Here is a 57472-nt window from a genome sequence, read left to right as displayed (position 1 = left end):
CTGGTTCACCGGGCTGCGGCCCGATGGCGTGTTGTGCAGTGTCTGGTCGTGTCTTGCGCTGCGGCGAGTTCCGGTGTAGACATTCCGGCATCCAGTCTGTGCGGAGACGGTGGCGAAGACAACGAGGGCCACGAAGCCGACGCAGGAAACACCACAAGACAAGGGTGTCTCTGCATGGCCGCTCCAACCAAGATCACTTACGACTATTCCTTTCTTGACCACACGGTGAACGAGCCGGACGTGCCTCAACCGGGCGACCAGCTCGATGAAGCCTTTGCGGAAGTGAAGCGCGCCAGCGACGAGACGATTGACCGCCTCAACCTTATCCAGCGTGATGACGGCGATCTGGCTAATCAGTCAGTAGGTTTCGACCAGCTACGCCCCGAATTGGCGGTTGGTTTTAAGCCGCCGGAACCATGGGAGCCGAACCACGCTTATGTCGTCCGTGACACGGTTTTTGCGAACAACAGCTTTTACACGTGTCTAGTCTCCCACACGTCCGGCGCAGACTTCGACGCTGATCTGGCTTCAGGTAAATGGTCGGTCGTTGCGGATTTCACCGAAGCCACCACAGAAGCGCAGGCTGCGCGGGACAAGGCGAAGCAGTGGGCTGAAAATCCTGTAGACGTTCCGGTAGAGCCTGGACAATTTTCTGCGAAACACCACGCTGCGAAAGCCGCAGCGAGCGCAACTTCTTCCGCAAACAGCGCTACGGCTTCAGCAACCAGCGCTGCGGACGCCTTGGCGGGCGCGAACGCTGCGGCTACTTCTGCGACCAATTCCGCAAATAGTGCAACTGCGAGTGCGAACAGCGCTTCTGATGCTCTTGGGAGCAAAAACAACGCTGCCGCAAGCGCAACCACCGCAGCGAACAGCGCAAACGCGAGCGCTACCAGCGCCGCAGAAAGCCTCGCGAGCAAAAATGCAGCGGCTCTGTCCGCGACGAACGCACTCGCAAGCGAAACTAACGCTGAAACCGCAGCGGATCGCGCGGAAGCTGCTGCTATCTCTGTTGAAAGTCCTGTTTCGTATGAGCCGCAACCACTTACGCCTGCGCAACAAGGCCAAGCCCAGGCTAACATAGGAGCTGCTGTTCTTGCTGGCTGGCGTAATAAACTCATCAACGGCAACTTTGATGTCTGGCAGCGCGGAATTGCGTTTGAAATCCCCGCAGGTGGCGCTGCTTACGTCGCTGATAGGTGGTTGGTGGCGAACGCGACGGATAAGCCTGTCACCGTTGTGCGTACTGCTTTCGGTGTCGGGAACTACAACGGCGTGCCGGGTTCTCCGAAGGCCGCACTTGGTTTGGTTTTTGCTTCCGCGCCGACTACAGGTTCGGTGAATATCATTCAGCGAATTGAGGGTGCAAGAACCTTGGAGGGCAAGCTGTGCACGGCTCGCTCATACGTAACACGTGTCGGCGGCAATACGACAGGGGAGGTGTTAGGGGTTGATCTGACGCAAAGTTTCGGCACCGGCGGCACCCCATCCCCGAATGTCATAACGAACCCGTCAAGTCTCGATATTCCTGTGATTTTTGACGCTGTTACGCGCGAAAGGAATGCTCTTTTCACGCTTCCGTCTATTGCGGGCAAGACAATCGGAACAAGTGAGAACGACAGCCTTCAATTGCGTTGGCTTCTGTATGCGAGACAGGCAGCGACCTACGTATTCGCAAGAGGTTCCCTTGTTGAAGGTGATGCGACAACAGAAGACGACCCGTTTGCTCCCCGCCACATCGGTCAGGAGTTCTCTCTGTGTGAGCGTTACTACAAGGTGCAGAGGGTGAACAATATCGTATTGGCACACACTGCGGGTCAGATTTACTCCGCAAGTGCGGCAATCAATCCGATCATGCGCGCAACCCCAACAGGGACCGTGACCGTTGTTTACTCAGGGAACGCCTACAATGTTGTCGCTCTCCAAACAACGGGAAAATTTATTTCAGTTGCAGCGCAGGCTACCGCTCCGGGGAACTCGGAGTTTCTAGCTGATGTTCGTTTGGACGCGGAGCTTTAAGCTATGATCGAAAGCGCAAGATACTCCGAACAGGGTTCGATCCTTGCCATCATTGACGGCGAGGAAATGACAGTGCCCGACGACATGGCAAATCGTCACCGCGCTATGCTTGCTGAGTGGGAAGCTGAAGGCAATATTATATCCCCTTATGTTGAGCCTGCCCTGACACCGGAAGAAAAACGTGAGCGCATGCCGAACTTGACGGCAAGACAGCTCCGCCTTGGCCTTTTGCATCTGGGCAAACTCGACGGTGTTTCCATTGCAATCAGCGCCTTGCCAGAGCCGGAAAAGTCACAAGCACAGATCGAATGGGATTTTGCGAGCGAATTTCGCCGCCTTCACCCCCTCATCGTCCAGCTTATTCCCATTCTTGGGTTGACCGACGAACAGGTTGACCCGGTTTGGGAGCAATTCGCGCAGGTGTGACATGAAGTCGAATTATTCCGCCTGTCTCGCATTCACGCTCAAGTATGAGGGCGGCTATTCGAGCAATCGCAAAGACCCCGGCAACTGGACCGGGGGCAAGGTCGGCGTTGGTGTCCTGAAAGGCACAAAGTACGGCGTGTCTGCGGCTGCGTATCCCACGCTCGATATTAAAAATCTCACGCTTGATGACGTGAAGCCCATTTACGAGAAAAACTACTGGAAACCCGTGAAAGGCGATGACCTTCCGGCGGGTGTAGATCTGGCTGTCTTCGATGCAGGTGTGATGTCCGGCCCATCGCGTGGTGCGAAGTGGCTTCAGGCCGCGCTTGGTGTGTCTCAGGATGGCATCATTGGACCGAACACACTCGCAAAGCTGCGTGTCTCCGATGGCGTGCAGATCATCAAGAAAGTTTGCGCCAAGCGTCAGGGTTTTGTCCAGGCGCTGAAGACTTTTGTCACTTTCGGCAAGGGCTGGACAACGCGCATCGCTGCAAACGAAGCGGAGTCGGTGCGCATGTATGTGTCGTCTAATGGCAAAAGCACAACAGACGTGAAAGAAACACTCGCGACTGAAGCCAATAGCGCGGCCAAGAAGGCAAGCAAGCAGAATTCAGGTGCTGTTGCTGCCGGTGGCGGCGGTGGCACGACCTTTGCGTTGTCTGACCAGCTCGCACACTGGCTGACGTTCGGGATCATCGTCGCAGCGGTTGCATTCGTTGGTTATCTGCTCTGGCGCGCTCACATCAACAAGAAACGGGCCGAAGCCTACAACGCGGAGGCTGCGGCATGAGCAATCCAGTTCTGGACACCATTCTGTCTTCTGCGGTTCGCACCGGATCGAGCATCGTCAAGGACATCGTGTCTTCGCAGCTTGGCCCAACCATTGGCGGTTTGGCCGGTACTGTCGTGGACACGATTGCCGAGAATCTTGGCGTGAAGCCTGAAGACATTCCAACTCAGAGTCCTGCCAACGTTGACGCTGCGGTGCTTGCTGCTGACGAAAACCCTGAAATTCTGAAGCTCTACGTGGAGCAACAGAAGCTCACGAACGATCTTCTTAAAACGGAAATGGACAAGTCGGAGAGCCTTTGGACGTGGGCGTGGCGTCCGGCCTGGATGTGGTTTCTGATGCTTGTCTGGTTTTACGCGCTTATTGCGGCACCGCTTGCAAGCGGCGTCACCGGCATTTCTCTCGAAATCCCGGATTTGGGCGTTCTTGTCAGCCTGACCATCACTTTTCTTGCCCTCTACATGGGCGGTCACACAGCAAAAGACATTTGGGGGCGGAAGTGAGCGAGGAACGCACTATGCAACTACCGCCAAAAGGTAAAATCGAGTGGAACCTGAACACGCTTTTGCAATTGGCGCAGATCGCGTTCGTTGTGATCGGTGGGGTAACGCTTTGGGTGAACCAGACCCGCGACATCACTGATCTTCAGGCGTGGCGCACCGAAGCCGTCGCAGACATCAAAAACCTGAAGGAAGATGTTCGCAAAGTCGATACCAAAGTTGAAGGGCTTCAGTATCGCACCACGTCCACGGAACAGCAGGTCGCGAATATGAATGCGGCACTGAAGGAAATTCAGGCTGCGGTCAATCAGCAGACCGGCGATGTTCGCTTGGTGCGTGAAATCCTTCAGCGTCTCGAAGCCGGACAGAAGCGGGGAGGCTGATTTTCATGCCCATGCAGACGCGCTTTGAGCGCGATGTCCAGAAAGTCGTAGACGAAAAGATGAACCTCGACCCGGAGGGTATCGCCGCTCGCCTCGACACCATGGAAGGACAGATTGCGGGAAAGGCGAACATCAATCACACCCACAGCATTGCGCAGGTCAACGGGCTTTCTGAAGCCTTGAACGACAAGGCGAATGCTTCCAGCGTGGCCACGCTCACGACACGGGTCAACACAGCCGAAAACGACATTGATGCGTTGTCTTCAGACGTTGGCGATCTCTCGACTGAAGTTGCGGCCTTGTCGGCTAATGTGGACGACAAGGCAAACATTGTCGGCGGCGCTGCCCAGCTCACTGTCTACGCAAGCACGGCTTTGCCGGGCGTGTCTCCGGCGGGCCGTCTCGTTTTTGTCTCGGACCTGAAGGTTCTGGCTGTGTCTGACGGCACGAGTTGGCTCAACACCCAGACGGGAGCGGCAATCTGATGGCGTTCCGTTCTGACGAAGATAAGCTTCTGTCTCTGCTTCTTCGCAAGAAGAAGATCAGTGCTGCGCGTGACGGGCTTATCGAGTTCACGAAATACATGCTGCCGTCGCCGGATCACCCCGACGATGTGACACATTCGCTCTATCAGGATGAGCGTCATCACCATGCAATCGCCCGCGCGCTGGAAGCTGTTGAGGCCGGGCTGATTTCCCGCCTGATAATTTCCGTTCCGCCGCGCCACGGGAAAAGCGAACTCGCATCCCGTAATTTCCCTGCGTGGTATCTGGGTCGCAACCCGGAAAAACACATCATTTTCGGCACATATAACGAAAAGCTGTCTTGGGATTTCGGGCGCAACGTTCGCGATATTCTTCAGAAGCCGCAATATCGTCAGGTTTTCCCCGATGCACAGCTTAAAGCTGGCGCTGCGGCTGTTGATCGTCTTGAGCTGACCGAAGGTGGAGTGATGTTCTTCACGGGTCGCGGCGGTTCCGCGACGGGCCGTGGCGGTCACTTGCTCCTGATCGATGACCCGATCAAGGATCGCAAGGAGGCAGACAGCAAAACGATCCGCGAAAGCCTTTGGTCTTGGTATAACCAGGTCATCAAATCCCGCATGATGACGAAGGCGGGCGCGATCATCATTATTCAGACCCGTTGGCATGAAGATGATCTTATTGGCCGTCTGACCGATCCGGCGAACCCCTGTTTCAGCGCCGCCGAAGCCCGGAAGTGGCATATTATTGACCTTCCTGCCTTGGCTTACGACAACGATATTCTGGGACGCAAGCCCGGCGAGGCTCTTTGGCCGTCGCGGTTTGACGAACAGTATCTGCGCGACTTTCAGCAGTCTGACCCGCGCGGTTTTCAGGCTCTTTATCAGGGTCGGCCAGCGCCAGACGATGGTGTGTTCTTCAAGGCCGAAAACCTCCGCACGTATAGTTCGCAGAAAGAGCTTCCGCCGCGCGACCAGCTTACCTTTTACACGGCTTCTGACCACGCCGTTTCGACAGCACAGGGTAGTGACCTGACCTGTCTCCTGACTGTCGGCGTGGACAGGGAAGACAACATCTGGATTATGCCGGACATCTTCTGGAAGCGCGCGCCCACGGATGAAGTGGTGGAAGGCATGCTTCACATCATGAAGCACTACCGGCCTGTCTTCTGGTGGGCTGAAAAAGGCCATATCTCGAAGTCTATCGGGCCGTTCCTGCGCAAGCGCATGATCGAAACGCGCACTTACAGCTCGCTGATCGAAGTAACCCCTGCCGCAGACAAGCAGGCCCGTGCGCAGGCAATTGCGGCGCGCATGGCAATGGGGAAAGTCTATTTCCCTTCGTTTGCGAAGTGGTGGGGGGATGCTCGCAACGAAATGTTGAAATTCCCGCAAGGGCTTCACGACGACTTCGTGGATGCGCTCGCCTACATCGGCATGGGCCTGACACTTCAGCGCCGCGCGCCCGCACCGAAACCCATCGAAACCAACGACCGCATGACTTTCGGCTGGCTCAAGGAGCAGTCGAACCGCCAACGCGCGCTTGAGAAAGCCCGCGCAGACACAAGGGGCTGGTAATGGAACAAGAAACTGACCTGATGGACATCGACAGCCTCGAACAAGCCGTTTTGCCTGCCGCAGACAGCGCACCGAACGGTATCAAGCGGGAGCCTGACAAGGAAGCAAGCGAAGCACGCAAGCGCCTTGTTACCGAATGGCAGGGAAAGGTTGAGCGGGCGAAGAAGCATTGGGCTTCGGATTTTGCGCGTATGCGCGAAGATCAGAAGTTCGCTTTCGGTTTGCAGTGGGACGGACAGAAGCAGTTGAACGGCTCTGCGGATGGTGACGAAGCATCGGATCGCTATGTTGCGAACATCGTGCATCGTCATATTCAGCAGCGCGTTGCTGCGCTTTATGCGAAGAACCCCCGCGCGGTTGCCCGCCGCCGCGAACAGATTTTGAATACTGTCTGGGATGGCACAAATCAGGGGCTTCAAATCGCGCAAGCCCAAATGCAAGCCATGCAGACGATGATGCCGCAGCTCATGATGAGCGCGCAGAGCGGCGACATGGCCGGAGTCATGAACACCGTCATGGCTGGAATGCAGGCAATGCCGCAGATGATGGAAGCGCAGAGCATTCTTCAGGATGCGGAAAACGTTCGCCAGCAGATGCAGCAACTGGACACCATCGCCAAGACGCTTGAGCTTGTTCAGGAATACACCATTCAGGAACAGGCCCACGACTTTAAGCTTATGATGAAAATGGTTGTGCGTCGTTCGATCACGACCGGCGTTGGCTACGTAAAAGTTGGCTGGCAACGCATCATGGAGCGCGATCCAGACAAGGAAGCGCAGATCAGCGACCTGTCAGAACAATTGTCTGTCATCAAGCGTCGTTCGGCTGACCTGGCTGATGGCAAAATTGACGAAGACAACCCGGACGTTGCTGCACTTGAAAGCCAGATCAAGGCTTTGGAGGGCGATGCTGATGTGTTGGTTCGTGAGGGGGTGGTTTACGATTATCCCGCCAGCACTTCGATTATCCCGGACCCGAAGACAGTTAACCTGCGTGAATTCCTGGGTGCGGACTGGGTTGCGCAAGAATATTGTCTGTCTACAGACGAGATCAAAGAAATCTACGAAGTGGATGTGTCTGCGCATTTCAACTCGCGTGAAGACAGCAACCCATACGCAAACCGCACCGAGTTTGAACAGCTCTTTGGCAAGGATTACAGCGACCGCTATTCGGACGAAGACAAACCTAATTCAGTTCACGTCTGGGAAATTTACTCTCGCAAGGAGGGGCTGGTTTTCCATATTTGCGAGGGATACCCGGATTTTCTGCGGGAGCCATCGAAGCCGGAAGTCTACATCGAACGTTTCTGGCCTTGGTTTGCATACGTTCCGAACGAATGTGACGCGGAAGGTCGGATTTTCCCACCGTCTGACGTTCGTTTGATGCGCGACATGCAGAACGAATTGAACCGTTCTCGCCAGATGCTTCGCGAACATCGTCTTGCAGCGCGCCCCAAGACTGCGGTTGCTTCCGGTGTTCTATCCAAGGACGATAAGCTGAAGCTGCAAAGCCACCCGGCCAACGCAATTCTCGAACTTGAGGGTCTGACTCCCGGCCAGAAGGTCGGTGATTTGCTTCAGCCTTTCACCGGGCCGAACATCGATCCGAACCTGTATGAGACAAACGGCGTCTTTCAGGACAGCTTGCGTGTCACGGGTTCGCAGGAGGCCAACCTTGGGGGTGTTTCCGGCGGAACCGCGACCGAAAGCCAGATTGCTGAAAGCTCGCGTATGACAAGCGTTGGCTCGAACGTTGATGATTTGGACGATCTTCTGACGCAGCTTTTCCGCGCTTCTGGTCAAATCCTCTTGCTCGAAATGAGCGAAGACACCGTGAAGAAGATCGTCGGTCCCGGTGCGATTTGGCCGCAGATGTCGAAGGCTGACGTTGCGCAGGAAATCTTTCTTGAGGTTGAAGCTGGCTCGACAGGTCGCCCCAACAAAGCGCAGGAAATCCAAAACGCGGAACGTCTGATGCCACTTCTGATGCAGGTTCCGGGCGTCAATCCCGAATTCCTCGTCCGCGAGCTTATCAAGCGTCTTGATGATCGTTTGGATGTCACGCAAGCGATGGCGGCGAACATGCCTTCCATCACAGCAATGAACTCCATGCGCGCTCTTACTTCGGGAATGCCCGCCAATCCTGCACAGGCACCGGAGGCACAAGGCCCGCAAGGTGCGCAGAACGGCACGAAACCCCAGACACCGCCCGGTGCGAACGGTCCTGATCTTGTGACTACGCCGCAGACACCCGGACAGGCTCCGCTTGCATAGGTGTCTGCTTATATGTTAGACAAACACAACACCATACAACACCAAGTAGGAGCGCCGAATGCCTGCGGAAGTTGAAACACACGAAGACACGCTTGATCTAACGTCAACAGAAACTGACGTGTCTACGTCTGCGACAACCGAAGCACCTACTTCGGATACGAATTCTACCTCGGTAGAGGGCGACAGTGAACCGACTACGCTAATGGACTTCGTGACCAAAGCGGTGCCGGATTTGGAGCTTTCGGAAGAAGGCGACGACGAACTGCTTCCCGAAACAGGGGCTGAAGAAACCGCGAAAGCGGGAACCGACAAACAGGAAACCGACCAGACGGGAACCGTCTCAAAGGAAGGAAAGCCTGCCGCGTCGGTGGATGGGACGGAAGAAGACACAGACAAGGAAGACGGCACTGACGCCTCGCTGGAAATTACCTCAAAGGAATTCCAGCACATGAACTCCAAGACTCGCCGGAAGGTGCGCGCTCTCCAAGAGCAAGCAGCGATGGCGCAACAGCTTGAAGTTCCTGCACGGGCGGCAGAAAGTCTGAATTCTTATCTGCGTCAGAACAACATCGACAACGAAAGTTTCAACACCCTTCTTAGTGTTGGTGCTGCGTTGCAGCGTGGCGATTTCAAGACGTTCTTGGAGTCTATCACGCCGTTTGTTCAACTCGCACAAGAGCAGTTGGGGATTATCCTCCCCCACGATCTTCAGGCGCAGGTTCTTTCCGGCCAGATCACCGATGAAGGCGCTCGCCAAGTGCAGCGCCAGCGTCTCGAAATGTTGCAGCGCAACGAGGCCCTGTCTCGTCAGGTGCAGCTTGAGACACAGCAGCGGCAGGAAAGTGAACGTTCTTTCCATGAGCAGAACGCGAACACCATCGCGGCCACGGTATCGTCTTGGGAGAACTCCGTTAAGGCTGCGGACCCCGACTACGCACGCAAAGAAGCTGCCATGAAGGACATCACCCGCGCGATCATTGCAGAGCGCGGTGCGCCACGCACACCACAAGAGGCTGTTGCAATGGCGCAGGAGGCTTACGACCGCGTGAATGGGTTTGCGAAGCAATTCGCCCCGCGCCCGAAGCCTACCGCAGTTGTTCCGAGTGGCGTCAGGGCCAATAGCGGACGTGCGCCGGAACCAACCACGCTTGAAGAAGCGATTTTCCAGGGCTTGCGCGCCGCACAATAATGCGGAGCTACTTCCATGGCTTTTACACCAGCCGAACTGAATTCTATCGCCAATTCGGCGCTGGATTTCTACTTCAACAAGGGTGAAGCTTTCAAACTCGCAATCCAGAAAAAGCCCCTGCTTAACTGGCTTGAGAACTCGAAGAAGACTTTTCCCGGTGGCAAGGGCAACATTTCTATTGGTGTCATCGGTACTTATGGTGCTGGCGGCGTCAATGACGGCGTGAAAGGCTACAGCCACAACGATAAGGTTGTCTTCTACACCCCGGCCAACAACCAGCGCCTTAACTACCCTTGGCGCGAACACCACATCGGTATCACTCTCACCCACACCGAGCTGAAGATTGACGGTATTTCCGTCATGTCTACGAACGGAGACAGCCTGCGGCGTCATTCCCGCCGTGAAATGACCGTTCTCATCGGCCTTCTGGACAGCAAGCTGTTCGATATGGGCGAGCGTTACGCCACGACCATGAACAACCTGTTCTGGGGCGATGGTACGGGTGATGCCAAGGCACTTGCCGGTATCCGCTTCCTGATTTCCGACGATCCGTCTGTCGGCGTCGTGGGCGGTCTGGATCGTGCGACCTACGCTTTCATGCGTAACCGTGCGCGCACTGCGGCTTTCGGTGCCAAGGTGGCTGCGGATGACACGTTGGCGGCACACGGTGGCGATGCTGTGACTTCCAACACCGCAGACGGTGGTGCTCTCCTGACCACGCTTGACACGGAATACCGTCAGCTTATCCGCTACGGCGGCAAGCCGACCAAGTTCCTTGCCGGTTCTGATTTCATCGGTGCGATGGAAAAGGAAATGCGTGCGAATGGTCTTTATTCGCAGAACGGTTTTTCGTCCGGCGGTGACGTGTCCATGGGCGCGCTCAACTACAAGGGAACCGTGATCGAATATGATCCGACCCTGGACACGCTCGGCCTGTCTAAGCGTGCATACTGGCTGGATGGACGTGCTATCGCCCTTCAGGCGATGGAAAACGAATGGCGTCGTTCGCATTCGCCGGAACGCGCGCCTGATGAATTCGTCATGTACCGTTCGCTGACCTGCACCGGCCAGCTCACCGGCCAGCAGTTCGACAGCTCGCTTGTGATCGACATCAAGTAATGTCTGCTTATGCAGCCGACAGATTAAAACACTGTCGGCTGCAAACCATCGAAGCAACGCAAAGAGGATACCCCGATGGCTACCATGCACATTCTCACTGCCCAGATCGCGCTTGCCGGAGACATTACGAATGTCGCCCATCGCACCACGTCTGACCCTGTTACCTATCCCGAACTGATGGTTCTTGAAGAAATTCACGGTGAAGGCAGCATTCGCGAATGCGCTGTCATCGGTGAAAAGGAAACCACGGCTGCGGCTGAAAAGTCCCGGCTACTTCAGCGTTATGGCGCAATAGTCGAGCATGTCTATCCGGGCCGTAGTCCTCAGATGGAATTGACCGACCCGACATTTAAGCCCGCGAAAGCCGGGAAGGGAAAAGGCAAGTCTGAAGACAAGACGGACGACAAGTCCGGCGACACTGAAGGCGATGCCGATCCGTTTGCGAACGCCAGCTAAGAGGGCGTTTCGATGGCTCGCGGTGTTCAACTCTCACAGCTTGTTTCCGATGTTCGCGCGGAATGCGGACACTCTTTGAACGCGGCTCAAAGTGTGAGCACTCGCGAGAAAATCCAATATCTGTTGCGGCGCACCCAGACAGAACTTCATGAAGCTCATGAGTGGCCGCAGCTCGAAGTCTATCGTGATGTCCTACTCCATGCCGGAGACAAGACATATGATTTTCCCACAGACATCAGTTTTGAGCATACCGCTCGCCTCCATTATCTGGACGGCTCCGAATGGGTTGCTGTGCCTTACGGTATTGGCGATGCTGAATATTCGCTGCACTCGACAGAATATGCGGACCCGGCTCGCGTCTATCCGGTCGAACGCTGGCGTTTTGATCCCGATACCGCCCAGTTTGAAGTCTGGCCGGTGCCGCCGACAGACGGCAAGGTGCGCATCTGGGGAACAAAAGCCCTCGCGCCGCTCGTCAAGGAAAGCGACCGCTGCACTCTAGACGGCACAATGCTGGTCTTGTTCGTGTCTGCGGAATTGCTGGCACGCTCGAAGTCGGAAGATGCGCAGATCAAGCTTCAGAAAGCCCAAGACCTGCTTCGGCGTCTGAAGACACGTTCCATCACTCAAAAGAGTGACATGATGGTGCTCGGCGGCGACGATCCATATTCGGCCCGCACTCCGCGTCGTCCGTATCTCGATTACATCCCGCGCGGAGGCTGATCCGTGCCATATTTTCTCATTCATGATTTTTCGGCAGGGTTGGACCTTCGCAAGTCGCAGGTGACAGCGCCTGCCGGTACGCTGCGGCGCATCACCAATGCGCATGTGACCCCCGGCGGCGAAATCGAGAAGCGCAAGGCTTTCGTCAAAAAGGCAACTGTCCCGGCTGGTTGTTTCGGTCTGGCAGCTTTGGGTAGTGATCTCTACACCTTCAGCAACGCTGCGGCTGCGGGAACCGCTGAATACAAGGTGATGCAGCTTGCGACAGGTACGGCCTACCAGCTTAACAAGTTGCTCGACTTCGACATATTTGATGGAAAGCTATATGTCGTCGCCCAAGACACAAACGGCAACATCCAACATTTCTACAATGGTGTTCGAGTGCCTGGCGGAAAGGGCCGTAGTATCCGCACATACCGCGAAAAAATTCACGGTGTCTTGGGGCGCGAGCTGTATTTCTCGGCAATTGGAAATCCGGCTGACTGGGCGGGTACTGGATCAGGTTTCATTAACTTGTCCACGCAAGACGCTGAAAGCGAAGAACTCATCGGACTTGAGATTTATTATGACACGCTTGCTGTTATGTCTCGCCGGACAACCCAGATTTGGAACGTTGACCCTGACCCGTTGAAATACCAGCAGATGCAGGTTTTGCGCTCCGCTGGCTCGCGTGCAGCACTGTCTATCAAGCAGTTCGGCAATGGCGATGTGCTCTATCTGGGCGACAGCGGAATTCGTTCACTCAAGGCCCGCGACAGCTCGAACGCTGCCGCTGTCTCGGACATCGGTTCGCCCATTGACGCGCTTTACGACGAGCTACGCCGCACAAAAAGCGAGGATTTTCTTAGCTTTGCTACCGGCGTCACGGAACCTTTGACTGGCCGCTTCTGGATGGTTTTCCCGGACAGGATTTTGGTTCTGTCTCTTTTCCCAAGTCCGCGCGTCACCGCTTGGTCAACTTACGTTCCGGGCTTCACGATTGCGGCGGTGGCCGTTGTGGACAACGACATCGCAATCTTGGACTCGGACGGGAACCTGTATCGGTATGGCCCGGATGTTTACGACGACACCGAAGCGGAAATCCTGACCCCGTATATGAATGCCGACAAGCCCGCTTCCTATAAGAAGTTCACGGCCATTGATGTTGCGTGCGAGGGAACTTGGAAGCTCTATGCGCGGATGAATTTCAAGAACACCAACGCAGAGGATTATCTTGGTGCCGCCATAGGTTCGACTTTCCTTGACGGGAAATTCGAGTTTGAGCATGAAAGCACGCACATTGCTATTCGTGCCACCACAAAGAGCAAGTCTGCCGCTGTTTTGGGACACATCGCAATTCATTATGAGGACGCGGGGAATGATTAAGCTCGCGCCCGTCACCGAAGACAATATTTGGTTTGTGCTTCACAATCTCCGCGAAGAAGACCGCAAGGAATTCCTGGCAATCTTGCCCGTATATAACCTTGCATTTGTAGCCGCCAGCACGCTGCATCACAGTGTCATGTCTTGGGCGGCTGTAGACGCAGAGACAGGCGAACCCGTCGCGATTTTTGGCGCTGCGAACGGCGGGCAGTATCCCGGCGTGTGCACTGTTTTTGCGTTCGGAACCGAACGTTGGGGTGAAGCGCTACACTTGATTACGAAGCACATTTTGGGGTATATGATACCTCATCTGAAAGCCGCAGGCTTTCACAGGGCGGAGTGCATGGCACTCTCGAACCGGACAGACATCCATCGCTGGATGAAGCTGCTCGGAGGCCGTCCAGAAGCGGTGTTGAGCGAACGCTCTACCACCCGCGAAGACATCACTGTCTACGTCTGGAAGGCCAACGAGAATGAAGCGAATTGATCCCAGGCAACTTAAAGAGTCAGACTTCAAGCTTCGCGCTTTGGAGTTGGACGAACTCGACTTCATCTTTCCGGCTGTTGAGACTTTCTTCAAAGAAACCCAAGACTGGACTTATTTGACGTTCGACCGTGAGAAAGCTTCGCGGCGACTGCGCGATACTGTCCAGTTTGGATACGGTAGGGTGTTGGCAGGGCTTGGACCCGGCGGTCTGATCGTCGGCTATGTCATTCTCACCTATGATGACAATTTTACCGTCGAGAAGACGGCTCATGTCTATTCGATTTACGTCTTGCCCGATTTTAGGGGAACGGCGCTCCCGCGAATGCTTATCGACGCTGCGGCCACCGTGGCGAAATTTGACGGCGCGGTAAACCTGCACGCGCAGGCACTCAACCACCTTCCGCGCGGCGGAAAATCCTTTCTAAACTTGCTGTCCAAACGCGGCTTCGAGCCTTATGCGGGCGGCGCTTGCAAGAGGCTGTAGTCATGGGCGGCGGTAGTTCAAACAACGCAGCGATCAAGGAACAGCAAAAAGCGGCTGCGGAAGCACGGTATAAAGACGATCTTCGCGCTTGGCGTATGGAGAAGGGCGTCAACGAGATTAACAACCTGTTCGATGGCACGCCATTGCCGGGTTTGCGCGATATGCCGACCTATCAGCAGGGCAGCACCAGCTATGTGCCGACATCCGGGAATGCTGGCGCATCGTTGAACGATTTCATCAAGGGTGCGAGTTCCAACCCCACGTCCAACGCCATGAATATGTACTTTGGCGGTGGGGGTGGAGGCTCGGATAACAGCGGCGGTTCGCGCCGCTATGGCTTTGGGGATGCCAATTCCGGCAACGGAAGTTGGGTGATGAAACGCGGCCCCGGCGGGGGTGAAATGGTTTGGGTGCCTTCTTCCGGTGCCGGTGGTGGTGGTGGTGGCGGTAGTGGCGGGAGGAACTACGACCTCAACAGGATGTTGCAATCTGGGATCATTTCGCAGGACGAATTCAACAAGCTCAATACAAGCGGCAACGGCCTGCTTGCTGTGGGAAATTCGACCTATGACCAGCTCATCAATGATCGCTTCAACGCCTTTAATCAGAATGCGGGCAAGGGCCAGTACGGGATTTCCGAGAACACCACGCCTTGGGTGGACAACCTCGCAGACACCTATCTGAAGGCTTACAACGACTATTACATGCCGCAGCTCAACCAGCAGTACGCAGATGCGAACAAGAACCTGACCTACGATCTTGCTCGCGCAGGACTGTTGCGTTCCTCCGCTGCCGCAGACACACAATCCGACCTTGCCCGCCAGAACGCTGAAAACACCGCAATGGTGAAATCGCAGGGCGATCAGGGTGTTGCTGCCTTAAAGCAGAAAATCAATTCCGCGAAGCAGGATGCCATCAATCAGCTCTATTCGACTGAAAATCCTGAAGTTGCGGCTAATCAGGCACTGTCTTCAATTCGCACGATCCAGAATGAGCAGCCGAACTATTCGCCTCTTGGCGATATGTTCAAGACAGCAGTCGTTGGTCTTGGTGGCTATCAGTCGGGTGCGTCTGACAGGAATTACTACAACACGATCACGGGCGCGAACCGCAAGGCCGCGTCTACGATCAGTTAAGGGGAGGGATCGCTATGTGTCTTCCCATGGGCGTTCTTGCAGCCGTTGCCGGTATTGCCGGAACCGCTGTTCAAGTCGCCAGCCAAATGAGTGTTGCTCGCAAGAACGAGCAGGCAATGAACGACTGGACGGCATACCAGAGCCGCATGCGCATGGATGAAAGCAGGCGTCAGGAAGACATGCGCGGTCGCGCCGACAAGGCACGTCAGGAAGGTCTTCAGGAGATTGCGCCCGAAGCGATGGTGCAGACGCAGGCTAATGAAGCCGACCGTCTCAATGAGGATTTGGGGCAGGCCGCTGACAAGATCAATGTTTCAGACGCATTGCTGTCTGGTCAGCAAAGCGGTTCGCAGGTCTTTCAGGACACGCTTTCATCCAAGTTGGCGAACGCTGCGACAGAAGCACGCCAGCGCATCAAAGCCCTCGCAAGTCTTCAGGCGTTCGGCGGTTCGTCGGGCGGTCTGGACTACACTACACAAAAATCGCTTCAGGATACCGGCAACCGCATCGATCTCGAAAACAACAAGCGCGGCAGTTCGCTTGGTGCCTACGGTGCGGAAAAGGCGGTCAATCCGAAGCAGTATTTCGGAAATCCGGCGGTCGCGTCTCTCGGCAGCTTGCCGATGAATATGTTCGGCTACGGCATGCAACAAATCGGTCAGGGAACCGCAGGTTCTTCGTTCTGGGGCTAACAGGAGGCACCAATGCCGCAATTTTATATTCAGGACGGCGGTCTGGGGAGCCTCTTTGCAAAGGCTGTCAGCGGTGGCGGCAGTCTTCGCGACAAGGCCGATGCCTATCGTATTCGTCAGGCCATGGACCTTGCGGAAGCCGAAAGCCAGCGTGAGGCTATCAAGAACAAGGCCGAAGTCGCGAAACTTCAGGCAGAAGCGCAGGGTTTGACCAGCAAGAATGCACTGCTGACATCGCAGATGGGTGCGGCTGATACCCTCGGCGGTGCTTATGGCGACTTTTTCAAAGACGCATATGTGAAAAACCATATGACGCCGGGCAATACGACTTACGGCCCGCAACAGCCGGACATGGTGCGCCGCGAGGCGATCCCAGACAGCACGGCTGCGCTTCTTGCTGCGCAGGGGCGCACGGCGGCTCTTGCGATGCCAGGAGCCGACCCGGAAAAGGTCGCGCAGGCGCAGCGGATGATGCTCGGCAACAACGAAATGCTGTTTGGCACCGATCCCGAACGCATTCGTATTGGTGCGTCTGCGGCGCTAGGCACTCTCCCGGACAGCGACACGGTACTGTCTACGTCTGACCGGGATGCTGTCTTGCAGAACAAGATCGCGATTGAGCAGGCGAAAGAGGCTGCGAAAGCTAAGGCTGAAGGTTCTGACGGTGCTGGAAGCCCGTTCGGAGGAAACTCCGAATACGCAACGAGCGCACGCATCATTTCCAATACCCTTGCAAAACATCGCCGTGGCGAGCCGATTACGCCGGACGAAGTTACGAACTACCAGATTGCCTATAACAAGATTTATGGGCCGGAAACTCGCGTTCAAATCGATCCGCAGGATCAGCGGCAGTACATCATCCAGACGACACCGCAGGTTCCGCAGTCCATTCAGGGATTTGATCCGAATGTGGGTATCGCGCCTTCACCTGATGCGCTTCTGTCTCCGCGTCCAGCTCCTGTCACACCGGCTCCTGTCTCCGCTCCCAGTGTGACATCGCCCGTTCCTGCAACTGGCGAAGGTCAGACGACGATGGTTCCCGGCACGAATGCGACAGTGACAAGCATTGGGGGAACTCCAAAACCGCTCACTGAAGCGCAGGGCCGTGATATTTCCTTCGCCTCGACAATGAACATGGCGAACGACCAGATCAACAATCTGATCGATCAGAACGGCGGCTTGCCGCCCCTCAGTCCTATGCAAATGGAGCTGATGCGCGGTTCTATCGGTAGTTCTGAAAATCGCGGGTACTTCGATACGATGCTGCAAACTGCGGCGAACGCAGGTGCGAGCGCTGAAACACAGAAGTATGTCGCGGCGGTTGAGAACTTCATCAATCCGGTTCTGCGCAAAGACTCCGGTGCGGCTGTTCCTGCGTCTGAATATCCGAAATACTTCGCTCGCTTCATTCCTGTCTATGGAGACAGGCCCGAAGTGATTGCGGAAAAGAAGCTCTATCGTGAAGCTTATCTTGGTGCACTCAACCAGAGCATCCAGAACATTATGCAGGCGAAGGGTATCACGAACGCAAATGAGCTGGCAGCGCAGGCAAACACCGATCCTGCGCTGGCTTCACAGTTGCGTGCAGCACAAGAGAATGCTTTTTCTTCGGCGGTTCCGGGTAATGCTGCACCGACTTCGGTTGCTGAACCTTCCGACGAAGAACTGCTTCGCAAGTATGGTGGGTGACACATGGCCGACTATCAGACGATCATGCGGGCGCTGCGCAATGCTGATGCTGCGGGTGACGTGGCTGCGGCTCGTCGTCTTGCGGCGATGGCCCGCGAAGCGCAAAGCCAAACAGCGCCGGTCATCCAGCCCGAAGACGTTCGCGATCCCGTAACCGGAATTCCGGGCGGGGTTTCCGAAGCGCCTGCGCGCGACAAGGCGGCTGAAGTGGAACAATTCGGACAGCCGGGAGTGGCACGCGGCACAAGCGCTTTCCTGTCTGGGGCCAATCGCGGCCTTGCGGGGATTTTGGACAGCCCCGTGCACATCGCGAACAAAGCGGCTTCGGCTTTGGGCGCGGAAGGGAATTTCTTCGGAGAAGGTATCTTCGGGCCAACGCTTGAGGCGGCAGGTTCCATTCGCCAACCGGACCCGGAATATCCGACCATTGAAAAGATCGGCGCTAATACCGGCGCGGGTGTTGGCGCTGTCTCCGGCGCTGGATTGCTGTCTACGCTTCTACGCGGTGGCTCACTGACCAACGTTCTTGGCAGCTCTGCGCCAGTACAAGCGGTTGACAGTGCTCTTGCAACCGCTGGCAACGCTTCTGCGCAAGCACTGTCTCGGCCTGGCGCTCTCATCGCGAGCGAGGCTGCGGCAGGTGCGGGGTCGGTGGCGGGTGAAGCGGCAGGCGGAAGTGTTGGCGAGCGTGTCGGCGGCGAGCGTGGGCGGCAGGTTGGTGAAAGCCTCGGCTCTATCCTTGGCGGCATGGCTCCATCTGCTATCGCTTCCGGTGTCTCGGCAGGAACGCAAAAACTCATGGGCCGTGGGGCTGATGAAGGTGTTTCCAGCTCTGAAGTTTACGATGCGCTGCGCGACAGCGGCATTGATACTTCCGGCGGTCTTGTTGGCAACCGGAACACCGCGCGCATCGAAAACACTATGGCGAACGTGCCAATTGTGGGCGGTTCGGTCGCGAACAAGCAGAGCCGTCAGGTTCGGCAGTTTGGTGATGCGGTCCAGAACGTGACTGGACGTATTCGCGGCTATTCTTCCGACTTGCCCCCAGACAGCCACACTATCGGCACCAAAATCCAAGACAGCGTGAAAGAAGGCACTTCCGAGCTGACCAGCCGGGTCAACGCGCTTGAGGGTAATTTGGGCCAGCGCGCCGCGAAGGCGAAGACAGCGGTTAACGTGCAAAGCGTCAAAGACGAGATTGCACAACTGTCTGCCAAGTCTACGCCAAGCCAAAAGGCAGTGCTTGAAGGTGCTATTCGCGATCTCGACGCAATGCGCGACGTGCCTATTGATGGGAAACTTCATTCGCAGCTCACGCAACAGCAGAAAATCTTGAAGCGCAATCTGTCCTCAGCGCAGAAGGCTGCGACTGCCGACCCGTTGGACAAGGCTGCAAAAGCCAAGGTGTCTACGCTCAAGAAAAATCTGGCTGACGTAGATGCGAAGATCGATGCAAATCTGGGTATCGACTATACCCGCATGCGCGCCTGGCGCACAGAAATCGGCACCAAGACACAGCAGGGTGGCATCCCTGGCGGCGCGATGAAGAAGACATATTCAGCGGCGACCGACGCGGTGCAGGATTTCGCGAGCCGCGCAGGTATGCGCAAGGACTTTGACGATCTCATGGGTGCCGAAGCCGAACTTTATCAGCGCAAGGGCAACATTTCAGAGGGCGGCGACATTCCGTTTGGCAAGAAGATCGCAGACATGCCGACCGGAAGCGATGTCTACAACGCAACGATCCGGGCCGGTGTGCAGGCTCCCGAAAAGCTCGACATCGTTCGGCGCAACATGGCTCCCGAACAATGGAATGAAGTCGCTGCGGACACGCTCGAATATATGGGCCGTGCGAAACCGGGTTCGCAGACAACTGCATCTGAATTTTCGCCGGAAACCTTCCTGACGAACTGGAACAAGCTTTCCACGAAGTCGAAGCAAATCCTTGCCGGTGACGAGTTGGAAGCGCTGGAAAAACTGGCGACCGCTGCAACGGCATTCCGGGGCAGGTCTGCCGCAGGCAATCCTTCCGGCACCGCATATAGCGGCATGGCCGGTGCTATGGGCGTTGGAGCATTGACCGCGCCTTTGGCGACGGCTGGTGCTCTTGGCAGCGGGCTTGCGACTGGCAAGCTTGTTTCCAGCGAGTGGTTCGCACGGCAGCTCGCCGGTACGGCTCCGAAACTGGCAGAACGGTTGATCCCGCGTATTGTCGGCCAGACAGGACGCGAGACGCAGGACGAACGGGGATGAGCCATGGCTTTGAAATTCTACAATAGCGGCCAAGAGGGTATCGCTGACGACATCCGCCGGGCGTTGCTGGCGGCTGGCGAGCAGATGGGAGGGCGTGACTTCGGCATCACGTCCGGCTATCGCTCGCCAGAACATAATAAGCGTGTTGGGGGCGCGAAAAGCTCCTACCACACGCGCGGGGAAGCTGTAGACATCGACATGAAAGGCATGTCTGAAGCGCAGCGCGCGCAGCTCGTTCAGCTTCTCGCCCAACAAGGCGTTGGTGGTTTCATCACCTATTCCAATTCCCCGGACATGCTGCATATCGACATGCGCAAGACAGGAACGGGAAAGCCTCATTTCATGCATGATCGTTCGGCGCAGTTTCTCAACCGCGCGCCGGGATGGTTTCAGCAGCTTGCGACTGGGAAAATCGAGACACCATCGGCAGCGCCTGCCGCTCCAACCTCAACGGGGCTTGGCGAACTGTTGGCCGGTAAAACCCCCGGCGAATATCTGATGGACAAACAAAAGGCGTCGGCGCTTCCGGTGCAGCCTGTGGAAAGTCAGGTTGTCACTCCAACTGCGCGGCCTGCCATGATGAATGCTTCGCCTGTTGCAAAACAGGCATTCGATTTCACGCCGCCGCCCGCCGCTGACAAAATGAGTCCTGCGACTGCCGCAGCCATGTTCGCGGTCGATCCTTCGCCGGGGGCTACGCCGTTCGCTCCTACGGGTGGCGGTGAAAATATGATGCTTGCTGGTTTGCTTTCGGGGCTGACCGATGGCCTGACGCAAAAAATCGAAAACACCACGATGGAAGCGCCGGAACAAAAGCCTGTAGACGTTTCCACAATGATGCCGGAATTTCGTCAGGTCACACCGTCCATCGAAGCACCACAACTTGCTGCACCTGCCGACACTGCGGGTTCACTGGCTGAAGTTTTCCAGAAGCTTCAGAGCCAGCCACGCCCGACTGGAAGCATGTTTCGCCCCTCAAGACTCGCGTAAGCTTGTCGGCCAGCACGCCTAGACAGAATAGAACACAAGCCTAGACACAAGAGGGGCTTGTGCAGGGATTAGTGCAGAGGCTCGGCACTAGGACACCGTGTTGGGTGGTGTCTTCAAAGCGAAATGTGTTGGATTTTCAAGTAGTTAACTGGTGCCGCTTGCGTGACTCGAACACGCGACCCCATCATTACGAATGATGTGCTCTACCAACTGAGCTAAAGCGGCCCGGAACATTGCGTTCCATCTTCCCGGAGGAAGCCAACCGTTTCCGGCTGGACGGTGCGCTGATAACCAAAAGCATGGAGGAAAGCAAGGCCCAAATCAAACAATCTGTATGTTTGTTCAAAAGGTTTTATAATATGCGCGTCATGGGCGCCTGACAGGGCCGCCCGCGCCGGTTTGCACACAGTCGAAGCGATGATGTTCGTTCGAAATGCAAGCGCCGGAACCGCGCCAACTCAATGGCTGGCGCGGAGGAGTAGAGGTCAGAGAATCATGTGCCCGCACAAAGACGCTGGCGCGCTTCTCTATATTCGCGTTCCAGCCGGTCGATCAGTTGCCCGGCGGGTGCTACTTCGTGGATAACGCCGATGCCCTGGCCGCAGCCCCAGATATCCTTCCAGGCTTTTGCGCCTTCCTGCTGGGCTTTCTCGAAATCCATCTTGGAAGGATCGGCTTCCGGAAGATTGTCGGGGTCGAGCCCCGCCTTGGCAATGGACGGCTTCAAATAATTGCCTGCGATGCCCGTGAAGTAATTGGAGTAGACGATGTCTGAGGAGTTCGAGTCCACGATCATCTGCTTATAGGCATCGGTCGCGCGGGCTTCGGTCGTGGCGATGAAGGGCGAGCCGATGTAAGCGAGATCGGCGCCCATGGCCTGCGCCGCGAGGATCGAGCCGCCATTGGCGATAGCGCCGGAAAGGAGCAGCGGCCCGTCGAACCAGGAGCGGATTTCCTGGATGAGCGCGAAGGGCGAAAGTGCGCCGGCATGGCCGCCCGCGCCGGCAGCCACCGCGATAAGACCGTCCGCGCCCTTGCGGATTGCAGAATTGGCGTGGCGATTGTTGATGACGTCATGAAGGACGATGCCGCCATAGGAGTGGATTGCAGCATTCACTTCCGGCACGGCGCCGAGCGAGGAAATGACGATCGGCACCTTATATTTCACGCAAAGTCCAAGATCGTGCTCAAGGCGTTTGTTGGAACGATGGACGATCTGGTTGACCGCAAAGGGTGCGGATGGCCGGTCCGGATTGGCCTTGTCGTAGGCGGAAAGCCCTTCCGTGATCTCCGCAAGCCATTCGTCCAGCTGCGCCTCGGGACGGGCATTGAGTGCCGGAAAGGAACCGACGACGCCTGCCTTGCACTGCGCCATAACCAGGGCCGGGTGCGAAATGATGAACAGTGGGGCACCAACCACCGGGATGCGCAGTCTGCTTTTCAGTATATCCGGCAAGGCCATCTTCAATCGTCCTCCGTGATTGACGTTTCCGTAAACGTAATAGTTCTAGCATCTCCCCGCTTAACGGCAATATCAAAAACGCGCGAGCATATCGGCCATTGCCGGCCTTTCACCTGCTGCTTCCCGACAAAATCCGTCCGCGCTTGCCGGAAACCAGCGGTCTGAACCGCCAGATGCGTGGATGCTGGTGGCCGGAACGCTGTCACCGATGGGAATCGCCGATAGGTTTCCGGTATTTTTTGCAACCGCAAGGGGCAAAATATGGCACTGTAAAACTATACGGATGGGGGAAAACCGTGTTCCAGGTTAATAATTGGTGTCTCCAACAGGCTTAACGGCTAGTCAAAGCGGGTCATGAACAGGTAAATGCCTTGATTCAGACGTTAATTTCGCTGAGGCTTATGAAATCGTCTGTTTCGGAGACCGCCTGCTCCTGTTGAGGGCGTGACAGGGGGCGGGAAGAACGAGCAAGGGAAGAGCAGCCTTTGGAAAGTATTGAGCGCGCGATCAGGAATGCATTTGCCAAGGCGGATGCGCACAATCCGGCGACCCGCCAGAGAATCTATGAATCTGCCTGGGGCGCGCATGAGCGCGCGCTTGCGACGAACACCGCGCTTAGCGATGGGCATAAGGAACAGCGCCGCCAGAAACTGAAGGACGCGATCTCCAGTATCGAGCAGGAATTCAAAAACGGCGGTGGCGCAAACGACCGTCGCGAACCGACGGTTGACGCTCCACACAGGGAGGACCCGCTTCTGGCGGGGAGGGCAGAAGAAGCATCGCCTGCACTCGATGCCGGCGATATCCGGGCGAACGCAAGCCGGAAAAAGCGCAGCAATGCCGATCTCGGCTATGAGGGCGGCGTCTCGCGCAAGGATCGCGGCAAGAAGAAGCGCCATTCGCGGTTCTACAGCTTTGGCATTCCGGCGCTCGTCCTCGTGGTTGCCGGTTTTATCGGCTATTCGCTTTATAACAGCTTCATTGATCTGAGCCGCGGTCCCGCAAACAACCCCTTGTATGGCGATGGCAATGTTGCACCCCTGAAAGAGGGCGAGGAGCCGGGCGGGCTCAAATGGATCACCATCTTCCAGCCCTCGGAGGCGACACGCATGTCCGTCAAGGGGCGCGCAACGGCTGAAATCAGGCAGGAAGGCACGCGCAGTTTTGCCCGCGTCCAGTCTTCGGGTGCTGAAGACACGGTGACATTCGATGTCGGCGAAGGCATTCTGGACCAGCTGGAAGGCAAGAAGGCAACCTTCGACATTGTGGCGCGCGCCGATGATGGGAAAATGACGCAGATGTCGGTCAATTGCGATTTTGGCAGCCTTGGCGATTGCGGCCGCCGGCGCTACGACGTGCGCGATTCCGTCAGCGACTTTCTTTTCGATATGGATATTCCAGCCGGGCAGAAAGCAGGGCGCCCAGGCACGATAACGGTCAACTCGGATCTGAGCGGTTCCGGCAAGCCCGTCAATATTTATCAGATCCGCGTATCGACGGCCGCTGAATAATCAGGTCAACAGCTTTTCCAGTGTTTCAAGCCGGTCCGCTTCGCGGGGCGGCTTGTCCCACCGCAGCCGCGAGAAGCGCGGAAACCGCATGGCAACGCCGGATTTATGGCGTGTGGAGCGGTTGAGACCCTCAAAAGTCACTTCCACCACAAGGCCGTGATCCGGCTCGGCGCGCACGGAACGCACCGGGCCGAAACGCTCGACCGTGTTTTCCCGCACGAATTTGTCCAGCAGTTTCAGTTCTTCATCCGTAAAGCCGAAATAGGCCTTGCCCACGGGGACAAGCATGGGGTCATCCTCAGGTCCCGCCCATACGGCAAAGGTAAAGTCTGAATAATAGCTGGAGCGCTTGCCGTGGCCGCGCTGCGCATAGACGATCACCGCATCGACGGTGAAGGGATCGCGCTTCCATTTGAACCACGGTCCTTTCGGGCGCCCGGGCAGATAGGCGCTGTCGTGGCGCTTCAGCATCACGCCCTCAATGACCGGATGCGGCGGATTGGCGCGAAACCGCGCCAGTTCCGCAAAGTCGGTAAAAGGCAGCACCGGTGAAAGATCGAACCGGCGAGGATCGAGCCTGCTGACAAAATTCTGCAACCGGGCGCGGCGCTCGGAAAAGGGCAGAGCGCGCAGGTCCCGGCCGGTCTGCTGGTCGCCTTCCTGCAACAGATCATAGGCGCGCACGAAAGCGGGATAATCGCGCAATTGTTTTGCGCTCACCGTCTTGCGGTTCAGCCTCTGTTGCAGATCGGAAAAGGTGGCGGTGTCGAGCCCGGTTTCGCCGTGATGGCCGACGAGAAGCTCGCCATCAATGGCGCCTTCATAATCCATGGCTTCCAGAATATCGGGAAAAGCGCCGGAAATATCGTCGCCGGTGCGGGAATAAAGCCGCCGCACGCCGCCTTCGCAAACCGCCTGCACGCGAATGCCGTCCCATTTCCATTCCGCGCTATAGGCTGATGCGTCGAGCGAGGGAATATCGGCCTCATCGAGCGCGGTCGCCAGCATGACAGGGCGAAAGGGAGCGGCGGCGGTGGCGGCAGGCTTGGGGCCATGCCCTTCCAGCCAGGCAAAAAGCGCCTCATATGGTGGGGCCTGTCCGTGCCAGAGTTCTTCTATTTCCACCACATCCATGCCGCCGAAATCCGCAAGCGCCTGTTTGGCAAGCCGGGCGGAAACCCCGACGCGCAAGCCACCGGTGACGAGCTTCAGCAGCGCGTAGCGTTCCGAAATCCCCAGAAGATCGAGCCAGCTTGCCACGAGAAGCGGGCCTTCGCGGCGTGAAGCGTTCTGCAATTCGTGCACCACGATGCCGAGCGGCAGGTTTGCCCCCGCAGAGGTTTCGCTGGGGCCGGGCCAGATCAGCGAAATGGTTTCGGCAAGATCGCCCACATAGTCATAGGAATAGGCAAAGAGCGTGGGGTCGGTGCGCTCCGCTATCAGGGCGCGCAGCATGGCGGGCTTCACGCTTTGCAGTTCGAGATCGCGGGTGATCGCCGCCAGGGCAAGGCCGCGATCCGGGTCGGGCGTGGTGCGGAAATAATCTGTGAGCAGGCGCAGCTTGCCGTTGCGCTGTGGTGTCAGCACCAGCCGGTCGAGAAGTTCGGCAAAAGCACGCATCAATCGCCCTCGTCTTCATAACCGACAAGATGGAGCGGCTTTGCGGCAAGGTTGTGCAATTCGCACCAGCGCACCAGCGCTTCCTCGCGCCCATGCGTCACCCACACTTCCGCAGGGGCGATTTCGGTAATGGTGTCCGTCAGTTCGTCCCAGTCGCAATGGTCGGAAATGATAAGCGGCAGTTCCACGCCCTGTTGTCTGGCGCGCTGGCGAATGCGCATCCAGCCGGAGGCGAATGCCGAAATCGGGTCGGGAAAGCGCCGTGCCCAGCGATCCGAAAAGGCGGTCGGCGGGCCGACAATGATCTTGCCCGCAAAATCCGGCTGTGCATCGTCGCGTTCCGGCGTGGCGGGTTCCAACGGGCCGAGATCGATGCCGCGCGACTGGTAATAGGCGCAGATTTTTTCCAATGCTCCATGAATATAGATCGGGTCGCCATAGCCTGCTTCGCGGATGAGCTTGATGACGCGCTGCGCCTTACCGAGCGAATAGGCCCCCACCATATGCGCGCGCTCCGGAAAAAGCTGGAGCGATTTCAAAAGCGTGGCGATTTCATGCGAAGCCTGCGGATGGCGGAAAACCGGCAGCGCGAAGGTGGCTTCGGTGATGAAGACATCGCAGGCAACCGGCTCGAAGGGCGCGCATGTCGGGTCGGCGGCACGCTTGTAGTCGCCGGAGGCGACAATGCGCGTGCCGTCTTTCTCCACCGCGATCTGTGCGGAACCGAGCACATGGCCCGCGCCGTGGAAACGCACGCGCACGCCATTGATCGTCAGACTGTCGCCGAGTTTTATCGGTTGGGTGGTTCCGGCGAAATTTGCGCCGTAGCGAAGCGCCATGATGTCGAGCGTTTCCGGCGTCGCCAGCACATGGGTGTGGCCGGAGCGCGCATGGTCGGAATGGCCATGGGTGATGAGTGCGCGCTCCACCGGGCGCACCGGGTCGATGTAGAAATCGCCGGGCGGGCAATAAAGGCCTTTGGGAGAGGTGCAGAGAAGCTGGTTGAAGCGCATGGTTCCAAGATAGGTCACGGCGTTTGCGCCGAAAAGGGAGGGAGCCCCTCGCTGCTGACAAAATGAGAACAAAAGTGAACAAACACCTTGGCGGCCCGCTCTGCTGCGATTAGATTGACGTCGTGACCCTGAACCAGAAGCCCGCCGCAGCATCCGCCGCCTTTCCCCTGCCGGACCGTTTCGTCAAATGGTTTGCGGCCAAGGGATGGTCGCCGCGCGCGCACCAGTTGGAGCTTCTGGCGCGCGCCGAACAGGGACAGTCCACGCTTTTGATCGCTCCCACCGGCGCGGGCAAGACGCTGGCCGGGTTTCTGCCCGCGCTGGTCGATCTTGATCGTCAAGGTCGCAAGAAGCCGGGAATGGCAAGACGCGGTGTTCACACGCTTTATATCTCGCCGTTGAAGGCTCTGGCCGTCGATATTCATCGCAATCTCACCGTGCCGGTGGAGGAAATGGGCCTTGATATTTCGATCGAGACCCGCACCGGCGACACGCCCGCCCACAAGCGCCAGCGGCAGAAGCTGGCGCCGCCGGATATTCTGCTGACCACGCCGGAGCAGCTTGCATTGCTGATCGCTTCCAGGGGCGCGGAGCAATTTTTCAAAGGCCTGCGCTACGTGGTGCTGGACGAACTGCACTCGCTGGTGATTTCCAAGCGCGGGCATTTGCTGGCGCTGGGACTGGCGCGGCTGCGCCGCCTGCAACCGCAATTGCAGACCATCGGCCTTTCCGCCACCGTGGCGGAGCCGGATGAACTGCGCCGCTGGCTGGTGGAGCAGGACGGAACCGGGCCGATGGCCGGCCTTGTCACCGTCGATGGCGGGGCGAAGCCGGAAATCACCATTCTCGATTCCGAGGAGCGGGTGCCATGGGCCGGGCACTCCTCGCGCTATGCCGTTCCCGATATTTACGAGGCGATCCGCCGGCACCGCACGACGCTTCTGTTCGTCAATACGCGCAGTCAGGCGGAGATGCTGTTTCAGGAGCTCTGGCGGGTCAATGAGGACACGCTGCCGATTGCGCTGCATCACGGCTCGCTCGATGCCGGCCAGCGCCGCAAGGTCGAGCAGGCCATGGCCGCCAATATGTTGCGGGCGGTGGTCGCGACCTCGACGCTCGATCTCGGCATAGACTGGGGCGATGTCGATCTGGTCATCCATGTCGGCGCGCCGAAGGGCGCAAGCCGCCTTGCGCAGCGCATCGGGCGCGCCAATCACCGCATGGACGAGCCGAGCCGCGCCATTCTGGTGCCCGCCAATCGCTTCGAGGTGATGGAGTGCCGTGCCGCGCTCGACGCCAATTATCTGGGCGCGCAGGATACGCCGCCCCTGATCGACGGGGCGCTGGATGTGCTGGCGCAGCATGTGCTGGGCATGGCCTGCGCCGAGCCGTTCAACGCCGATCGGCTTTATCGTGAGGTGCAAAGTGCGGCCCCTTATGCGAACCTTCCGCGAGACACCTTCGACCGCATTCTCGATTTCGTGGCAACTGGCGGCTATGCGCTCAAGACCTATGAGCGGTTTGCGAAAATCCGCAAGACCGCGGACGGCACGTGGCGGGTGTCCAATCCGCGCATCGCGCAGCAATATCGCCTCAACATCGGCACCATTGTCGAAGCGCCGGAGCTGAATGTGCGGCTCACGCGCGGCGGTAAGGGCGCAAATGCGCGGGGCGGGCGCGTGCTGGGCCGCATCGAGGAATATTTTCTGGAGACGCTGACGGCTGGCGATACGTTCCTCTTTGCCGGAAAGGTGCTGCGGTTCGAGGGCATTCGGGAGAATGAATGCATCGCCTCCAATGCCGCCGGACAGGACGCGAAAATTCCCGTCTATGCGGGCGGAAAATTTCCGCTTTCCACCTATCTCGCCGCGCAGGTGCGCGCCATGCTTGCCGACCGCGCGCGCTGGCAGTTTTTGCCGGAACAGGTGCGGGAATGGCTGGAAGTGCAGCAATGGAAATCCGTGCTGCCCGGCACGGATGAGCTCCTGATCGAAACCTTTCCGCGCGGCAATCGCTTCTACATGGTGGCCTATCCGTTCGAGGGCAGGCTGGCGCACCAGACGCTCGGCATGTTGCTGACGCGCCGTCTGGAGCGCATGGGCGCGCATCCGCTGGGCTTCGTCGCCACCGATTATTCGCTGGGTCTCTGGGGGCTCAAGGACATGGCGTCCATGATCCGCATGGGCAAGCTCGACCTTTCGCGCCTGTTCGATGAAGACATGCTGGGCGACGATCTCGAAGCATGGCTGGATGAAAGCTATCTTCTCAAGCGCACCTTCCGCAATTGCGCCGTGATTTCCGGTCTTATCGAGCGTCGTCATCCGGGGCAGGAAAAGACCGGGCGTCAGGTGACGGTTTCGACAGACCTTATCTACGACGTTCTGCGCAGCCATGAGCCGGATCATATTCTCTTGCAGGCGACGCGCGCGGATGCGGCGACCGGGCTTTTGGACATCAGGCGGCTTGGCGACATGCTGGCACGTGTGAAAGGGCATATACTGCACAAGCCGCTCGACCGGATTTCGCCGCTGGCGCTGCCGGTGATGCTCGAAATCGGGCGCGAGCGCGTGGCGGGCGAGGGCGATGAAATGCTGCTTGAAGAAGCGGCCGACGATCTTATCAGGGACGCAATGCAATGAAGACTGCGCAATGAAGACTGCCGCGTGGGGAAATGGCGAAGCCTATAGTCTGGCACATGCCGAAGTGCGTGGCGTTGCCGCCGTTTGCGATCCGTCCGGCGCGCTGTTTCTGCCTGACCTGCATATGCTGGTCGTCTCCGACCTGCATCTGGAAAAAGGCTCGTCCTTTGCCCGGCGCGGCCAGCTTATCCCGCCTTATGACACGGCAGCGACGCTCGACATGCTGGCGCAGGCAATCGCGCGCTATCAGCCGCGCGCGATCATCAGCCTTGGCGACAGTTTTCACGATGCCAAGGCCAGCGAACGCCTGCCATCGCTCTATGTCATCCGGCTGAAATCCCTGATGGAGCATCGCGACTGGTTCTGGATCACCGGCAATCACGATCCCGAACGCCCGGTCGATCTGCCGGGCGATTGCGTGGAGGAACTGGCGGTGGGGCCGCTCACTTTCCGGCACGAACCGTCGCGCAAGGCCGGACAGGGCGAGATTGCGGGCCATCTGCACCCGGCGGCGCGCATCGTGCGGCGCGGGCGCTCGGTGCGCCGCCCCTGTTTTGTGAGCGACGGGGAAAGGCTCATCATGCCCGCTTTCGGCGCCTATACGGGTGCGCTCAACATTCTCGATCGCGCCTTTCGCGGCCTGTTCGCCGACGAGACGCTGCGGGCCTATATGCTGGGGCAGGGCAAGGTGTACCCGATTGCGCGCGGCGCGCTTTACGGGGGTTAATCCTTGCGGAACAGGATACGCCCGAACCAGCCGGTGAAGACGGCGAGGAAAACAGCGAAAAGACCGTAAAGCAGGCTGTTCTGGTGGGCGGCGTTATAGACGCTTTGTTCAAGGCCGGCCTTGACGATTTCCAGGCTTGCATTGGCTTCACGCAGGAAAACGCCGTTGCGGAACAGGAGCGCGCGCGCCTTGTGGCGGCCCACCGGCACATTGGCGGGCAGGTTGAGCGTGGCGCGGAACAGCGTGCGTGAAATGAACTCCACGCCGCCGATGCGCTGGCTATAGAGCCCCTGCCGTATTTTCATCTCGCGCAGTTCATTGCCGAATTTCAGGATATTGCCGGACAGGCTGGCGGGGTCTTCCGGCACCAGATAGAAATTGCGCACCCCCACCGAAAGCTGGCGATAGGTTTTCTCGTCCGTAATGTCTTGCAGATTGCGGGTGGAGGCCAGCGAATAGGAAAGCGGAACGCCCAAAAAGGTTTCGGAAGCCGCGTTCACCCAGACGCCGAGATAGCGTTCCTTCTTGCGCACCACCAGATCGCGCGAGGGGCCTTGCAGCACGACGATGATGTCGTAGCGCCCCTGCCGGTGGATCATCGGATCGGCATTGTCGAGCGCGCCGAAGATGGTGAGATCGGTCCCGCCGAAATTCGAAGTGATGGCGATGGTTTCGGTGGAAAGGCCGATTTCGATGGTTTCGTCGGCGGGGTTCTGCAACTGCGGAACGGTGTTGCCGTTGCCGCTGGAATCCACCTGCGCCGCCGCGCTTCCTGCCATGAGGGCCATGAACAATGCGCAGAAAAGCTGGAGCCTGCCCATCTCACATATCCACAATCGAGGTGGAGAACAGATTGTCGGGTCGCACGAAAAGTCCGAAGGCAAGGCGCAGGCCGACGGCCAGCACCAGGAGCGCCAGAAGCAGGCGCAATTGCTCGCCGCGCAATTTCTGCCCGGCGCGCGCGCCATATTGCGCGCCGATCACGCCGCCCACCATCAGCAGGAAGGCCAGCACGATATCGATCGACTGGTTGGTCGTCGCCTGCATGACGGTGGTGAATGCGGTGACGAAGGTGATCTGGAACAGCGATGTACCCACCACCACATTGGTCGGCACATGCAGGAGATAGATGAGCGCGGGCACCATGATGAAGCCGCCGCCGACGCCCATCACCGAGGACAGGAGGCCGATGAAGAAGCCGATGCCCAGAACCGGAATGATGCTGACATAGATGGTGGAGGCGCGAAAGCGCATCTTGAAGGGCAGGCGGTGTATCCATGTGTGCTGGCCGGAGCGCCGCACCGCGCCAGCCTGTCCCTTCTTCACGCGCCGCAGCGCCCGCGCGCTTTCGACCAGCATCAGCCCGCCGATGGTGCCGAGAAAGAAGACATAGAGGATCGAGACGATCAGATCGAGCTGGCCGAGTTCCCGCAGCCACGAGAAGACGAAGATACCGATCAGCGAGCCCAATATGCCGCCCGCGACGAGAAACAGGCCGAGCTTGATATCGAGCGTGCGCCGCTTGAAATGCGCAAGCGCGCCCGAAACAGACGATGCGATGACCTGATTGGCGCCGGTGGCGACGGCGATTGCGGGCGGAATATTATAGAAAATCAGAAGCGGTGTGATGAGAAACCCGCCGCCGACGCCGAACAATCCGGACAGGAAACCCACGGCGGCGCCCATGCCGAGAAGAACCAGCATGTTGACCGATAATTCCGCAATGGGAAGGTAAATACCCAATTCCGAACCCGGCTTTCACGAACGCATGACACACAGCTGCTTGCGGGCGCGCATTTCCGCAAGTTGTTTCACCCTATTCAAACATCTCCGGCAGAATTATGAAACTGTTCTGCGTGCGCAAATGCATGAAAACAAGCAGTTAGGCTTAACCCGGAGGGCGGGTTTCAACCGTGCCGCTTCTCATGATGTCTTGCTCTGTCGTTGACATGAAGTCAAACGCCGATTGGCTTTAAACCGGGCTTGCGCCATTCCAGCCGAGGAAAATTCAGCGGTGTTGTTCAACAACAACAAAAAGGGTGCTGAAAATGGCTGTTCATGACATAATCCTATATAATATATAGGAAATACACTGATGATCTGGCAGCAATGCACAGTCGATCAGTCGGTTGTGTTCTGGCGATTGCTGATGACGATATTGATGTCGTCTTTGGGCGTGATGACGGAATGGCCGGATGAGGGATAGAATTGCGCGCGGATCGAAATGTTGTCCGACATTTTACTGTCGGTCAGGCTGCCGTTCTTGATGATATAGAGATAGGGATTGGTCAGGTTCACGCTGAAGTTTCCGGCAAAACGGCTGCTGGACTTGAAGCCGAAGCAGTTCATGCTTTCGGCATAATAGCTGCCATTCATCACATTCCATTCCTCCATGGGGCTGGAACGGGTGAGGCAGGTCTTCTTGCCGTCGGGCGTGGTGAAGTTTGCGTTGAACGATACGGCTATAAAGATGTTCTTCAGTTCCAGACTGCCGGAAAGAACCTTGAAAATGGACTTGTAGGGATGGATGTCGTCCGCCGGGATAAGCTGCCTGTCGCCGGAGGAGATTTCAAAGTCGATCGCATCCCCCTGGAAGCTCTTGATATCCTTGTCGAGCGCGAGGGGAATCTTCGCGATGATACCGTTTTCCATATCGTTGTTCACGTGCAAGAGCATTGTCTGTCCCCTCGTTGATACGAGGTAGATAATAAGCACCGCCGGTTCTATTCAACCTGTCACTTTTCTCAGACGCCAGTGGCCGAAACGCAAAAAGGGCAGCCCATGCTGCCCTTGCAAATTATACGTTAAATCAATGTGTTACTTGTTCTTTTCAAGCAGAAGCTGAACCAGCTTCTGGTCGACATCGCCGGTGGGCGCCTGACCGTTCGCCTTCTGGAATGCGGCAATCGCCGCGCGGGTCTTGCCGCCCATCATGCCATCGGCTGTGCCGACATCGTAACCGTTCTTCTGGAGAATGAGCTGGATGTTGCGCACGGCCTTCTTCATGTCCACCGAGCCGGTGGTGATCGGCTTGTTCTCCATCCACGCATCGGGCACATCGATGGAATTGGCCGCCTGGTCGAGCGGCTTCGCCTTCCAGAGTTTCACCGTATTTTGGGCGCGCTCAAGCTGTTCCGGCTTCAGTGCCCTGGCAATCTGGTCGCGCTTGTCGGCAGCATCCTTGTCGCCTGCATTGGCGGCAAGCGAGAACCATTTGTAGCTTTCTTCCAGATTGACCGGCATGCCCAGTCCCTTGGCGGCGAGAATGCCGAGATTGAACTGGCTGTCCTTCACGCCGAGTTCGGCGGCATCGGTAAACCAGCGCACGGCGGAGGCATTGTCGGGCGTGCCATTGGCGCCGGTCGCAAAAAGGACGGCAAGATTATGCATCGCGCTTGCATTGCCCTGCTGGGCGGCAAGCTGATACCAGGTCTTGGCCTTGTCGAGATCGCGGGGCATGCCAAGGCCCTTCTCGTTGAAATTGCCGAGGCGATATTGCGCCGGGGCAAAACCCTGACCGGCGGAAATTTCGTACCATTTCGCCGCCTTGGCAAAGTCGGCGGCGACGCCGCGGCCTTCCATGTAGCGGTTGCCGATTTCAAAGAGCGCGCGGGCGTCGCCCCTGGCGGCAGCTTCGCGAAGCGCTGCCGGACCGGCTTCGTCCGGTACGGGCGGAACGACAGTCTGGGACGGCGGGGCGGCGGGTTCCGTCGATGCCGCTGCTGGCGCGGGTGCTGCCTGCGATTCAATCTGCGTGGGAATTTCCACCGCGGCCTGCTGGTCCTGTGCTTCTTCCTGCGCGACTTTTTCCGCGCGCGGTTCCGTAATCGGGGCAGCGGATTGCTGCGGCGCGGGCGTCGTATCCGAAGCGATCCTGGCCGCGATTTCGTCGGCGGGCGCGGCTGTATCGATCGCCGTTTCTGCCGCTTCGTCGCGGTTGAGGAAGGCAGAGCCGATTTGCAGGCCGGCCATCGCGATCATCACCGCACCGATCGCCATCAGGATCGGCTTGCGCTGGCGCTGGATCATGTCGCCGACAGAAGATTTCTTCTTGCCGGTGCGCTTGGCCGCGCCCTTTTGAAGCTGTTCGGATTCAGCGGCGGCAAGCTGGGCCGCGCGGCGGGCAGCCGTTATGAAATCCACCTTGCCGTTGGCGGCAAGCGCGGCATCGGCGGCATCTTCGCGCTGGCGGCGTTCTTCCCGCACCCGCTTCATGATCGAATTGAGGTCCGGCATGCCTTCGCCATGAGGGCGGGGAGACGGCGCGCTTTCCAGTTCTGGTTCTTCCTGCGTGATGGGCTCGATCGCGGCCAGATCGCTTTCGAAGGCAGGCGCGTCGAGCGTCGCATCAAAGGCGCCGGACCTGAGCGTCGTGCCATCCTTGCCGGCGGATTTGTTGGCGCGGCGGCCGCGCACGGCCTTGGCGAGGCCGCCGAACAGCGATGACTTTCCAGCCGCATCACCGGATTGCCGGTCGGCAGGACCGGCTTCGCTTTGCACGGTCGCAAGGGCGGCTTCCGCTGCCGCTGCCGCCGGTGAACGGGGTGCGGACGGGCGGGACGAGCCGGCGTTCGGGCTTGTGAAGACCGGCTTTTCCATATCCGGTCCGTCCGATCTGCCCGCTACATCCTGCTCAAGCCGTGCCAGACGGTCCACAATCTTGACCAGCGTGTCGTGAACGGTCTCGAATGTCTTGCCGTTGCGCTCGTCGAAATTGCGCGCCAGTGCCTCCAGCGATTTCATGTCTTCGGCCAGTTGCCGGGCGATCACGCTGTCGCCATGCGAGCCGTGTTGCAGCACGCGCGCGACCGCGCTTTCGGCGGCTTCACGCGCGGCATCCAGTACCGTTTCGCGGTTGGAGGCGATGGAGCGCTCGATGGAATCGAGACGCGGCTTCAGTTCCGCGATTTCGGCGACCGGTTGCGCAAGATGATGGGCGATATTCGCAATCTGGTCTTCAAGGCTGCGGATCGCCTTCATGTCCAGGCCGGGGCCATCATGGTCGGGGGCTTGCAGAAGGCCGAGCGAAATCTGCTGCGAAAGATCGTCGATGCGGCCTTCCAGCGTATGGATCGTGCTGCTGTCCACGTGCCGCGCGGCATATTGCGTGTCGAGGCGCTCCGTCAATTCTGCAAAGCGGCGGTCGATCTTGTCCAGAACGGAGGGGTGGGGTTCATCGGCCCGGCGTTCGGCGGCTTCCAGCTTTTCGCCAATGGCTTCGAGGCGCGCCTCGACGGCGTGATAGTCGGACTGGCTCAGATTTTCCATCACCTTGCCAACCTGATTGGCAAGCAGGTTGATCTGCTGCGTAAGCTGGTCGATGACGCCGTCGGGCAGGGCCGAGCCGTTTGCCAGCCCGTCGATGCGCGCGGAGAGTTCGCCGAGCTTGCGATAGAGCGTGTCGGAATTCTGCTGTGTCGCGGAAGCGGCAAGCTGTTCGGCAAGTTCCGCCAGGCGGCTTTCGATGCGCTCCAGCCGCCGCCCGCCGTCCTGATCCGGGCGCTGGACACGGCTGGTGGCGATGATGGCGCGGCTGATTTCATCGAGCCTTTCATCGATCTGCTGCAAGCGGCCTTCCTCGAAGGAGGAGGCATGCTGGGGGGTAAGCGCGTCTTCGATGGAATTGGCAAGCTGGCCGATGCGGTCTTCGATCGCGCTCAGGCGGTTCGATTGCGGCAGGGTGCCGATGGCGTCGCGCACCTGTTCAAGCCGGGAGCCGATGGCGTCCAGCGCCGGATCGACGGCGTTGTGGCGCTGTTCGAAGGCTTCGAAACGGGCGTCGAAGCGATCCCAGCGATTGTTGAGGCGATGCAGGGTTTCTTCGCGGGCAAGGCTTTGGACGGTGCGGTTCAGCGTATCGAGCTGGCGGCGGAGCGCCTGCGCATTGGCTTCGCTGCTGCGTTCCGCGAGAAGGCGGACATTGTCGCTGATGCGCTCGAAATCGTCGCTCATCTCCTGGGAAAAGCCTTCCTCACGCGCCGCGCGCTGAAGCCGGGTCATCTCGCGGCTGGCCCGGCTGACTTCGGCGCTGGAAGCATAGGACGGCTGCGGCTCCTCATGGCCGCCACGCATGCGGCGCAGATTTTCGGCGATTTCGGCAAGGCCGCTGACTGTCTCGTCAGGGTGGCGCACCGGCTGATGGGCGGGACGCAGGATATCGCGCATCTGGGGGGTATCGTCCTGTTCCAGGTCCATCAGGCGTTTTTCAAGGCTGGCCAGGGTGCGGTTGAGTTCTTCCATGGCAGGCGAAGGCGCCCGGCGCTCGCGATGGGCGTTCAGTTCGTCAATGATGGATCGTGAACCTGACGCCAGATCTGGGTTTGCCATGAGAAATTCACTTTTTCCAATGATAGAGACCGCCGGGCGCAAATTTTTGCCGACGCAACCGGCAAGAATTTGCTCTGCTTACATTTGTACAAACGTGGTAAATAACTCGTTAATATAAGCGGGTAAGTGCGTGCTTTCGTGGGTATGGAAAAACATCCCACGGTTGAGCGGGCTGGTTTCAGGATATCGAACGCAGCCCGGCGTGGAAAGTGAGTGTTTTGCGGCGGCGGATCTGGATCAAAGCCGCGGCACTGACGGCAATGCCAATGTAAGCCGTTATCAACAGGGTTCATCGCGCGAGCGTGCGATGACCGGGCGTTTCCGGGGGCGGAAACAGGGTAGAATATGATCAAGGAAACCAATGCGCCGGGACAGGCGGCAGATGTTGCAATTGCGGATTTGCTGACCGGCGCAGGCGGGCATGTGCGAAGGGAAAGTCCGTGGGACGACAGGCTATACCGGATTGGCGATCTTGCCGAAGAATTCGACCTGACGTTGCGCGCCTTGCGCTTTTATGAAGACAAGGGCCTGCTTCATCCGCGCCGCGCGGGCGTGACACGGCTTTATGACGAAGATGACCACACACGATTGCGCCTCGTCCTGTTTGGACGTCGCATCGGCTTCACCTTGAGCGAGATGGGTCATCTCATTCGCGTGTGGGAAAACGGACCCGGCGACGCGGCTGACGTCGAAATTCTGCGCAGGCGCTTCACGGAAAAGCTGGCCAGGCTTGAAAAGAAAAAGGATGAGATCGACCGGTCCGTCGAAGAGCTTCGGGCTGTCCTGGCGCGGATGGACAAGGGGGCTGCCTGAATTCCGGCACCTTGATCTTGTAAAAAAGTGGCTGCCCTTCTCTTCCCTGACCGTGAAGACAAGGGCAGCCCCGATGGCTCGTTATCTCCAAACCGAGTAACGAAACCATCTGTTCATTCGTAATAAAAATATAAAGTTGAAAATTTTCGACACCAGAATGCGACACCGGCCTGGCTAACAATATGAGCGGCAGCAAAACCGTTGCCGTGTCATATCGAACCGCTGTTGCATCCTGTCTTGCTGCATCAAAGGCTTTGCTCTGGAGAGGTTGTCAGCATAGCATATGTTGCCCGCAAGACAGCGGGGGTAAGTGCCGAATGAATATAATGCATGTGGTAAAAAAGCTCCTTGGTCATTGAAACGAGATGACCTTAACTGTTTTTAGAATTATTCTAAATAGCAAGTTGGTGGGTAGTTTGTGAACGTCAGAAATCGCTAATATTTATTGGTCCATAGCATTGCGGGTGGTCAATCTGGACAGCTTTTAGAATCATATAAAATCAATAAGTTAAATCGAATTAAGTCAGGGTATTTGCATCGCGTTGCCGGAGCTGATGTTTCAGCCTGTTGCATGAAGTGTCCCGTTTGGCCGGAACTTCGCCACCTCTGCCCGGTTATGTCAGCCTTGCGACTTGGAGCGCATCCCCAAAAGCGTGAAACCGTTTCGGAAAGGATGCGCGGTTCAAAGCAAATGATCGGAGCACCGATCTGATCCAATCGGATCGAAACGCGCTCCGATGCGAAAGTGAGGCTGAAAATGAAGAAAGCTCTTGTTTTGACCGCAGCGGTGATTTTCGCCAGCTCCGGTTTTGCGCTCGCGCAGGATCGAGTGCTTGTCGAGGTGCCTCAGGCAGCACGCGATTATGTCATCGCCAATCCTTCCGACCCGGTGGTCATCGAGGACGACATCAGCGACGGCTATGTTCTTCCCGATGCAATCGCGGTTCATCCGATCCCCGACAATCCGGATTTCGGCTATATCTATGTCAATGGCGAGCCGGTGATTGTTTCCATGCAGAACCGTCAGGTGGTCTATTATGCCGAGGGGCCGGATGCAGGACCGTTGGTGCCGAATGAGGTCGTCACCTATATCGAAACCAATCCGGTCGATCCGGTGGTGATCGAGGGGGAGATTGCCGAAGGCATGGTTCTGCCGGAGGATGTGCCGCTCGTCGCGGTTCCCGACCAGCCGACCTATTCCTATGTCTATGTGGAAGACCGCCCGGCGCTGATCGATACGCAGACCCGCCGTGTGGTGTGGGTCAAATAGGATTGCGGTCGATGATTGAAGGAAAGGCGGCACAACTTGCTGCCTTTCTCATGGGGCCGGTATCAGGCCCGGCTTGTCACCGTCCCTGATGACGGCCTTCACTTGCCGGATTGCGTGGATGCGCCATTGCTTCCGTAATGTATGACCCGAACCTTTTCCGTCGTGATGAGGCAACTCCGGGTCATCTTCATCACCTCCGGAATGAACCGCTCGATGTTCTCAGGCGCATCGACGATTTCCACGACGATCGGCAGATCCTGCGACAGGCGCAGTATTTTTGCCGTATGCAGAACGCTGGATTGGCCAAAGCCGAGCGGTCCGCGCAAGACGGTGGCGCCGGCCATCTGCATCTCGCGCGCTTTGATGACGATGGCCTCATAGAGAGGCTTTCCGTCCTCGGCCTCGTCTTCCTCACCGAAGAAGATGCGCAACAATGTGGATTCCTGCGGTAATTCCATCATCATTCCTCCCGTTACCGGTTGATCCGCCGCGCGATCAGGAAACCGAGCGCAGCAGCGGCAAGAGAACAGAAAACAAGGGCACATAAATAGAATGCGGCCAGCAGCACATTGCCTTTCAACAGAAGCAGGAACGTGTCGAGGCTCATGGAGGAAAAGGTTGTGAAACCGCCGCAAATCCCGCCCATGACGAACTGGCGCCTTGCGGGACCAACGAGCCATCGCCCTTCGGGTCCGGTCAGGGTCGCAAAGAACATGATGATGAACGATCCGACGACATTGACGAAGGATGTGCCCCACAAGGGGTTGGCATCAAGGACGGCAATGATGATCCATCCGGAGAAATACCGAAGGAATGCCCCGATTGCCGCGCCTGAGCCCACAGCGAGATAAAGCCTGATATCCTCCGCCTGCCGCCAGTTTTTCATCACAGCCGCCCCGCCATCCAGAGAACGCCGCTATATCCGGCAGCGACCGCAAGCACACAGAGAAGAGCGGACGCAACAATGTTGAACAGGGCTTGCCGCCGCTCGCCATCCAGCATGAGATTGAGGCTTTGCAGGCAGAATGAAGAGACGGTCGTATAGCCGCCCAGAATGCCGACCATGATAAAATTGCGAAACGTGTCGGTGGCAAACATGCCGCCAAGCCCAATGCCGAGACCCGCCATGCTTCCGATAATGAAGGCGCCGCTCACATTGACGACGAAAGTACCCCAGGGAAACGTCTCGCCGACCCGGCGGCCCACATAGCCGGACAGGAAGAAACGCAGAATGCCGCCGATAAAGCCGCCAATCAGAACCAGAAGTGAAGCTTCAACGCTCATGCGGTTGGATTTCTTCGAACAGGGAAACAGGGGCGGATGGACAGGGATTGCGGACCTGAAAATAGAACATAAATCAGCGCTTTAGAAGATGCCTAATGCCGTGCTTCCTTCACGTTCTGCGGAGCGCGGCGGCTTTTCGGGCGCCATCGTGCCGTTTTGTTATTGTTGTGGCGGGGAACAGCCGGAAAGCCGCATCCCGGCCATACCGAAAGCGATCGAGAAAGCCCCGCTGCGGGCGGCAACGGCAGAGAAAGGCGGCGCGACCGATGTAAATGCTGCCTTGGTTTGTCTTATTCGCTCTTATTAGCGTTGATTTTGTTGGTCTTTTTGGCATGCTGTCAGAAAGGTATGGTCATTTCGCTTCGTTTGATTTGTCCGTTTCGGTTGTACGATACAAAAAAAGCCCGCTAAGCGGGCTTTGGGCGGTTTTAGAATGCGGATGCTTAATACGACTGGATCATGGCTGTCTGAATCTTGCTGATATCGATCCGAGAATAATAACTGGCCACTCGATTGCTCTTGTCAAACAGCGGCTTCACATTGAGGTCCGCAAGGCGTTTTTTCATTCCGGCCCGATTTGCCCCGATTTCATCGCAAAAATCGACAAGAGAGATGAACCGTGTCTTGAAATCCATAATGGAATTTTCGCTGATCAAGCGGGCTCTTTTTGCCGAGCGTTCGTACTTCGTCTCGGTAATGTATCCCTGTTTGATTAGCTCAATCAGGGTTGGATCAGAGGTTCCGAGTAATCCAAGAGCGTCCTGGAACGTGATGAATTTTTCGTCGCTATCCACTTGCTGCTGAAGAGCGATCAGACGCACTTCATCTTTATTGATACGCAACCGCTCGACCAGCCCTTCATTGCCCGCAATAACTCGCGAGGCGATAGTCGCATCGAGTAGCAATTTCAAGATATCATTCAGCGGAAAGGAATATCCTTGCGCGAAATCCTGCGGGGAGATCCATGCCTCGTCGCTCTCCTCCATCCGCTCGGCATGGGAAACCAATCTGGCCTGCAGATCATTCAGGTCCATCCGTTGGATACGAATATAATCCCGGCGCTCTTCTCGTCCTTCAACCTGCGGAAGAAGCCCGGACTTTACAAGCAGACGAAGCTTTTCTTCGCTGATGCCGAGAATCTGCGCGGCCTCCTTGCTGGTGATGGTTTCGAGTGCGTTCTCGAAAATTGGGCGAGCTCTCTCAGCATCAAAATAGGTCGCCGAGTCATGCAGATTGACGCGGTCGGTTAGTCCATGCGACGCAAGCAGGGTCTTGATGCGCTTTTTATGAATGCCGAAGTCTGTGTGCGCAGAGTTCACGCAATAGACATAGCGGTGCTCCACGGGATTGATAAAGGTCATGCCCGGGCCAAATGGCATATTCTTTTCGGCAATCTCCTGGAACAAAGACACAAGAGGCTGGTATGCTGGCTTCAGCTTGTTGCGGCGAAGCCAATCGACAACCTGACCGAAGAACTGCTCGACGAAACGAACCATCGGCCTTTTCTGCTCGATGGTTTCAATAATAATGCGCTCCAGTTCTGCCTCCCCTTTGCAGAGTAGCCTAAATCCCCATTCACGCTGGTCCGTCGCCTCGTCCTAAAAGTGGGTGAGCTTATGAATCGCAATGAACTTTCCCATATAACCAGAAAGCTCAGCAACGATATGTGCATCCAATGTGTCGATCAGATCGTCGGATTCGGCGCGTTTGAAAATACGGTCACGCAGAAACCTGTCCAGCATTGGAGCCGAGCTCCGCACATCATCATGCGCCTGATCGCGGATTGTCTGGACATTTTGCTCGACGAACGTAGCAAAGTCGTCGCGCTGGTCAAAAGAGGTTACTAGGTGCTCGACCAACTTACGCCCATGCTCTGGACAACCTTCGATACCGCGACAGCTCCACCACGAGCGTGCATAGGGCTTGGCGATGGAGCGACCTGGTTGCCGATCAATGTCGTAAAGAACGCAATGCGGACAGTATCGGAGCATCTTTCCCGGACGCATCTCTTTATTGAAAATAGCGCGGCCAAGCTTCCAGTTGGAACCTGGATGCTGATGGACGATGCTTGCGTTCGATAGGCGTTCAATGGAAATCCCTGAAAGCTCCGAGATTTCCGCAAGCGCGTCATGATCTCCACGAACAATAGCTTCTCGGCTCGTGTGTGTGAAACCGAGCAATGATTGCAAGGAATCATAGCTATTCGCGCGCGCCAGACGAGACACGAGGCTGATCGGACTTTCGTCTTCATGGAAGGGCAGGGTAACCGGCAATGTCATTTCTTGGTCCTTCCTTTTTTCTTGGGTTCGTTAGATGCAGACAGATCGGCGAGCACATGTTCCGGCGAGATTTCTGACCAACGTGGGGCTGAGAAGATATTGTGTTCGGGCAGGCAACCGCTCGATTCTTGATAGACGAATGCGAACGCACGATTTTCGAGCACAGTCCTGTCGTTTTTAACGGTCAGGATGCAAGCGGCACGGATAGTTTCAACAATCTTGCCTAGCCCGCCTTGAGCCGAGTGACACAGTCGCCCCACAAAGTCTGCTTCTCGCAGTTCATCCGCGATCTTCAGACCACAGATCTGTTCGGCAATGTTGGTCATGGCATCGTTGATGAATTGCTGATCATCAGTAGGGCTTTGCTCAACATAGCGGATGACCTTGCTACGGTTCGCGAGCTGGAGATCATTTGTCAGCAATTTGGCAAGATCCGGCACACCCGAAAAGATCGTATGCAAAGGCCAGTCAGGAATCTGCATAAGGCTCTTCAGCCCGTCCTGGACTTCGGTGATCACTTTCTGACTATCGTGACGAATGAGGTGTTGAGCCTCATCGACGTGCAGATAGAGAATACCTCTCGCTTTCAACTGAGTTTTTACAGCCGAAAACAGCTGGGTCTCAGTCTGCTTGGAGTTTGCTGGAAGCCCCATCGCAGACAACAGCGTGATCGCAAACCCCTTCATGGTTGATGAGCTTGATGCCTCGATACTGAGAAAAGGCGTGATGGTTTCGCCAAACTCATTTTCTCGCGGCTGAAACTCTGCGATGCGACCACAGTGGTGTTTCAATGAATGGGATTTGCCGCTCCCGGATTCACCAATTACAAATAATGCAGTCTGCCGAGAACCGCCGCCACCGTTCAGGTGATCATCAACGTTATCAACCATTCCTTGCAGCATATTGCGCAATTTTCTGTCGCGCGGACTTTCAAGATATGTGCCGTAGATATGTCTTTTGAGTTCTTTCAATTCGTCAGTGTTCATTGGTCCCGCCCTTCTTAAAATTCGTCGTAATAGCCGCTCCTTGAAACAGAGGTTTCTGTTTGAAGGTCGGAATCTGTATTGTTCGCTCTGGTTTCCAGCCGCTCGCTTTTCGCAGCCCGTTTTGCAGCTGCGATCTCCTTCTTCTGGACCGTTTGGTACTCCACGAACGCCGATTCATCCGCGAGCTTCAGATCCCCCGGAAGAGAAGCGAGCGCTTCAAGTCCCTGCATCTGGTCATCCGGCTTTGCGATCCAACTGCCGCACAGTTCGGCTTCGAGCCTTGCCAGTGCATTGCTATCCAATGACCGTGCACCCAGCTTCGCCCTGATCATCGCGGCGTCACCGGAGGTCCGCAATTTATTGATCGCCCGGTACATAGCGGCGAGACCAGACTCGCTTTCCTTGGCATTAGCCAGACGAAGCTGCTGCCGTGCTACGATCCATTCCTCAAGCGAAACGTTATCGTCCAGTCCGATTTGGTTTTCGACTGAGAACCAGCCCTTATCCTTGCCTGCATAGACGGCAATGGAACGCAGATTCGCTGGATCGTACTTGATCTCAAAATCCGTCTGACCATGTTTCAGGCGAAGGCGCGTTAGCTCATCGTTCGAATAAGGAATGCCCATGAAAGACACGCCATAGGACGAAATCCGTCGCGAAACCTTCTCCCCGAAGATGTGAAGCATTTCTTCTTCGTCGGGCGCAACGTCGATTGGATATTGGGATGCCGCCTTCACCCAAGCATTGTGCGGAGTTCCTCCCGCGAGTCCTGCATGCTTCGTGTTGTGGTAGATATCGCAGATCGCGTAGAGGAAGAATTTGATCAGCTCGTCACTCTGCAGGCTTAGGCGTTCCTCCGGATTGTAGTCTCCTTTCTCCTGAATAGAACCGAAGGTTCGGCCATCAAAATGGTGGGCCACCATCGGACCAATGGTCTTGAAAAGTCGTTCGATAGATGGTCTGGCTTGTGGTTCACCCGCTGGTGGACGGGTGAACGCAATGCGTGCATTTCTCAGAACTTCTTGTGTCCGCTGGCTGACGAACTCCTTGCCGTTATCGCAATAGATCTGGCGAGGACGCAGGCGTCCAATCCAGGGCGTTTCGCAACCCAACGCAGTGGAAATATGCGTTTTGTCGGACATGATCATTCTGATTGCTTCGACGGCATTGGCCGCATTCGGATTGGTGCTCGCCTTAAAAGCCAACACATAGCGAGTGGACATGTCGATGGCGGCAGCGAACCAAATGCGAGTGCTTCCGATCTGATTACGGTAGCTTTCCGGTAACAGGGACCACATCCCCGTTTCCACGAACAAGGACATCAATTCCACATTCCAGAAATCCATCTCGATCCGGTCACCCGGCACCTCGAAGTGGAAGCTCCGCTTTACGGAAGAAAGCCGTCTCTTGGCGTAAGCCTCCCCGTGTCGTCCAGCGACCTTTGCGTACTCATCAAAACCATCAATGATGCTCTCGAATTTTGTGCGCGAAACCTTTTTGAGTTGAGAATCCCGTGACGAATTCATCTCAAAAAGCTTGGCCAGATAATCCTGATAAACCTGTGCCTTCGATTTCTTCCTGTTATCCATGTACCGAAGAGCTTCGCTGTGAGCGAAAGCAATCGATTCCGGGTCAGCGGAACGATAATAGATTCCAGGACCATGGTGACGTTGAACCAATCCGAGGGCGTCGCCTCCGCATCCGTGATACTTGGTGTAATCCCTCCAAAAGGTCTTGACCGATGGGGCGCGATAGAACGTGAGTTCCATCGGCCTGTCTGCGCGCCTGGCGCTTGGGAGAAGGCTTGACTGGATCTCGGCGTGCCAAGTATTCAGCAGATGCTGGAGCTTCTCATTGTTCCAACGTTTCCGCCCATATTCCGGGAATTCCGCGTCATAACGGTTGATCAGCTTTTCACGAACGAGAGCCAGTTTCTGAACTTTCTCAGGGAAATCAGAAAACTTTTTATCGCCGAAGATAATGCGTAGCTTCTGTTGCTCTGGTTCCTGATATCCATACCGAACCGAGGCGCGACCGGCAGAAATTTCATTATAGAGCTCCTGATGGCCGACAACGACTTCGTGGCTGTCGTCTTCTCTCTTGATGTGCCATCCCTCGTTGCCTCTGCAAACTGGAATCCAATGGGCGTTCTTATAGCTAAGCCTGTCGACCTTGCGCATGTTCACCAAAGAGCGCTGGAATGTGGCTGGCTGTGCAAAATAGCTGTTCATGTTAACCTCCTTTTTGAACGTAGCTGTATTGGTCGTCGTCTAGCGAACCACAGTCATCCAACTGAGTTCGTTGATCTGTCCCGGATTCACGGGCCTGATAATTTCGTGGTCGATAAGCGACCAAGCCGCAGTCCAGCGGCTTGAACGGCTCGTGCAGTTCTTGAACAATTGCCCAAACCGGAAGTGGCCTGGGCAGTCTTTGATCTCGTTGGCCAGCGCCAGATACTCGCTTTCATTGTAATGAGAGCGGGCGCGTAGAATGTTCATGGCGTTCAGAAATGCATCGATGTTAGCCTCGACCTCGGTGAGAAGTCTGAGCTTGATGTCGGGGTGTCGAGCATCAATCTCACCCAGTGTCCCGACGCATTCCATGCCTGCCTGTTGAATGCGGTCCAGCACATCTTGCATAGCCGCCTTTTTCTTGAACGGCTTAACTGCAATGGCCAGTTGCACTCCGCTTTTCAGCACCACGTAATAGTCAAAGGTATGCTTTCGTCGAACGCCATCGGCGTCGACGTAGCCCATTACAGGGTACTGTGAATGAAGTTCCTGAACGTCTCGCCGCGCCTGAATTAATGTCGAAACCCGATGCTCAAGTTCACTTTCATGGAAGACAACTGTAACTTCATGAACGGTGGAACCACGAGCGGTTTTGGCATTTTTCTGATGCGGTTGACGGGTTGCAAATCCAGGGCAGGGTTCTTTCCAAAACTTGATGGAAGAGCCGCCACTTTCGGATGAGGCTGCCTTATATTTCTAAGCGCTCGACCTTGGTCAGGCCGTGACAATCTTGGTCAATGAGCTGCAGCAGATCACGTGAAGCGTTAGCTTCGGCGATGAATCCGAGACCGGCACGTTGAAGACTGATGTTTCGAGATACTTGACGAGAATAATTCATAGCTGTCCCCTGAAGCTTTCGGTGGCCACGATGGCCGAAGGCGGTCAAATGGGGAACACAAGGATAAGCCGATGCAATCGCGCAACGGGTATTAAACCGACGCCAATACTAGGCCTTGCTTGTGCTCCACTGGGTAGTCGGTTTGCGTATCATGGTGATGTTATCCTTTTGCTTGAGCGTTTAAGCTCAGGGCGCTGCATATGGCAGCGTTTCGATTTGATTGCAACAACTAAATTTGAGTTAACCATAAAAATTTGGTGGCGTTATTATGCTCAGGATTCACAACGGAAGTTGCAACCGGCATAAGGAGCAGTCTTAGCTCTCGTGCGCGCTGAACGTTAACTTTCAGGAGTTGGGTATGAAGATCACGCTGTATGGCATCGCCTTGATGGCAACACTGGGTGTCGGTATTTCGTTCGCCAATGAGCCGCCGAGCCGTGAGGAGGCTTTCCGTCTCGCAAATCAGGTTCGCAAATGTTTTAGGATGCCTCTCAACCAGTCTGGAGACGCTGTTATAGAATTCCGCCTTCACAAAAACGGAAAAGTTACTGACGTCGAAACGGTGAAATCTGGAGGCTTCACCAACTATGTTGTCGGATTGGCAGCTGAGGAAGCCGTGAGGAAATGCCAGCCATATCAGACCGCGATTGTCGGTAAGGTGAGAGTGCCGTTTATTTTCAAAGCCACCTCACCGATGACCGACGAGCCAAAGTCTCAATAAGCGATATGGATATGATCAAGCAGAACTGATATTTGCACGCCATGATTAGAAGCGTTTGCATGTTGATTGTCGGTTTCGGAGCACTCATCCAAGGCATTCTTCGTCTTGGAAAACCAGCTCAGACGGTTGAAAAATCTGGATGGCTTTATCAGCAGTTCGGAGCCCAGGGGACAGCCGTTGGCATGATCGCGTTGGGCGCAGTGGCGCTGCTCATCGGAGCTGTTATGTTCAATAACACGTGGGTTCGCGCTATCAGGGCACGCAAGCAGGGCTAGCAATTTTCATGACTGCTGTTTGCCGAGCCCGAGCTGGAACACTGCCTGCATAAGGCTGGGACGGTTTCACAAAGCAGTTATAGAATACGTACGATTGACGGATTTTGGACGAGGTAAACCTAAGGGGGCCAGTCTGAAGCTCGGCTTCCTTGCTGGACAATTCAGTTGGCGTACATAAAATATGCGTATGGCTCTCTACACACTGACGCTGATTGAAAACGCTGAAGATTTCTCTGCCTACCATCAGATACGGCATCACGTCTTATTCGGCGGGAGCCAACAGTATATTTGTAATGGTCCGGAGGAGGTCAAAGACGAAAATCTGTCGCTTCTGCTGAAGCTCGATGGAGTTCCTATAGGTACCGCACGCCTCGATCAGAAAAGCGCCCAAACGGCGATTGTCCGGCTGGTTGCAGTTGTTTCTGATTTGCAGAGAGCCGGGCACGGCACTGCACTCATGGATCACGTTGAACAGCTCGCAAAGTCGTTGGGTATCAGAGAGCTTCTGGTCCACGCCTTCCCCGCCGCAACGGGGTTTTATCTGAGGTTGGGATATACCCGTTTCACTTTCGATGCCGACAATCATGAGAGTATTCAGCTTCACAAGATGATCCAATAAAGCGGACGTTTATGACGTGAAATCGCTACGTCTTTATTCGCCAGCTATTGGGTAAGTGGAAGCCAGACTGCAACGTGCGCAATTTTAGCATCGGAGCTGGGCGCAAAAACTTTCTGAAACCTGTCACGTCTCTTACGCAGGTTGCGGTGTGGTTTGTAGTGGAAGCGGACCATGGGTGTTGGCTTCGACAAAATCTGACCTATAGCGGTCATTGCGACTGCGTCATTACATGACTAATCTTAATTGGGAGATTTTTCCACGAAGAGGAAGCGAAGTGGAACCGGGAGAACTAGATATGCCAGGTCAGGTGGAGATTGTGGAGACAACTGCCGAGCATGTTGAGGGCCTCCATACGGCATTGGACACGGTCGCCAGGGAGAGAAAATTCCTGACGATGCTGGAAGCATTTCCTTTACTGGAGACAAGAGAGCACCTACTCAACATGATTGGTCAAGGCAATCCCCATGTGGTTGCCGTTGTAGATGATACGGTGGTTGGCTGGTGCGATATCTCGCGTCACTTTTTCCCGACCCACGCTCATCGTGGAACGTTAGCAATGGGAATTATCCCAAACTACAGGGGGTGTGGTATCGGTTGTCGGCTGGTGGTAGCGGCGCTGGAACAAGCGAGGAAAGTTGATCTTGTCCGTGTCGAATTATCGGTTCACGCGGATAACCCGCAGGCGATTGGCCTTTATGAGAAAGCTGGCTTCGTTAGGGAGGGTGTACAACGACGAAGCGTGCTAATCGATGGGCGGTTCATGGATACCGTCAACATGGCCCTCATACTTGACGGTAGTTGACCACTCGTGAATGCGAACCAGCCAGATCTAAGTTTGCTCTGTCCGAGGCGGCCTTTTGGGTGAGAATGATATAGTTTACTTTCCCAACGGGATAGGTAATCGTTTCGGTGCGAAGCTCGTTTTCCGAAAGGAAACCTTGATGAAGTGTCTGCGCATCTACGCCACTCCAGATGGTGAATCTCATTTTGATGAAATCGAATTGCCGACAACAAAGCGCTCGGTACATCCCGACGCTGTTCCCTTTGATGTCACCGGCAGTTACCCAGCTTCTCGCGTACGCATCTCCCATATACCCGCAGGGATGCGGGAAGTCGCTTGGCATAGGGTGCCGGAACCCGTTCTAACAGTGCGACTTGACGGTTCAGTGGAATACGAGACGAGTGATGGGGAAGTGCGCCACGTTTCTGCTGGCAGTTTCGTCCTGGTTATGGACACGCATGGCAAAGGTCATCTTTCTCGACATTCACCAGAGGAGCAGACGGTAATCTGGATTTCTTTGCCCAACGGACTTGAACTGTCACCACAACAATGACGGTACGATTGAGTAAGTCTGCCAGTACCTTGACGGCATTTCAGGGGAGAAGGCAGTGTTGCTGTCGCCCCCATTGTGAAGCGACAGCAAATCCCATTGATGAATTACGCCTTTTCTGCCGCAATCGCCCAATTATGCAGGCAGCGATCAAGGCCGATGGCGATTTCAAGAACGAGGACACCGTGTTAGCGTGTCGCCCCGCCCTTGGAACGGGAAAAGAATTTGCGGGGGAAGTCTGTTCTCTTCGAGATCGAACACGCTTCCATCCACTTGAAGCCGTTGTCTAATTCGATATCCATAGTCACCTGACTATAGCTGGGCAGGCGATCAGATTGCACAATTCTGGTGGGCAGGCCGATCACTGACGCGATCATCTTTCTGACCGGTTCAAGGCATGCCGTGTGATAGTCCATTCCGGTGTCGGCAGTGAAGGCCGCCTGGAATTCTAATTGCCAGAACTCCTTCAGACGCATGTGCGCCGTTGTTTGTTCCTGCTCGCGACGATAGGAACGGCCTGCCTGCCATACGCATAGTGGCAGTTTCGTGCCAGAGTGATTGTCGAGCAGGTGGGCCATGTAGGCGTACGTTGACGGAGTTGTCTCCGGGCGGAGGACCAATTCCGTCTCGGTCGCAGTCATGCGCTCCTGTACCCAGACGTCAGCATTTTCATAAGCGTCGGAGATCATGTTTCTGGGAATGAGCGTGGGAGCCTCGACACGTCGCATGTCCCATGCTGGATTGACTGAGCGGAGGAAGAATTTAACTTCCTCGGAAAAATGGCGGATGAGCTCTTCACGACGGAGGATTTCGCGTTCCTCCCAATGCACGAGCGAGTTTACATTCAGAATGCTGAGCATGGCCTGTTCTCCATGATGGCCATTTGAGGGATAAGGTTATTTTTACGTCCAATCGGTCGCGCATGAACGCGCGGCATCACGACTGGACGCGAAGACCTCGCCCGCCGAACACGCACAGGAAGATAGCCCGCTCATTGCGGCCCTTCTTCATCAATCGTGCGGTTTCGTTGCTCATGGATCAATCTAATGCCCGATGGTGACCGAATGGTCAACCTGACATACCTGCTGTTCGGCGCAAATCAGTCAAATGTCTGAACGAGGCCCCGGACGGGACGGTTGACTTGGGTTTTCAGACGCCCATTCTTTTTATTTCAAAGTACGTGCATAGTTCTTCTCTGTCGCGAGCTGGGGCATAAACAAGTCGCTCTCCGATATTTTGCATTCCCAACTTCTTTAGAAGGTTTAGAGAAACGTGATTTGTCGTCTGGGCTCCTGCTTGGATCAGCGCAACTCCTATCTGTTCGAAACAAACTTTAATCAGAGCGCTCGAAGCTTCATAAGCGAACCCATTGCCCTGTGCATTCTCAGACAACCAATAACCGATTTCTCCAAATTTTTGGCTATCTCGCTCTTCAAAAAACACCTTTATCCAACCGATAATCTGTCCGTCTGAATGATCGATTATAACGAGCGGAAGCGCGCGCTGATGGTAATATTGCTCAAGCGCTCTACCGATAATTTGTTCGGTCACAGTTTGAGAAAGAGGATAGGGCCATGTCGCTAGCCACCGGCTAATCTCGGACGTCATCAACTGTTGTAGCGCGAAAGCGTCTGACTTTGCTACCAAGCGCAATTCCAAGCGCTTAGTGCTTATGTGAAAGAATTCCGGCCATTTTGTATCGTCTGACAAGCGTAACAATGATTATCTCCGTTTGGCCTGCTGCCGATTGTTCGAACACCGAGCTCAGCTAGATTATCGCTTCGACTTTATCGCAATGAGGGTCGAAGGCGAAATGGCCGATTGTGAAGACCAGCCTTCGAAATGGGGCATTGATCAGTCAATGGCAACCTCTGGCTTGGCGGAGTTTTTATCGCACTAATTAGTCAAGGCGCTCGACCAAACCGGGTTCCGTTAGAAGGAATGCGGCATTTTGCGGGACGTCCAATTCAAGCATTTCATCTTTGCTGAGATCGCAATGGATTCCTCTGAGCAAGCGACTTGTCACACCATGACAAACGACGATTTTCGGTACGCATTGATCAACTAGCAGATCGTCCAGGGCAGCGCGAACCCGATCCAACATATCTGTGTATCGTTCACCGTCGGAAGAATGGAAAAACCATTCATTGCTCCCCAATCCATCTCGGACGTTGGGCGACTTGATCTCAATTTCGGCGTCAGTCAATCCATCCCATGACCCCATACCGACTTCTTTCAATCGCTCATCGAGCATCACCGGCTCAACCACTTCCAGCGAATTGGCAATAATCTCTGCAGTCTGGATCGCTCGACCGAGAGGGCTCGATACAATTTTGGTGTACTCATCTAGCCCTCGTTGCCTGAGAATCCCCGCGACGGCAGAGGCTTGGGCTCGTCCAAGTTCAGTTAACGGAGAGTCGCACTGGCCTTGCCATCGACCAGCGGCGTTGAATTCAGTTTGTCCGTGCCTCACTAAAAATAACATCCAAACCCAGCCTCTATACTATCGCGCACATCGGGTAATTTACTAAATATCGCCTTGGCTCGTAGCAAGAGCCATTCCCGGCGGGGCCGTTAGAAACCGACAATGAACGATTCAGCTAAAGACTTATACTGATGCAAATTTGAATGCAGCTAATGCTCCTCCTATGCCTTGATGGGGCGACATCGGTCTGGCAACTGTGGGGTGGGAAGTCGACTAGCAGCTTTTTGGCTTGGCGTTGGCGGATAGTCGCGGTCCCATTGTTATCGCTTCTGAAACACGACAAAGCTCCAACTCACGTCGGTTCGGCCAAGCATGTCCTCGCGATCAACGCTATCTACCAGTTGAAGGTCGAATGATGAGGCAAGTTTGGTCGTCTGATCGCTCGAAACATCAAACATCCGCCGTCCATGGGGAACTGGACCATGTCGCAAGGACATACTGATCCGCCCGCCTTCCGTAAGGAGGCCTGCCAGTGACGCCATTCCTAAGTATTGTTCGGCCTCATCTAGGTGCATCCAAACGGCGGTGAGCAAGATCAAATCGAAGCGCTCGTCCCGTGTTCGTAGATGGTCAAGCGAAGGTAGATGGTCGTCAATCCATTCGATTGCCTTGTCGTTATGCAATCGCATTCCTTCATTGCGCAGTGCCTCGGTAGGCTCGACCGCGACGACCCTATGTCCCTGAGCTGCCAGAGCAGCAGCGTCGCGCCCGGAGCCAGCGCCAATATCGCAAATGCTAGAAGGTTTTGATGGAAATAGGTGCAAGACATCCCTGTGCACGTCCGCAAAGGTGATGCTTTCGTACTGCGTGGCTAGCCTTTCAGCGTTTTCCGCATAACCCTGTATTCCCTGCATCGTCCTCGACCCAAATTTTTGACACCTGATCAACGTTAATTACCAAAGCCAGCGATGGCAATGCGAGATATAAGGACATCTTTATATCTCAACACTCCGCAGAAATCAGCGGTGGCTTACAGGAAGCTTCCGAGAACCTTGGAATGGCAGAAATTAAGGTCGAGAGTGGAATTCATGAATACCTAGAAGATGACCACGCTTGCTGACATGGTCATAGCGGTTTGCTAAATCGAAAATCCAACCTCGATTTCAACGTCCATCAGGCGTGCGAATGCCGATCCATTTATCCTTGACGGCATTGTAGTGTTCTTTGGGATCGTATTTCGCGACTTTCAAGCCCAGTCTTTCAGGTGAAAGACGTCCGACAGATTGCACAATGGCATATGTGGACAGAACATAATCACGTTCTGCGGCGACAAGATTGAGCTTTGCGTTGATGAGGTCCTGCTGGGCTTCAAGTACGTTCAGAGTGGTCCGCTGTCCAACGTTTCGTTCTTCAATCACCCCGCTTAATGCGAGCTGAGCTGCTGAAACATTTGTTTTCATAGCCTGAACGTTAGCCCGAGAACTCTCATATGAAGCCCAAGCATCGGCGACTGCCTTCCGAACCTGGTCGCTGCTGACATCTACGTCTATTCTGGTCTGGCTCAGGCTTTCTTTCGATTGGCGTACCTGAGCTGACAGACGTCCACCCTGATAAATTGGAATGTTGACACCAACCCCGACATTCGCGGAGGTTCCAAACCCGTTCTGCGTCGACGCTCCTGATGGTGCTCCTTCAGTATTGCTGTACTCGCGTGCGATGCTGGCACTTGCCGAAACCTGAGGCAACAATGCACCCTCGGATGCTTTCACCGTATGCCCTGCCGCGTCGACAAGATAATTTGCGGCAATAATTGCCGGGTGTTCCTTATACGCAATCGAAAATGCTGCGTTGAGGTTACGCGGGAGTAATTGTGTGATCGGTGTAGCCGTCTGCAAACGGCCAGGCTCAACACCTATTGTCCTCCTGTAGATCGCCTCGCTTGTTTTCACCTGAGCATCGGCTGCACTGACAGCCGCAACCGCGTTAGCGCGAAAAGCTTCAGTTTGAGCGACGTCCGTCCGCGTGCCTTCTCCCACGTCCAGGCGGGCTCTCGACGAGCGAACCTGTTCATTACCGAAACCAAGGTTTTGGCGAGTAAGTTCTGCGGCTAGCCGATCATGATACACATTCATGTATGCTTGGGCGGCGCTGAACAAGGTTAGTTCTTCGGTGCTACGTAGTTGTTCGAAAGAGGCGGCAGACCGGGCCTTTGCAGCCAAGACATTGTTCTTTGTCTGAAATCCATCGAACAGAATCTGGTCGATCTGCACCCCGAATGATCCAGTTGTCAGTCGCAGGCTATAATTGGCCCTCTTGTTATTCGCGTAGGTTAAACCGGCGCTTCCGGTGATCGTCGGCCTGTAATTGGATTTCGCTATTGCAACATTTTCGTCCGTTACGCGAACGCCAGCGCGACCGGAGTTAAGTTCTGCATTGAACTGATATGCTTTTGTCAGTGCACCGCCGATGCTGTCTGCCCGCCCGACAGTCATCGCCATCATGGAAGTACTCATCACAAGGGCCGACAGTATAATGTGTTTTCTCAACATTGTATTTCGTCCAATCGTAAGCGAGGCGCACATAAAATCGATGCCAGTTCGCAGTTATCGGTAACCTAACTGCGTTCTTGCCATTGAAGCAAGGCGTTCAATTCCACAATTGCGTGATAGATGGCGATTGCCAGTTGTACTGATATTTATATTATTCCTATGATCTCAGGTCTGATCCCAACAATAATATTATAAGCTCAGGGATAGAAATAAGATTATTCTTTTGGCGCAGTCGGAGGAGCTGTCATGTACGGACGTTTTGCGCAAGCTTACGCGCGTGAGGACATTCAGTCGATGTATAACCTGGTTTCGACCTCGCGACCTTTGCAAACTTCTCAACCTGTTCGTCCAAAACAAAATGTCGGTGTAGTGATAAAACAAGACGGTCAGGTCGCCTATCGACCGATGCGCTGGGGACTGATCCCAGGCTGGTGGAGAGATAATTCAAATACAGCTCCATTGGCGTTATATGCCGATACTGAAACCATCGATACCAAACGAATGTTTCGCAACGCATTCTTGCGAAAGCGATGCATCATACCGGCGAGCTGTTTTTTCGGCTGGTCAACTGGCAGTAGAGACGGAAATAAGCGGCAAATTTTTGGAACAGATGGAAGGCCACTTAACTTTGCAGGTGTTTACGAGATCTGGCTCGATAAAGAGTGCGGTAAAAGTGTCTGGAGTTGCGCCGTGATTACGAGTAACGCAAATAGATATCTGCAGAAATTTCAGGAACGTATGCCTGCAATTCTTGGTGCAGACGATTGGAGGACCTGGCTATTTGAGCCGAACAAAGAGCTATTGATGCCCAATGAAAAGGTTGGATTGACGATTTCCTGTGCCACTGGAAAATCATCGCCCAATGGCGTTTGGTAATCGTTTCTTCACTGTCGGTTTGGCTGAGAGTTTATCCCTGTGGGAACCCGCCGCGTAACGACTGTTAAAAATTGTCTGGTGACTGCCAATCAACATTGTAGATACCACGCGCCGCGAGAATACGGTCGGTTGTTTGTATTGGGCGCACACTGATGAGTTCCCATGCCAGCCATCCATCTTCAAAATAAGAAGCGCAAGCCGCTTCCATATCTGAAAGCGTGAACGGACGAACAGCTTTCACCTTAACAACTGCAACAGGAATGCCGTCGTAATCTTCATCATGTTCCTGATGAAGAAAGCGCCCGTTCTCGACGATCAGCAAATCTTCGAATGGCGTTAAATTCGGACTCCAGCGGCGAACTTCGAGTGTTTTCTCACCTGATGCAATACGCTGTCCGCTAGGGCGGACAATAGACAGGGCTTTTATCGCTTCCTCCTCTGGGCTGGTCAAACTGATCGTAGCGCAATCAAAGTAAAGAATTGTTCGTATCTATTTGAGTTGTATTGGGCTTCCTTTCACGGTGATGCGAGCATAAAATCGAATAATGTACAAGCTCAAGCCCGGCATAAAACGTGATCCCCAGCGCAGATGGGCGTTACCCGACCGCGTATTCTTCGGTAATGGTGCATGTCATATCCTCGCAGGCGTTTATCTTCTCCGTCCCCCGCTTTCAGGCTTTTATGCCGAGCGGTTAATTCCCGGCGAAGGGTTCGCTGGAAACCATGTCTTTGTGACGAACGGAAGGATAGCATTTGATTATCATGGCTATTCCGACCGAATTCGCCTTCTACAGTACCTTACACGCGCTTGGTCGAAGCGATATTCAGATGGATGGAACGGCTGTCTTGAAAAGGTGGATTTCGACCTTCTTGATACGGACGACTTGAACGAACGTAAGATGCTTGGTCCCGGTCAGTATTTGGGAGATCCTATTGCTCGGGCTTATCGATTTATAGAGCGTATTGATCACCGAGTTGCGGCTCAAAAAGCAGGCAGTACCATTCAGAAGAGTTAGCAGAAGTTCTGAAGTTGTCGCTTGATCACGCCCTGTTTTCCCGGCCAGAACATTACTATTGTCCCGATGAAGGGTGCAACGAATAGAGGACATCTGGTTCGCGCTCTTCATTGTCCGACCCGTCAGTTTCTTTGACTACGACAAATCCATGCTTTTCATAGAAGCGTCGTGCCGCGTCATTACGTTGAAAAGTCCAAAGAGATAGTTCGACAGCTTCTGACTTTGCAATCTGAAGCAGGGCGGTTCCAATGCCTTTTCCTTGCGCCGTTGGCAGGATATAAAGCTGGTCGATCCAGCCATCGCGGAAAGCGATAATACCCACCAGTTCATCATTCTCGAACGCTCCCCACACCGAGCAGGCGTTAAAAACACGCTCCCGGTAAAACCACTGATCTTCAGCTGGAGTATGCAGTCCAGCCAACCAGGGCAACCGGTCATCAAACGCAGCACGGTGAACGATAGCGGCGCAATCCATATCGCTCAATTCAAGTCGACGAAGTAAAAATTTCTGCATACTGATTCCTGGGTTATGAGCTGGGAAATGATTGATTATAGCCAGCATCAGGCGTCTTTGTGTGTGGTAACAGTGTTTCGATGAATAGGCTTGGAAGCATATTCAGAATAACTATTGGAGCAGAATGAACTTTGTTGCGATCTCTGTATTCATCTTAACAGATAAGAGCTATTAGTGGTTTCATGCTGGTTTGACCATAGAAGGCCATTGGGAATGCTACCACTTTTATTGGATTCGGAGTTCGCATTGAAAAGCAAACGATGGGATGAATATGGTTTGAAGGAAGCACAACTGTCAGCGACGATGTCGAAGGATACTGATAGGCAAGTAGGCGCATGCATATTACGTCCGGACGGTACTATCGCATCAAAAGGTTGGAATGGTTTTCCAAGACGCTGTGACGACGATCCAGAAATATACAAAGATCGTCGTCGAAAGCTATTGAGAGTTGTGCATGCTGAGGCCAATGCAATTATATCTGCGGCTCAATCATTAACGGGCTGCACCCTTTATGTAAGTCCTCTGCATCCTTGCGCTACCTGTGCCGGGTTAATTATACAAAGCGGAATTATTCGCGTCGTGACTGACCATATCTCTGATTCACCGAGATGGAAGGAAGCCTTTGACGAAGCTCGTCTAATGTTCGGAGAAGCCGGGGTAATTGTCGATATAATTGGATCTTAGCTGTTCAGGCTGAAGGTCTGTGCCGGAACCAGACAAAACCGTCAAAAGCTCATCCTCTTTGATTTCACCGTTTCTTTCCAGAATAGCTGAGACAGATAACAAGAAGTCTTGTTTAGCTTCGATGATCTCGCATGCCTTGGCAAAACAGGATTGAAGAGTCTTATCGACAAGGGCCTGCAGTCGCGGATTGCATTTTACAAAGTCGGGCTTGCACTCGTCATGGCTGGCCCAGAATGTTAGATTTTCCCCCAGACCGAACGAAACTTCCATCCTGATGGCAATCTCGGTCGCTTTCGAAATATCTGACCCAGCTACTCCTCCACCGCCATCGGAATGAGCTCCAAGAATAACCTGTTCGGCCGCCAGGCCACC

At 55.6% G+C, this 57472-nt stretch carries 55 protein-coding genes, 1 tRNA gene and 1 pseudogene (1 of these 57 cut by a window edge); 33 read left to right on the top strand and 24 right to left on the bottom strand.

The genetic code is table 11. The features are described from left to right. Nucleotides 1-174 precede the first annotated feature (174 nt). The 20 genes from AVM02_RS15855 (at nt 175) to AVM02_RS15760 (ending at nt 21030) form a co-directional block, all read left to right on the top strand. Entirely contained in the window at nt 175-2019 is a 1845-nt protein-coding gene (locus AVM02_RS15855; RefSeq protein WP_411507881.1) for a carbohydrate-binding protein, read from the top strand. 3 nt (nt 2020-2022) lie between these two features. Beyond that, on the top strand, nt 2023-2445 hold the full coding sequence (locus tag AVM02_RS15850; protein ID WP_411507880.1) for a hypothetical protein: 423 nt from the start codon (nt 2023-2025) through the stop codon (nt 2443-2445). Nucleotide 2446: 1 nt separating this feature from the next. Then, nucleotides 2447-3235, top strand: a complete 789-nt coding sequence (locus tag AVM02_RS15845; RefSeq protein ID WP_411507879.1) for a glycoside hydrolase family 108 protein — start codon at nt 2447-2449, stop codon at nt 3233-3235. Then, nucleotides 3232-3738 (top strand): hypothetical protein, encoded by a 507-nt coding sequence (locus AVM02_RS15840; RefSeq protein ID WP_411507878.1) that lies wholly within the window; start codon nt 3232-3234, stop codon nt 3736-3738. Before AVM02_RS15845 ends, AVM02_RS15840 begins: the two co-directional genes overlap by 4 nt. Beyond that, on the top strand, nt 3735-4118 hold the full coding sequence (locus AVM02_RS15835) for a hypothetical protein (RefSeq protein WP_411507877.1): 384 nt from the start codon (nt 3735-3737) through the stop codon (nt 4116-4118). The genes AVM02_RS15840 and AVM02_RS15835 overlap by 4 nt, the downstream gene beginning before the upstream one ends. A 5-nt stretch (nt 4119-4123) precedes the next feature. Then, entirely contained in the window at nt 4124-4603 is a 480-nt protein-coding gene (locus tag AVM02_RS15830) for a hypothetical protein (protein WP_411507876.1), read from the top strand. Further along, complete coding sequence (gene terL, locus AVM02_RS15825; protein WP_411507875.1) at nt 4603-6177, top strand: phage terminase large subunit; 1575 nt, start codon at nt 4603-4605, stop codon at nt 6175-6177. The genes AVM02_RS15830 and terL overlap by 1 nt, the downstream gene beginning before the upstream one ends. Next, a complete protein-coding gene (locus tag AVM02_RS15820) occupies nt 6177-8450 on the top strand; it encodes a hypothetical protein (RefSeq protein WP_411507874.1) in 2274 nt (757 codons plus the stop codon). Before terL ends, AVM02_RS15820 begins: the two co-directional genes overlap by 1 nt. Before the next feature lie 58 nt (nt 8451-8508). Then, complete coding sequence (locus AVM02_RS15815) at nt 8509-9639, top strand: hypothetical protein (protein ID WP_411507873.1); 1131 nt, start codon at nt 8509-8511, stop codon at nt 9637-9639. A 15-nt stretch (nt 9640-9654) separates the two neighbouring features. Further along, on the top strand, nt 9655-10758 hold the full coding sequence (locus AVM02_RS15810; RefSeq protein WP_411507872.1) for a phage major capsid protein: 1104 nt from the start codon (nt 9655-9657) through the stop codon (nt 10756-10758). A gap of 75 nt (nt 10759-10833) precedes the next feature. Further along, nucleotides 10834-11214 (top strand): hypothetical protein, encoded by a 381-nt coding sequence (locus tag AVM02_RS15805; RefSeq protein ID WP_411507871.1) that lies wholly within the window; start codon nt 10834-10836, stop codon nt 11212-11214. 12 nt (nt 11215-11226) lie between these two features. Beyond that, nucleotides 11227-11937: a hypothetical protein gene (locus tag AVM02_RS15800; RefSeq protein ID WP_411507870.1), complete on the top strand. Its 711-nt coding sequence runs from the start codon at nt 11227-11229 to the stop codon at nt 11935-11937. A gap of 3 nt (nt 11938-11940) precedes the next feature. After that, complete coding sequence (locus AVM02_RS15795; protein WP_411507869.1) at nt 11941-13302, top strand: hypothetical protein; 1362 nt, start codon at nt 11941-11943, stop codon at nt 13300-13302. After that, nucleotides 13295-13786: a hypothetical protein gene (locus AVM02_RS15790; RefSeq protein ID WP_411507868.1), complete on the top strand. Its 492-nt coding sequence runs from the start codon at nt 13295-13297 to the stop codon at nt 13784-13786. The genes AVM02_RS15795 and AVM02_RS15790 overlap by 8 nt, the downstream gene beginning before the upstream one ends. Continuing rightward, nucleotides 13773-14270: a GNAT family N-acetyltransferase gene (locus AVM02_RS15785; protein ID WP_411507867.1), complete on the top strand. Its 498-nt coding sequence runs from the start codon at nt 13773-13775 to the stop codon at nt 14268-14270. Before AVM02_RS15790 ends, AVM02_RS15785 begins: the two co-directional genes overlap by 14 nt. Before the next feature lie 2 nt (nt 14271-14272). Then, nucleotides 14273-15406, top strand: a complete 1134-nt coding sequence (locus AVM02_RS15780) for a hypothetical protein (protein WP_411507866.1) — start codon at nt 14273-14275, stop codon at nt 15404-15406. A gap of 14 nt (nt 15407-15420) precedes the next feature. Further along, on the top strand, nt 15421-16098 hold the full coding sequence (locus AVM02_RS15775; RefSeq protein ID WP_411507865.1) for a hypothetical protein: 678 nt from the start codon (nt 15421-15423) through the stop codon (nt 16096-16098). 12 nt (nt 16099-16110) lie between these two features. Beyond that, nucleotides 16111-17787, top strand: coding sequence for a hypothetical protein (locus AVM02_RS15770; protein WP_411507864.1), 1677 nt, complete (start codon nt 16111-16113; stop codon nt 17785-17787). 3 nt (nt 17788-17790) lie between these two features. After that, nucleotides 17791-20040 carry a hypothetical protein gene (locus AVM02_RS15765; protein WP_411507863.1) on the top strand — a complete coding sequence of 750 codons (2250 nt, stop codon included), beginning with the start codon at nt 17791-17793 and terminating at the stop codon, nt 20038-20040. Between the two features lie 3 nt (nt 20041-20043). Continuing rightward, nucleotides 20044-21030, top strand: coding sequence for a YcbK family protein (locus tag AVM02_RS15760; RefSeq protein WP_411507862.1), 987 nt, complete (start codon nt 20044-20046; stop codon nt 21028-21030). A gap of 149 nt (nt 21031-21179) precedes the next feature. On the opposite strand, the gene AVM02_RS15755 is transcribed toward AVM02_RS15760, so the two are convergent. Together AVM02_RS15755 and AVM02_RS15750 are read right to left on the bottom strand one after the other, a co-directional pair. After that, nucleotides 21180-21255, bottom strand: a tRNA-Thr gene (locus AVM02_RS15755). Nucleotides 21256-21523: 268 nt separating this feature from the next. Continuing rightward, a complete protein-coding gene (locus AVM02_RS15750) occupies nt 21524-22492 on the bottom strand; it encodes an NAD(P)H-dependent flavin oxidoreductase (RefSeq protein ID WP_411507888.1) in 969 nt (322 codons plus the stop codon). A gap of 485 nt (nt 22493-22977) precedes the next feature. Between AVM02_RS15750 and AVM02_RS15745 the strand changes: the two genes are divergently transcribed. Next, complete coding sequence (locus AVM02_RS15745) at nt 22978-24003, top strand: hypothetical protein (RefSeq protein ID WP_411507861.1); 1026 nt, start codon at nt 22978-22980, stop codon at nt 24001-24003. Here AVM02_RS15745 and AVM02_RS15740 read toward each other — a convergent pair whose 3' ends face one another. Beyond that, nucleotides 24004-25623 (bottom strand): cisplatin damage response ATP-dependent DNA ligase, encoded by a 1620-nt coding sequence (locus tag AVM02_RS15740; RefSeq protein WP_411507860.1) that lies wholly within the window; start codon nt 25621-25623, stop codon nt 24004-24006. Further along, the gene (locus AVM02_RS15735) at nt 25623-26636 is read right to left on the bottom strand and encodes a ligase-associated DNA damage response exonuclease (protein ID WP_411507887.1); all 1014 of its coding nucleotides are present in this window, start codon (nt 26634-26636) and stop codon (nt 25623-25625) included. Before AVM02_RS15735 ends, AVM02_RS15740 begins: the two co-directional genes overlap by 1 nt. A gap of 122 nt (nt 26637-26758) precedes the next feature. Here AVM02_RS15735 and AVM02_RS15730 point away from each other — a divergent pair, with 122 nt between their 5' ends. Further along, nucleotides 26759-29275 carry a ligase-associated DNA damage response DEXH box helicase gene (locus AVM02_RS15730; RefSeq protein WP_411507859.1) on the top strand — a complete coding sequence of 839 codons (2517 nt, stop codon included), beginning with the start codon at nt 26759-26761 and terminating at the stop codon, nt 29273-29275. Nucleotides 29276-29285: 10 nt separating this feature from the next. After that, on the top strand, nt 29286-30002 hold the full coding sequence (gene pdeM / locus AVM02_RS15725; RefSeq protein WP_411507858.1) for a ligase-associated DNA damage response endonuclease PdeM: 717 nt from the start codon (nt 29286-29288) through the stop codon (nt 30000-30002). Here the strand turns inward: pdeM and AVM02_RS15720 are convergent. From AVM02_RS15720 to AVM02_RS15705, 4 genes are all read right to left on the bottom strand, one after another. Next, complete coding sequence (locus AVM02_RS15720; RefSeq protein ID WP_411507857.1) at nt 29999-30823, bottom strand: TIGR02186 family protein; 825 nt, start codon at nt 30821-30823, stop codon at nt 29999-30001. The two genes, pdeM and AVM02_RS15720, sit on opposite strands and share 4 nt — an antisense overlap. A gap of 1 nt (nt 30824) precedes the next feature. After that, complete coding sequence (locus AVM02_RS15715; protein WP_411507856.1) at nt 30825-31706, bottom strand: sulfite exporter TauE/SafE family protein; 882 nt, start codon at nt 31704-31706, stop codon at nt 30825-30827. Nucleotides 31707-32123: 417 nt separating this feature from the next. Further along, nucleotides 32124-32678, bottom strand: coding sequence for a hypothetical protein (locus AVM02_RS15710; protein ID WP_411507855.1), 555 nt, complete (start codon nt 32676-32678; stop codon nt 32124-32126). Between the two features lie 141 nt (nt 32679-32819). Continuing rightward, nucleotides 32820-36329: a peptidoglycan-binding protein gene (locus AVM02_RS15705; RefSeq protein WP_411507854.1), complete on the bottom strand. Its 3510-nt coding sequence runs from the start codon at nt 36327-36329 to the stop codon at nt 32820-32822. A 345-nt stretch (nt 36330-36674) separates the two neighbouring features. Here AVM02_RS15705 and AVM02_RS15700 point away from each other — a divergent pair, with 345 nt between their 5' ends. After that, nucleotides 36675-37142: a MerR family transcriptional regulator gene (locus AVM02_RS15700; protein ID WP_411507853.1), complete on the top strand. Its 468-nt coding sequence runs from the start codon at nt 36675-36677 to the stop codon at nt 37140-37142. A gap of 757 nt (nt 37143-37899) precedes the next feature. Further along, the gene (locus AVM02_RS15695; RefSeq protein WP_411507852.1) at nt 37900-38412 is read left to right on the top strand and encodes a DUF1236 domain-containing protein; all 513 of its coding nucleotides are present in this window, start codon (nt 37900-37902) and stop codon (nt 38410-38412) included. A 98-nt stretch (nt 38413-38510) separates the two neighbouring features. Here the strand turns inward: AVM02_RS15695 and AVM02_RS15690 are convergent, their stop codons facing one another. The 8 genes from AVM02_RS15690 to AVM02_RS15655 all read right to left on the bottom strand — a co-directional run bounded on the left by AVM02_RS15690 (nt 38511) and on the right by AVM02_RS15655 (nt 45717). After that, nucleotides 38511-38870, bottom strand: coding sequence for a DUF190 domain-containing protein (locus AVM02_RS15690; protein ID WP_411507886.1), 360 nt, complete (start codon nt 38868-38870; stop codon nt 38511-38513). 14 nt (nt 38871-38884) lie between these two features. Continuing rightward, entirely contained in the window at nt 38885-39298 is a 414-nt protein-coding gene (crcB, locus tag AVM02_RS15685; protein ID WP_411507851.1) for a fluoride efflux transporter CrcB, read from the bottom strand. Beyond that, nucleotides 39298-39696: a fluoride efflux transporter CrcB gene (crcB, locus tag AVM02_RS15680; RefSeq protein WP_411507850.1), complete on the bottom strand. Its 399-nt coding sequence runs from the start codon at nt 39694-39696 to the stop codon at nt 39298-39300. Before crcB (AVM02_RS15680) ends, crcB (AVM02_RS15685) begins: the two co-directional genes overlap by 1 nt. A gap of 443 nt (nt 39697-40139) precedes the next feature. Then, a complete protein-coding gene (locus AVM02_RS15675) occupies nt 40140-41192 on the bottom strand; it encodes a helix-turn-helix domain-containing protein (RefSeq protein ID WP_411507849.1) in 1053 nt (350 codons plus the stop codon). 102 nt (nt 41193-41294) lie between these two features. After that, entirely contained in the window at nt 41295-41975 is a 681-nt protein-coding gene (locus tag AVM02_RS15670) for a TniQ family protein (protein WP_411507848.1), read from the bottom strand. Continuing rightward, complete coding sequence (locus AVM02_RS15665) at nt 41972-42961, bottom strand: ATP-binding protein (protein WP_411507847.1); 990 nt, start codon at nt 42959-42961, stop codon at nt 41972-41974. The genes AVM02_RS15670 and AVM02_RS15665 overlap by 4 nt, the downstream gene beginning before the upstream one ends. A gap of 14 nt (nt 42962-42975) precedes the next feature. Further along, nucleotides 42976-45192: a Mu transposase C-terminal domain-containing protein gene (locus AVM02_RS15660; RefSeq protein ID WP_411507846.1), complete on the bottom strand. Its 2217-nt coding sequence runs from the start codon at nt 45190-45192 to the stop codon at nt 42976-42978. Between the two features lie 39 nt (nt 45193-45231). Beyond that, complete coding sequence (locus tag AVM02_RS15655) at nt 45232-45717, bottom strand: hypothetical protein (protein ID WP_411507845.1); 486 nt, start codon at nt 45715-45717, stop codon at nt 45232-45234. 731 nt (nt 45718-46448) lie between these two features. Between AVM02_RS15655 and AVM02_RS15650 the strand changes: the two genes are divergently transcribed. From AVM02_RS15650 to AVM02_RS15630, 5 genes are all read left to right on the top strand, one after another. Continuing rightward, nucleotides 46449-46811, top strand: a complete 363-nt coding sequence (locus AVM02_RS15650; protein ID WP_411507844.1) for an energy transducer TonB — start codon at nt 46449-46451, stop codon at nt 46809-46811. Nucleotides 46812-46870: 59 nt separating this feature from the next. Next, nucleotides 46871-47086, top strand: a complete 216-nt coding sequence (locus AVM02_RS15645) for a hypothetical protein (RefSeq protein WP_411507843.1) — start codon at nt 46871-46873, stop codon at nt 47084-47086. A gap of 187 nt (nt 47087-47273) precedes the next feature. Next, on the top strand, nt 47274-47705 hold the full coding sequence (locus tag AVM02_RS15640) for a GNAT family N-acetyltransferase (protein WP_411507842.1): 432 nt from the start codon (nt 47274-47276) through the stop codon (nt 47703-47705). A gap of 295 nt (nt 47706-48000) precedes the next feature. Continuing rightward, complete coding sequence (locus tag AVM02_RS15635; RefSeq protein ID WP_411507841.1) at nt 48001-48507, top strand: GNAT family N-acetyltransferase; 507 nt, start codon at nt 48001-48003, stop codon at nt 48505-48507. Between the two features lie 139 nt (nt 48508-48646). Further along, complete coding sequence (locus AVM02_RS15630; protein WP_411507840.1) at nt 48647-49039, top strand: hypothetical protein; 393 nt, start codon at nt 48647-48649, stop codon at nt 49037-49039. Nucleotides 49040-49143: 104 nt separating this feature from the next. Here the strand turns inward: AVM02_RS15630 and AVM02_RS15625 are convergent. The 5 genes and pseudogenes from AVM02_RS15625 to AVM02_RS15605 all read right to left on the bottom strand — a co-directional run bounded on the left by AVM02_RS15625 (nt 49144) and on the right by AVM02_RS15605 (nt 53962). Next, nucleotides 49144-49896 (bottom strand): annotated as a pseudogene (locus tag AVM02_RS15625) (aminoacyl--tRNA ligase-related protein). 289 nt (nt 49897-50185) lie between these two features. Further along, nucleotides 50186-50755 (bottom strand): GNAT family N-acetyltransferase, encoded by a 570-nt coding sequence (locus AVM02_RS15620; RefSeq protein ID WP_411507839.1) that lies wholly within the window; start codon nt 50753-50755, stop codon nt 50186-50188. Nucleotides 50756-50936: 181 nt separating this feature from the next. Then, complete coding sequence (locus AVM02_RS15615) at nt 50937-51521, bottom strand: histidine phosphatase family protein (protein WP_411507838.1); 585 nt, start codon at nt 51519-51521, stop codon at nt 50937-50939. Nucleotides 51522-51781: 260 nt separating this feature from the next. Further along, a complete protein-coding gene (locus AVM02_RS15610; protein WP_411507837.1) occupies nt 51782-52375 on the bottom strand; it encodes a class I SAM-dependent methyltransferase in 594 nt (197 codons plus the stop codon). Between the two features lie 249 nt (nt 52376-52624). Continuing rightward, nucleotides 52625-53962: a TolC family outer membrane protein gene (locus AVM02_RS15605; protein WP_411507836.1), complete on the bottom strand. Its 1338-nt coding sequence runs from the start codon at nt 53960-53962 to the stop codon at nt 52625-52627. A 294-nt stretch (nt 53963-54256) separates the two neighbouring features. Here AVM02_RS15605 and AVM02_RS15600 point away from each other — a divergent pair, with 294 nt between their 5' ends. Further along, the gene (locus AVM02_RS15600; protein WP_411507835.1) at nt 54257-54886 is read left to right on the top strand and encodes an SOS response-associated peptidase; all 630 of its coding nucleotides are present in this window, start codon (nt 54257-54259) and stop codon (nt 54884-54886) included. A gap of 64 nt (nt 54887-54950) precedes the next feature. On the opposite strand, the gene AVM02_RS15595 is transcribed toward AVM02_RS15600, so the two are convergent. Next, the gene (locus AVM02_RS15595; RefSeq protein WP_411507834.1) at nt 54951-55337 is read right to left on the bottom strand and encodes an ASCH domain-containing protein; all 387 of its coding nucleotides are present in this window, start codon (nt 55335-55337) and stop codon (nt 54951-54953) included. Between the two features lie 94 nt (nt 55338-55431). Here AVM02_RS15595 and AVM02_RS15590 point away from each other — a divergent pair, with 94 nt between their 5' ends. Further along, complete coding sequence (locus AVM02_RS15590) at nt 55432-55902, top strand: hypothetical protein (RefSeq protein ID WP_411507833.1); 471 nt, start codon at nt 55432-55434, stop codon at nt 55900-55902. Between the two features lie 55 nt (nt 55903-55957). On the opposite strand, the gene AVM02_RS15585 is transcribed toward AVM02_RS15590, so the two are convergent. Next, nucleotides 55958-56416 carry an N-acetyltransferase family protein gene (locus tag AVM02_RS15585; RefSeq protein WP_411507832.1) on the bottom strand — a complete coding sequence of 153 codons (459 nt, stop codon included), beginning with the start codon at nt 56414-56416 and terminating at the stop codon, nt 55958-55960. 213 nt (nt 56417-56629) lie between these two features. Here AVM02_RS15585 and AVM02_RS15580 point away from each other — a divergent pair, with 213 nt between their 5' ends. Next, nucleotides 56630-57100, top strand: a complete 471-nt coding sequence (locus AVM02_RS15580; RefSeq protein WP_411507831.1) for a deoxycytidylate deaminase — start codon at nt 56630-56632, stop codon at nt 57098-57100. Here the strand turns inward: AVM02_RS15580 and AVM02_RS15575 are convergent. Beyond that, a protein-coding gene (locus tag AVM02_RS15575) for an AAA family ATPase (protein WP_411507830.1) crosses the window boundary here: on the bottom strand, nt 57053-57472 show its 3' end. 1527 nt of this gene lie beyond the right edge of the window; only the last 420 of its 1947 coding nucleotides appear in the window; the start codon falls outside the window, past its right edge; the stop codon is at nt 57053-57055. The genes AVM02_RS15580 and AVM02_RS15575 overlap by 48 nt on opposite strands.

The organism is Brucella anthropi, from assembly GCF_046630315.1.
In the GTDB taxonomy this organism is placed as follows: domain Bacteria; phylum Pseudomonadota; class Alphaproteobacteria; order Rhizobiales; family Rhizobiaceae; genus Brucella; species Brucella anthropi_A.
The sequence above is the reverse complement of the archived record's forward strand: the minus strand, read 5'-3'. Positions and strand labels throughout refer to the sequence as shown.

Excerpts from the sequence above, each read along its gene's own strand:
- AVM02_RS15855 (WP_411507881.1), top strand. The coding sequence starts at position 175 with ATGGCCGCTCCAACCAAGATCACTTACGACTATTCCTTTCTTGACCAC.
- AVM02_RS15850 (WP_411507880.1), top strand. The coding sequence starts at position 2,023 with ATGATCGAAAGCGCAAGATACTCCGAACAGGGTTCGATCCTTGCCATC.
- AVM02_RS15845 (WP_411507879.1), top strand. The coding sequence starts at position 2,447 with ATGAAGTCGAATTATTCCGCCTGTCTCGCATTCACGCTCAAGTATGAG.
- AVM02_RS15840 (WP_411507878.1), top strand. The coding sequence starts at position 3,232 with ATGAGCAATCCAGTTCTGGACACCATTCTGTCTTCTGCGGTTCGCACC.
- AVM02_RS15830 (WP_411507876.1), top strand. The coding sequence starts at position 4,124 with ATGCCCATGCAGACGCGCTTTGAGCGCGATGTCCAGAAAGTCGTAGAC.
- terL (WP_411507875.1), top strand. The coding sequence starts at position 4,603 with ATGGCGTTCCGTTCTGACGAAGATAAGCTTCTGTCTCTGCTTCTTCGC.
- AVM02_RS15820 (WP_411507874.1), top strand. The coding sequence starts at position 6,177 with ATGGAACAAGAAACTGACCTGATGGACATCGACAGCCTCGAACAAGCC.
- AVM02_RS15815 (WP_411507873.1), top strand. The coding sequence starts at position 8,509 with ATGCCTGCGGAAGTTGAAACACACGAAGACACGCTTGATCTAACGTCA.
- AVM02_RS15810 (WP_411507872.1), top strand. The coding sequence starts at position 9,655 with ATGGCTTTTACACCAGCCGAACTGAATTCTATCGCCAATTCGGCGCTG.
- AVM02_RS15805 (WP_411507871.1), top strand. The coding sequence starts at position 10,834 with ATGGCTACCATGCACATTCTCACTGCCCAGATCGCGCTTGCCGGAGAC.
- AVM02_RS15800 (WP_411507870.1), top strand. The coding sequence starts at position 11,227 with ATGGCTCGCGGTGTTCAACTCTCACAGCTTGTTTCCGATGTTCGCGCG.
- AVM02_RS15790 (WP_411507868.1), top strand. The coding sequence starts at position 13,295 with ATGATTAAGCTCGCGCCCGTCACCGAAGACAATATTTGGTTTGTGCTT.
- AVM02_RS15785 (WP_411507867.1), top strand. The coding sequence starts at position 13,773 with ATGAAGCGAATTGATCCCAGGCAACTTAAAGAGTCAGACTTCAAGCTT.
- AVM02_RS15780 (WP_411507866.1), top strand. The coding sequence starts at position 14,273 with ATGGGCGGCGGTAGTTCAAACAACGCAGCGATCAAGGAACAGCAAAAA.
- AVM02_RS15775 (WP_411507865.1), top strand. The coding sequence starts at position 15,421 with ATGTGTCTTCCCATGGGCGTTCTTGCAGCCGTTGCCGGTATTGCCGGA.
- AVM02_RS15770 (WP_411507864.1), top strand. The coding sequence starts at position 16,111 with ATGCCGCAATTTTATATTCAGGACGGCGGTCTGGGGAGCCTCTTTGCA.
- AVM02_RS15765 (WP_411507863.1), top strand. The coding sequence starts at position 17,791 with ATGGCCGACTATCAGACGATCATGCGGGCGCTGCGCAATGCTGATGCT.
- AVM02_RS15760 (WP_411507862.1), top strand. The coding sequence starts at position 20,044 with ATGGCTTTGAAATTCTACAATAGCGGCCAAGAGGGTATCGCTGACGAC.
- AVM02_RS15750 (WP_411507888.1), bottom strand. The coding sequence starts at position 22,492 with ATGGCCTTGCCGGATATACTGAAAAGCAGACTGCGCATCCCGGTGGTT.
- AVM02_RS15740 (WP_411507860.1), bottom strand. The coding sequence starts at position 25,623 with ATGCGTGCTTTTGCCGAACTTCTCGACCGGCTGGTGCTGACACCACAG.
- AVM02_RS15735 (WP_411507887.1), bottom strand. The coding sequence starts at position 26,636 with ATGCGCTTCAACCAGCTTCTCTGCACCTCTCCCAAAGGCCTTTATTGC.
- pdeM (WP_411507858.1), top strand. The coding sequence starts at position 29,286 with ATGAAGACTGCCGCGTGGGGAAATGGCGAAGCCTATAGTCTGGCACAT.
- AVM02_RS15720 (WP_411507857.1), bottom strand. The coding sequence starts at position 30,823 with ATGGGCAGGCTCCAGCTTTTCTGCGCATTGTTCATGGCCCTCATGGCA.
- AVM02_RS15715 (WP_411507856.1), bottom strand. The coding sequence starts at position 31,706 with ATGCTGGTTCTTCTCGGCATGGGCGCCGCCGTGGGTTTCCTGTCCGGA.
- AVM02_RS15710 (WP_411507855.1), bottom strand. The coding sequence starts at position 32,678 with ATGCTCTTGCACGTGAACAACGATATGGAAAACGGTATCATCGCGAAG.
- AVM02_RS15705 (WP_411507854.1), bottom strand. The coding sequence starts at position 36,329 with ATGGCAAACCCAGATCTGGCGTCAGGTTCACGATCCATCATTGACGAA.
- AVM02_RS15700 (WP_411507853.1), top strand. The coding sequence starts at position 36,675 with ATGATCAAGGAAACCAATGCGCCGGGACAGGCGGCAGATGTTGCAATT.
- AVM02_RS15695 (WP_411507852.1), top strand. The coding sequence starts at position 37,900 with ATGAAGAAAGCTCTTGTTTTGACCGCAGCGGTGATTTTCGCCAGCTCC.
- AVM02_RS15690 (WP_411507886.1), bottom strand. The coding sequence starts at position 38,870 with ATGGAATTACCGCAGGAATCCACATTGTTGCGCATCTTCTTCGGTGAG.
- crcB (WP_411507851.1), bottom strand. The coding sequence starts at position 39,298 with ATGAAAAACTGGCGGCAGGCGGAGGATATCAGGCTTTATCTCGCTGTG.
- crcB (WP_411507850.1), bottom strand. The coding sequence starts at position 39,696 with ATGAGCGTTGAAGCTTCACTTCTGGTTCTGATTGGCGGCTTTATCGGC.
- AVM02_RS15675 (WP_411507849.1), bottom strand. The coding sequence starts at position 41,192 with ATGGTTCGTTTCGTCGAGCAGTTCTTCGGTCAGGTTGTCGATTGGCTT.
- AVM02_RS15670 (WP_411507848.1), bottom strand. The coding sequence starts at position 41,975 with ATGACATTGCCGGTTACCCTGCCCTTCCATGAAGACGAAAGTCCGATC.
- AVM02_RS15665 (WP_411507847.1), bottom strand. The coding sequence starts at position 42,961 with ATGAACACTGACGAATTGAAAGAACTCAAAAGACATATCTACGGCACA.
- AVM02_RS15660 (WP_411507846.1), bottom strand. The coding sequence starts at position 45,192 with ATGAACAGCTATTTTGCACAGCCAGCCACATTCCAGCGCTCTTTGGTG.
- AVM02_RS15655 (WP_411507845.1), bottom strand. The coding sequence starts at position 45,717 with ATGGGCTACGTCGACGCCGATGGCGTTCGACGAAAGCATACCTTTGAC.
- AVM02_RS15650 (WP_411507844.1), top strand. The coding sequence starts at position 46,449 with ATGAAGATCACGCTGTATGGCATCGCCTTGATGGCAACACTGGGTGTC.
- AVM02_RS15645 (WP_411507843.1), top strand. The coding sequence starts at position 46,871 with ATGTTGATTGTCGGTTTCGGAGCACTCATCCAAGGCATTCTTCGTCTT.
- AVM02_RS15640 (WP_411507842.1), top strand. The coding sequence starts at position 47,274 with ATGGCTCTCTACACACTGACGCTGATTGAAAACGCTGAAGATTTCTCT.
- AVM02_RS15635 (WP_411507841.1), top strand. The coding sequence starts at position 48,001 with ATGCCAGGTCAGGTGGAGATTGTGGAGACAACTGCCGAGCATGTTGAG.
- AVM02_RS15630 (WP_411507840.1), top strand. The coding sequence starts at position 48,647 with ATGAAGTGTCTGCGCATCTACGCCACTCCAGATGGTGAATCTCATTTT.
- AVM02_RS15615 (WP_411507838.1), bottom strand. The coding sequence starts at position 51,521 with ATGTTATTTTTAGTGAGGCACGGACAAACTGAATTCAACGCCGCTGGT.
- AVM02_RS15610 (WP_411507837.1), bottom strand. The coding sequence starts at position 52,375 with ATGCAGGGAATACAGGGTTATGCGGAAAACGCTGAAAGGCTAGCCACG.
- AVM02_RS15605 (WP_411507836.1), bottom strand. The coding sequence starts at position 53,962 with ATGATGGCGATGACTGTCGGGCGGGCAGACAGCATCGGCGGTGCACTG.
- AVM02_RS15600 (WP_411507835.1), top strand. The coding sequence starts at position 54,257 with ATGTACGGACGTTTTGCGCAAGCTTACGCGCGTGAGGACATTCAGTCG.
- AVM02_RS15590 (WP_411507833.1), top strand. The coding sequence starts at position 55,432 with ATGTACAAGCTCAAGCCCGGCATAAAACGTGATCCCCAGCGCAGATGG.
- AVM02_RS15585 (WP_411507832.1), bottom strand. The coding sequence starts at position 56,416 with ATGCAGAAATTTTTACTTCGTCGACTTGAATTGAGCGATATGGATTGC.
- AVM02_RS15580 (WP_411507831.1), top strand. The coding sequence starts at position 56,630 with ATGCTACCACTTTTATTGGATTCGGAGTTCGCATTGAAAAGCAAACGA.